The organism is Desulfovibrio sp. (assembly GCF_034006445.1).
Classification (GTDB): Bacteria; Desulfobacterota; Desulfovibrionia; order Desulfovibrionales; family Desulfovibrionaceae; genus Desulfovibrio.
In genome coordinates, this window is the sequence record NZ_JAVESS010000022.1 from 1 (window position 1) to 40,709 (window position 40,709).

The 40,709-nt window shown below is 61.3% G+C and carries 37 protein-coding genes and 1 pseudogene; 14 read left to right on the forward strand and 24 right to left on the reverse strand.

Annotated features, from left to right (window positions below; genetic code table 11):
- The 8 genes and pseudogenes from RBR41_RS12770 to RBR41_RS12805 form a co-directional block, all read left to right on the forward strand.
- Window positions 1-672: pseudogene (locus RBR41_RS12770) on the forward strand (hypothetical protein); the annotation flags it as partial.
- Window positions 669-884, forward strand: coding sequence for a DVU_1557 family redox protein (locus RBR41_RS12775; protein ID WP_179979679.1), 216 nt, complete (start codon window positions 669-671; stop codon window positions 882-884). The pseudogene RBR41_RS12770 and the gene RBR41_RS12775, both read left to right, overlap by 4 nt.
- Window positions 881-1,681, forward strand: a complete 801-nt coding sequence (trsM, locus tag RBR41_RS12780) for a DVU_1556 family methyltransferase (RefSeq protein WP_320353015.1) — start codon at window positions 881-883, stop codon at window positions 1,679-1,681. Before RBR41_RS12775 ends, trsM begins: the two co-directional genes overlap by 4 nt.
- A complete protein-coding gene (locus RBR41_RS12785; RefSeq protein WP_320353017.1) occupies window positions 1,678-2,142 on the forward strand; it encodes a DVU_1555 family C-GCAxxG-C-C protein in 465 nt (154 codons plus the stop codon). Before trsM ends, RBR41_RS12785 begins: the two co-directional genes overlap by 4 nt.
- Window positions 2,139-3,716 carry a radical SAM protein gene (locus RBR41_RS12790; RefSeq protein ID WP_320353018.1) on the forward strand — a complete coding sequence of 526 codons (1,578 nt, stop codon included), beginning with the start codon at window positions 2,139-2,141 and terminating at the stop codon, window positions 3,714-3,716. Before RBR41_RS12785 ends, RBR41_RS12790 begins: the two co-directional genes overlap by 4 nt.
- The gene (locus RBR41_RS12795) at window positions 3,713-5,113 is read left to right on the forward strand and encodes a phenylacetate--CoA ligase family protein (protein ID WP_320353020.1); all 1,401 of its coding nucleotides are present in this window, start codon (window positions 3,713-3,715) and stop codon (window positions 5,111-5,113) included. Before RBR41_RS12790 ends, RBR41_RS12795 begins: the two co-directional genes overlap by 4 nt.
- Window positions 5,110-6,768 (forward strand): NTP transferase domain-containing protein, encoded by a 1,659-nt coding sequence (locus RBR41_RS12800; RefSeq protein ID WP_320353021.1) that lies wholly within the window; start codon window positions 5,110-5,112, stop codon window positions 6,766-6,768. Before RBR41_RS12795 ends, RBR41_RS12800 begins: the two co-directional genes overlap by 4 nt.
- A 155-nt stretch (window positions 6,769-6,923) precedes the next feature.
- A complete protein-coding gene (locus RBR41_RS12805) occupies window positions 6,924-7,505 on the forward strand; it encodes a histidine phosphatase family protein (RefSeq protein ID WP_320353022.1) in 582 nt (193 codons plus the stop codon).
- A gap of 450 nt (window positions 7,506-7,955) precedes the next feature.
- On the opposite strand, the gene RBR41_RS12810 is transcribed toward RBR41_RS12805, so the two are convergent.
- From RBR41_RS12810 to guaB, 10 genes are all read right to left on the reverse strand, one after another.
- Window positions 7,956-8,507, reverse strand: coding sequence for a hypothetical protein (locus tag RBR41_RS12810; protein WP_320353023.1), 552 nt, complete (start codon window positions 8,505-8,507; stop codon window positions 7,956-7,958).
- A gap of 26 nt (window positions 8,508-8,533) precedes the next feature.
- A complete protein-coding gene (locus RBR41_RS12815; protein WP_320353024.1) occupies window positions 8,534-8,875 on the reverse strand; it encodes an SMR family transporter in 342 nt (113 codons plus the stop codon).
- The gene (locus tag RBR41_RS12820; protein ID WP_320353025.1) at window positions 8,872-9,414 is read right to left on the reverse strand and encodes a multidrug efflux SMR transporter; all 543 of its coding nucleotides are present in this window, start codon (window positions 9,412-9,414) and stop codon (window positions 8,872-8,874) included. Before RBR41_RS12820 ends, RBR41_RS12815 begins: the two co-directional genes overlap by 4 nt.
- An 817-nt stretch (window positions 9,415-10,231) precedes the next feature.
- Window positions 10,232-10,972 (reverse strand): 1-(5-phosphoribosyl)-5-[(5-phosphoribosylamino)methylideneamino]imidazole-4-carboxamide isomerase, encoded by a 741-nt coding sequence (hisA, locus tag RBR41_RS12825; protein WP_320353026.1) that lies wholly within the window; start codon window positions 10,970-10,972, stop codon window positions 10,232-10,234.
- The gene (locus RBR41_RS12830) at window positions 10,969-11,628 is read right to left on the reverse strand and encodes a hypothetical protein (RefSeq protein ID WP_320353027.1); all 660 of its coding nucleotides are present in this window, start codon (window positions 11,626-11,628) and stop codon (window positions 10,969-10,971) included. Before RBR41_RS12830 ends, hisA begins: the two co-directional genes overlap by 4 nt.
- Entirely contained in the window at window positions 11,628-12,224 is a 597-nt protein-coding gene (locus RBR41_RS12835) for an imidazoleglycerol-phosphate dehydratase (protein ID WP_320353029.1), read from the reverse strand. Before RBR41_RS12835 ends, RBR41_RS12830 begins: the two co-directional genes overlap by 1 nt.
- Complete coding sequence (gene tatC / locus RBR41_RS14635) at window positions 12,221-13,033, reverse strand: twin-arginine translocase subunit TatC (protein WP_413785159.1); 813 nt, start codon at window positions 13,031-13,033, stop codon at window positions 12,221-12,223. The genes RBR41_RS12835 and tatC overlap by 4 nt, the downstream gene beginning before the upstream one ends.
- A gap of 770 nt (window positions 13,034-13,803) precedes the next feature.
- Window positions 13,804-14,466 carry a Sec-independent protein translocase protein TatB gene (gene tatB, locus RBR41_RS12845; RefSeq protein ID WP_320353032.1) on the reverse strand — a complete coding sequence of 221 codons (663 nt, stop codon included), beginning with the start codon at window positions 14,464-14,466 and terminating at the stop codon, window positions 13,804-13,806.
- Window positions 14,467-14,475: 9 nt separating this feature from the next.
- Window positions 14,476-16,011: a glutamine-hydrolyzing GMP synthase gene (guaA, locus tag RBR41_RS12850; RefSeq protein ID WP_320353033.1), complete on the reverse strand. Its 1,536-nt coding sequence runs from the start codon at window positions 16,009-16,011 to the stop codon at window positions 14,476-14,478.
- A 244-nt stretch (window positions 16,012-16,255) separates the two neighbouring features.
- A complete protein-coding gene (gene guaB, locus RBR41_RS12855) occupies window positions 16,256-17,713 on the reverse strand; it encodes an IMP dehydrogenase (protein WP_320353034.1) in 1,458 nt (485 codons plus the stop codon).
- A 385-nt stretch (window positions 17,714-18,098) separates the two neighbouring features.
- Here guaB and ffh point away from each other — a divergent pair, with 385 nt between their 5' ends.
- The 5 genes from ffh to mutM all read left to right on the forward strand — a co-directional run bounded on the left by ffh (window position 18,099) and on the right by mutM (window position 23,034).
- Entirely contained in the window at window positions 18,099-19,637 is a 1,539-nt protein-coding gene (gene ffh / locus RBR41_RS12860; RefSeq protein ID WP_320353035.1) for a signal recognition particle protein, read from the forward strand.
- A 117-nt stretch (window positions 19,638-19,754) separates the two neighbouring features.
- Entirely contained in the window at window positions 19,755-19,994 is a 240-nt protein-coding gene (rpsP, locus tag RBR41_RS12865; RefSeq protein WP_179979665.1) for a 30S ribosomal protein S16, read from the forward strand.
- Between the two features lie 157 nt (window positions 19,995-20,151).
- Window positions 20,152-20,382, forward strand: coding sequence for a KH domain-containing protein (locus RBR41_RS12870; protein WP_012625423.1), 231 nt, complete (start codon window positions 20,152-20,154; stop codon window positions 20,380-20,382).
- Between the two features lie 11 nt (window positions 20,383-20,393).
- A complete protein-coding gene (rimM, locus tag RBR41_RS12875; protein WP_320353037.1) occupies window positions 20,394-20,966 on the forward strand; it encodes a ribosome maturation factor RimM in 573 nt (190 codons plus the stop codon).
- Between the two features lie 1,096 nt (window positions 20,967-22,062).
- A complete protein-coding gene (gene mutM / locus RBR41_RS12880; RefSeq protein WP_320353038.1) occupies window positions 22,063-23,034 on the forward strand; it encodes a bifunctional DNA-formamidopyrimidine glycosylase/DNA-(apurinic or apyrimidinic site) lyase in 972 nt (323 codons plus the stop codon).
- 228 nt (window positions 23,035-23,262) lie between these two features.
- Here the strand turns inward: mutM and RBR41_RS12885 are convergent, their stop codons facing one another.
- Window positions 23,263-23,913 (reverse strand): flavodoxin family protein, encoded by a 651-nt coding sequence (locus tag RBR41_RS12885; RefSeq protein WP_320353039.1) that lies wholly within the window; start codon window positions 23,911-23,913, stop codon window positions 23,263-23,265.
- A gap of 198 nt (window positions 23,914-24,111) precedes the next feature.
- Here RBR41_RS12885 and RBR41_RS12890 point away from each other — a divergent pair, with 198 nt between their 5' ends.
- The gene (locus tag RBR41_RS12890) at window positions 24,112-24,498 is read left to right on the forward strand and encodes a helix-turn-helix domain-containing protein (protein WP_320353040.1); all 387 of its coding nucleotides are present in this window, start codon (window positions 24,112-24,114) and stop codon (window positions 24,496-24,498) included.
- A gap of 570 nt (window positions 24,499-25,068) precedes the next feature.
- Here the strand turns inward: RBR41_RS12890 and RBR41_RS12895 are convergent.
- The 13 genes from RBR41_RS12895 to RBR41_RS12955 form a co-directional block, all read right to left on the reverse strand.
- Window positions 25,069-27,867 carry a ComEC/Rec2 family competence protein gene (locus RBR41_RS12895; RefSeq protein WP_320353041.1) on the reverse strand — a complete coding sequence of 933 codons (2,799 nt, stop codon included), beginning with the start codon at window positions 27,865-27,867 and terminating at the stop codon, window positions 25,069-25,071.
- 403 nt (window positions 27,868-28,270) lie between these two features.
- Window positions 28,271-28,726, reverse strand: a complete 456-nt coding sequence (smpB, locus tag RBR41_RS12900; protein WP_320353042.1) for an SsrA-binding protein SmpB — start codon at window positions 28,724-28,726, stop codon at window positions 28,271-28,273.
- Complete coding sequence (gene ptsP, locus RBR41_RS12905; RefSeq protein WP_320353043.1) at window positions 28,723-30,495, reverse strand: phosphoenolpyruvate--protein phosphotransferase; 1,773 nt, start codon at window positions 30,493-30,495, stop codon at window positions 28,723-28,725. The genes smpB and ptsP overlap by 4 nt, the downstream gene beginning before the upstream one ends.
- A gap of 1 nt (window position 30,496) precedes the next feature.
- Entirely contained in the window at window positions 30,497-30,787 is a 291-nt protein-coding gene (locus RBR41_RS12910; RefSeq protein WP_179979658.1) for an HPr family phosphocarrier protein, read from the reverse strand.
- 115 nt (window positions 30,788-30,902) lie between these two features.
- Window positions 30,903-31,652, reverse strand: a complete 750-nt coding sequence (locus RBR41_RS12915) for a PTS system mannose/fructose/sorbose family transporter subunit IID (RefSeq protein WP_320353044.1) — start codon at window positions 31,650-31,652, stop codon at window positions 30,903-30,905.
- 140 nt (window positions 31,653-31,792) lie between these two features.
- On the reverse strand, window positions 31,793-32,653 hold the full coding sequence (gene rsmI / locus RBR41_RS12920; protein WP_320353045.1) for a 16S rRNA (cytidine(1402)-2'-O)-methyltransferase: 861 nt from the start codon (window positions 32,651-32,653) through the stop codon (window positions 31,793-31,795).
- Window positions 32,595-33,101, reverse strand: a complete 507-nt coding sequence (locus RBR41_RS12925; RefSeq protein WP_320353046.1) for a YraN family protein — start codon at window positions 33,099-33,101, stop codon at window positions 32,595-32,597. The genes rsmI and RBR41_RS12925 overlap by 59 nt, the downstream gene beginning before the upstream one ends.
- Window positions 33,098-33,772, reverse strand: coding sequence for a ribonuclease HII (locus RBR41_RS12930; RefSeq protein WP_320353052.1), 675 nt, complete (start codon window positions 33,770-33,772; stop codon window positions 33,098-33,100). The genes RBR41_RS12925 and RBR41_RS12930 overlap by 4 nt, the downstream gene beginning before the upstream one ends.
- A 168-nt stretch (window positions 33,773-33,940) precedes the next feature.
- Window positions 33,941-34,288 carry a 50S ribosomal protein L19 gene (gene rplS / locus RBR41_RS12935; protein ID WP_179979655.1) on the reverse strand — a complete coding sequence of 116 codons (348 nt, stop codon included), beginning with the start codon at window positions 34,286-34,288 and terminating at the stop codon, window positions 33,941-33,943.
- A 77-nt stretch (window positions 34,289-34,365) separates the two neighbouring features.
- Entirely contained in the window at window positions 34,366-35,673 is a 1,308-nt protein-coding gene (gene trmD / locus RBR41_RS12940; RefSeq protein WP_320353047.1) for a tRNA (guanosine(37)-N1)-methyltransferase TrmD, read from the reverse strand.
- A gap of 419 nt (window positions 35,674-36,092) precedes the next feature.
- Window positions 36,093-37,187: a 4'-phosphopantetheinyl transferase superfamily protein gene (locus RBR41_RS12945; RefSeq protein ID WP_320353048.1), complete on the reverse strand. Its 1,095-nt coding sequence runs from the start codon at window positions 37,185-37,187 to the stop codon at window positions 36,093-36,095.
- Between the two features lie 6 nt (window positions 37,188-37,193).
- Window positions 37,194-39,872 (reverse strand): ABC transporter permease, encoded by a 2,679-nt coding sequence (locus tag RBR41_RS12950; protein ID WP_320353049.1) that lies wholly within the window; start codon window positions 39,870-39,872, stop codon window positions 37,194-37,196.
- A gap of 532 nt (window positions 39,873-40,404) precedes the next feature.
- Window positions 40,405-40,653 carry a helix-turn-helix transcriptional regulator gene (locus RBR41_RS12955; protein WP_320353051.1) on the reverse strand — a complete coding sequence of 83 codons (249 nt, stop codon included), beginning with the start codon at window positions 40,651-40,653 and terminating at the stop codon, window positions 40,405-40,407.
- Window positions 40,654-40,709 lie beyond the last annotated feature (56 nt).

Consider the following 40,709-nt stretch of genomic DNA (forward strand, 5'->3'; position numbering starts at 1 on the left):
CGTGTTGAAGAGCCGCGCCTCACCGGAGCGTCCACAGCCTGCTGCGGCTATGGCGGCCTTGTGTGGTGCGCCCAGCCCGAACTTGCGGATGCCATGGCCGCACACCGCTCAGGGGAACTGCCCCATGCCGGTCTTGCCTCCTGCATCATGTGCCGCGACCGCATGGCGGCCAGCGGCAAGGAATGCTGGCATCTGCTTGATCTGCTCTTTCCCGCATGCGCCAACTCTGGAGGCGGCAAGGAAAAAGGCCCCGGCCTGTCCGCGCGCCGCGCCAACCGCGCAGCCCTGCGCCGCCGCCTCATGCGGGACTGGCTGGGACAGGACGCGCCGGAGCCAGGCAAGGGGCGGGTTCTTATCAGCGCCGAAATGTTGATCCGGCTGGAAGAGCGGCATATTCTGCTGGAAGACATTGAAGCTGCCGTGGCCGGGGCAGAAGCCAGCGGGCACTGCTTTAAAAATCTTGACAATGGTCACATTCTCGGCTCCTGGCGTCCCCGTCAGGTAACATTCTGGGTAGAGTATGAGCCCGAGGGCGAAAGCTTTCTACTCCACGATGCGTGGTGCCACCGTATGGTGGTGCCCGGTTCCGGCGGTCACGAGGCCGTGGACGTCATCAACAGCCACCAGTGCTGCACGGACGGGCAGCGCGGCGGGCAAGGAGGACAGTCATGAGCATGGGCCCCAATTACGCGCCCGACGGCGGCCAATGGGTATGCTGTCGCTGCAATGTGCCCCTTGAACAGGGCAAGGTTCCGGTTTTTTACCTCAACAGCGCTTTTGACGTCATTTTACCGCGCTGCCCCAAGTGCGGCCTGACCCAGACGCCAAAATCCCTGGCTGAAGGCAAGATGGTTGAGGTGGAAGCTCTGCTGGAAGACAAATGAGCGCCCTGTGGGAGAGTGAATCCTTCCGCCGCGTGGCTGGCACTGTCTGGCGTCCCGGCGGCACGGCCCTGACCCTGAGGGGCCTTGAACTGTGCCGCAGCCTCTGCGGCCTTGCGCCCGGCGGCCTTGTGCTGGACATGGGCTGCGGCTGCGGGGCCACCCTGGAGCTGCTGCGACAGGCCGGATATGACGTGATGGGTCTGGACAGGCAGGTGCAGCCCGAAGCCGTGAGTGCGGCTGACGAAGCCTGTGGGGGGATCATCCGGGCGGACATGGCCCGGTTGCCTCTGGCGGCAGGCAGCGTTGACGGACTTGTGTGCGAATGCGTACTTTCTTTGCTGGCAGACCCGCTGGACGTGCTGCGGCAGTGTCTGCGCGCACTGCGCCCAGGCGGCGTGCTGCTGTTCAGCGACCTTACACGGCGCGATGCAGAGGCTTCTGCCATACCGGCGCGCGTGCGCGGCCTGGAGCAAAATTCCGCAACCAGTGCAGGGGCGCAGCCAGAAGGCGCTGATCCCGTTTTTTCCGCTGCGCAGGGCACGGGCGCATCCTGCATGGAGGGCGCGCGTCCTGCGGCGCTGTGGGAGCGGTATCTCAAGCAGGCGGGCTTTCAGATCGCGACGTATGAGGATCACAGCCGGGCGCTGGTGGAACTGGCCGCCCGCATGGTCTGGTATGGGGAAACCGGCTCCGGGGGCTTGGGTATTTCGGGCGGGTGTTCCTGTTCCGCTTCCGCCTCTGGCGGGGGGCGCAAATACGGCTATGGATTGTGGATAGCACAAAAGGAGAGAGCATGAATCCGATGATGATGGAGCTTCTGCCTCTGGTGCACGAGGGCTATTGTTGTAGTCAGTTGCTGATGTTGCTTATGCTTCAGGCCCGCGATCAGGAAAATCCCGACCTTGTGCGGGCGGTTCATGGCCTTTGCCATGGCATAGGCCAATCGGACGGGCCTTGCGGCCTGCTCACTGGTGGCGCCTGCACCCTGGCGCTGGTGGCCGGCAAAGGGGCCGCCATTGAAACGCCGCACGCCATGCTTACGCCCCTGCTCAACGATTACGCCACATGGTTTTATGAACGCACCAATGCTTACGGCGGCCAAAGTTGCAGTCAAATAGCCGCCGGGCTTGGCGCGGCGTCGGGCGCGCCGGGCGAAGCGCCCAATCCTGTGGCCTGCGGCGACCTGCTGGCCGAATGCTGGGAAAAGATTATCGAACTGGTTCAGAGCTATGATCTGGACATCATGCCTGCGTCATGATTTTGCGCCGAACCCAGAGTCTGTGCCCGGTCTGTCTGCGGCGGCTGGACGCCGTGTACGCGCTGGCGCAGGACGATCCGCATTGTGTTGAACTGCGCAAAACCTGCCCCGAGCACGGCCTGTTCAGCGTGCCTGTATGGCGCACGGCTGCCCAGGATCCGACAGACCACGCAGGCCAGCCCGTAGCCGGGGAGCAGGGCGGCGTGCCTGTTCCTGCGTTCGAATCCTGGTCGCGCCCCAAAAGCCCTTCCTATCCTCTGCATCCCTGCACGGCCATAGCCGAGGGCTGCCCCTTTGACTGCGGCCTGTGCCCGGCGCACGCGCAGCATACCTGTACGGGCCTTGTGGAAGTGACCATGCGCTGCAATATGACCTGTCCCATCTGCTATGCGGGCGCGGGGGGATCAGGGCGGGAGGACGGCGCGGATCCTGATCTGGCCTGCATCGCCAGCCAGCTGGACGCGCTCAAAACTGCGTCCGGCCCGTGCAACGTGCAGATTTCCGGCGGCGAACCCACGGTGCGTGACGATCTGCCGCAGATCATCGGCCTTGCGCGCGCGAGGGCCTTTGGCCTTGTGCAGGTCAATACCAACGGGTTGCGACTGGCCGAAGAAGAGGGCTATGCCGCCACATTGCGTCAGGCCGGGCTGGATTCGGTCTATCTGCAATGGGACGGCGTGAGCGACGGGGCATTCAGGACGCTGCGCGGCCGCCCCTGCCTCGATTTCAAGCGCCGCGCCGTGGAAGCCTGCGCCCGGGCTGGCCTTGGCGTGGTGCTGGTGGCAACCCTTGTGCGCGGTGTCAATGACAATGAGGTGGGCGACCTGTTGCGCCTGGCCCTGCGTATGGGGCCAGCGGTGCGGGGCCTGCACGTGCAGCCAGCCGCGTTTTTCGGGCGCTACCCCTGGCGTCTGGATGAGGCCCCAAGGCTCACCCTGCCGGAGGTTATGGCCTGCTTTACCCGGCAGGCTCCCGATCTTGTGCGCCCGGAGCATCTGCACCCGCCGGGGTGCGAAAACGAACTGTGCTCCTTCAGCGCTGTCTATCGGCGTAACGATGCCGCGCTCTCTGCCCCTGTAGGCGAAAGGGCCAAGGACGCGCCGCCAGCGCTCCAATGGCTGCCGGACGCGGGCCAGTCCTGCTGCTCGCCGCGCCCGCAAAGCGCGGACGCCGCCGGTTCCGGCGCAGGGGATGCGTCTGCCCTGGGGGCCTCTTTGGCGGATACTGGCGTGCCGCCGTCAGCGGAAGAGGGCGCGAGAAAGGCAAAGCAGTTCGTGGCCCTGCACTGGCGCGGCGACGGCACTGCAGCGGAAAAGGCAGACGGACAGTCATCGGGCCCGGGCGCTGCCAGCGCTGACCTGGACGGGTTCAGCCGGTTTTTGGCCCAGGCCGGGGCCGAACGGCGCTTCACATTGTCCGCCATGGCTTTTCAGGACGCGCTGAGCCTGGATATTGAGCGCGTACGGGGGTGCTGCATCCACGTTTTGCGGCGTGACGGGCGCATGATACCCTTTTGCCTGCACAACCTGACAGCACAGAACGGCACACGGCTGTATGCGGAGGACATCTCATGAATTTACCTTCCTCATCTGTTGCCGGGGCTTCTTCGCGTGAAACTGCTTCGCGTGATCCTTCCGCGCGTGATTCTTCTGCGCGCGCCTCTTCCGCTGCTGCGGCTCCGGGCCGGGGGTTTCGCAATCCTCTTGACGGCTGGCTGGCGGGGCAGTGCGGCGTGCAGGACGCAGACGCCAACACCCTGGTGCGCACCCTGCGTGAAGCCCGCGCCCGCGCCCTGACCCGTTGCCTGAACCACGCGGCGGCCCACAGTGCCTTTTATGCCCGCAATCTGGCCGGATACGACCTCGATGGCTTCACTCCCGAGGATATGCGCGGCCTGCCTTTCACCACGGCTGACGATCTGGCCCGGTGGGAGGATTTTCTTTGCGTGTCGCGTGGCGATGTGCAGCGCATGGTGACCTTGCGCACGTCCGGCACCACGGGCAGCCCCAAGCGGCTGGCCTTTACCGAAGCAGACCTTGCCAGAACCGTTGATTTTTTTCGCGTGGGCATGTCGCAACTGGTGCGGGCCGGGCAAAAACTGGCGGTACTGTTGCCAGGGGCGGCACGCCCCGATGGCGTGGCAGACCTGCTGCGCCAGTCTCTGAGTCCGTGCGGCGTGGAGGTGTGCACCCCGCCGCAGGAACTGCTGGTTCCTGTCAAAAGCTCACAAGGCTTGGCGAAAAGGGCGGCGCCAGTGCTGCCCATGCAGGAAAATCCGCTGCAGGAGGGCGCGTTCTGCGCCACTGGCTCGTGTCCGTCAGCAAGAGTGACGCCGCCGCAGGGGGCGCTGGCAGGCATCCACCCGAATATTGTGCAGTGGCTCGACGAGGTGCGGCCGCACTGTCTCGTGGCCGCGCCAGGACAACTGGAAGGATTACTGCGCCATTTTCCCAAGAGTGGCCCTCCGGGGCTTTGCGGCCTGCTCAGCAGCGCGGACAGGCTTGATCCCGTGCTGGGGCACGTGCTGTCCACAGTATGGAACTGCACAGTGCTTGACCACTACGGGCTTACGGAAACGGCCTATGGTGGCGCGGTGGAGTGCCCGGCCCATGACGGCTATCATTTGCGTCTGCTGGATATTGTTGTGGAAATTGTAGATTTTTGCGGCGATGAACCGCTGCCGCCTGGCGAGACAGGTGAAGTTGTCATCACCACGCTGGAGCGCGAGGCCATGCCCCTTATCCGTTACCGCACGGGTGACGTGGCCTGTCTTTTGCCCGGGCCGTGCGCCTGCGGCAGCCCCTTGCCGCGTCTTGGGCCGGTGCAGGGCAGGCTTGAGCGCTGCGGCAACCGCGTGCGTGTGGTGCAGATGCCCAAGGGCGGCACTCAGACGGGGGCGTCTGTCCGCCAGGATCGCTCGGGTCATGACGGGCCGTATTGCACTGTGGGCGACTGCGAAGGCTTGATGTGACGGCTCGCGTTCTGATACTGGCCGCAGGGCAGGCGTCTCGCATGGGCAGGGTCAAGGCTCTTCTACCGCTACCGCTGGGTGCGGACGGGGAATTTTGTTCGGCGCTGGAGGGGCTGGCGCGCCTTTTTCGGCAACTGGGCATCGAGCATATTTCGGTCGTCACAGGCTGGCACGCGGAAAGCATTGAACCGGCAGCGCAGGCGCTCGGCCTTGCCGTGGTGCGTAATCCCAGGCCGGAAGAGGGCATGTTTTCCTCCGTCTGCGCCGGGCTGTCGGCACTGGCGGCAGGCGATCCGGCACTGGCGGAAACGCCCGTACTGGTGCAGCCCGTGGACGTGCCGCTCGTGCGGCCCATGACCATACAGGCCCTGCTCGAGGCCCATGCGTCCGACCCGGAAAGTGTTCTTGTACCAACCTTCGCCGGGCAGGAGGGGCATCCGCCACTTTTGTCAGCCCGCCATCTGGCGCATGTGCTGCACCATGAGCGCGTCGGGGCTGAAAATGGCCTGCGGGGCGCTCTTGAAGGTTTGCCCGTGCGTCACATCCCCGTGGCGGACGGGCTTATGTTGCCGGATATGGACAGGCCTGAAGACTATGAACGCATGAAGCTCCTGGCCTTGCGCAGGGATGTTTTGCGGCCGGACGAGGCCCTGGAACTGCTGCGCCTGCATGGAGTGCCTGAAAGGGGGGTGCGTCATGGCCGTGCCGTGGGCACGGTGGCCGCGGCCCTGGCAAAAGCCCTGGCTGAGGTGCGGCGCGCAAAGAATTCTGTTCTGGAAGGTGTTACTGTCCCCAACCCTGGCCGTGATCCTGGCCGTGACTCTGGCCGTGATTCTGGCCGTGATTCTGGCCGTGATCCTGGCCGTAGCTCTGACTGTGGCGCGTGCCGTAATTCTGGCCCTGACTCTGGCCCTGATTCGGATTTTGCCCCTGGTTTTGCCCTTGACCCTGATCTTGCCCTGGCCGGGGGGCTGGTGCACGATATCTGCAAGGGCGAAAAAGGGCATGAGGCCGCAGCGGGTCGATTATTTCGCCATCTGCACCTGCCTGTCATGGCGCACCTTGTGGAAGATCACCGGGACCTGACCTTGCCCGACGACCAGCCCATCACCGAAAGGGAACTGGTTTTTCTGGCTGACAAATACTGTTACGGCGGAAGCTTTGTGCCAGTGCGTCAGCGTTTTGAACAAAAGCTGGAAAGCCTCGGGGCTGAAGTGGCTCAAGCCATCAGAGGGCGCATGGATCGGGCTCTGGCCATGGAAGCCCGGCTTGCCCGCGAACTTGGCTGCCCCACAGGCGAGCAGGGTGTTCGGGGCCATGACCAGGGCCGCGCGCAGGGCCAGTTTCCGCAGGCTGGGCAAGCCCCCCAACCCCCGCAGGCTGGGCAGACTGCGCAAGCCCCGCAGTCTCATCAGGCTGGGCAGGCTGGGCAAACCCCGCAGTCTTATCAGGCTGGGCAGGCTGGGCAGTCGCCGTTGTTTGCGCACACTTCGTGCTCACCGCACCCTCCATATCCCTCATATCCCACATATCCCCCATGTCCCACATATCCCCCATATCCCGAGGACATAGCCCGCGCCGCTCTGGCGGCATTGGCCGTTCAGGAAACTCAGGCGCAGGGCGACCGCGCGCCGTTTGCCCCCATGCCACGGTAAGGCGGGCGGGGCAGTACGTCGTTTACCCCCCCCCTCCTCGGTGAGGCTGGCGGTAGCGGCAGCAAAAGGCCATTTTTGCGGAAAATGGAAATAATCTGTCAAGTCTTGCCCCAAATTCGGGGAGCGTGCTACAGAAAAAAACTGGGAGATTTCAGATGAACGGCATGTGGCTTGTGCGTCACGGCGCTTTGCCGCCCAATCCTGAGCGGCGCATCGTGGGAAACCGCGATATCCCGCTCAGCCCGGCCGGGCAGCGGCAGATACGCGCTCTGGCTCATGACTTCATGCCCATATTGGCGGGAAGACTGGCGGCAGTGGTGTCCTCGGATCTGGGGCGTTGCCGTGAGACCACGTCCATTCTTCTGACCGGAAATGAATGGACCGCCAGCCCGCCCCCTGTACATTTTGAACCAGGACTGCGCGAACTGGACATGGGCCAGTGGCAGGGCCTGACAAAGGCCGAGATTGACGCGCGCTTTCCCGGACAGTACGACGTGCGGGGCCGGGATTTTGCCCATTTTCAGCCAGAGGGCGGCGAGAGCTTCGCGCAATTGCAAAGCCGCGCCCTTGAAGCCGTGCGCCGCTGGCGGCGGCACTATCCCACAGGCATTCTGCTGGTAGTGGCACACGCTGGCGTTATCCGCAGCTTGCTGGCCCACTATATGGCCCTGCCGCTTGACGACGCCCTCCGTATCCCTCAGGAATACGCCTGCCGCACCTTTGTGCCGGAATGGTAAGCGCTGGCGGGTCGGTGCCCTTGGCTGGCTTTCGCCAATGAAATGCTTTGTGGGGGAGGGACCCTTTTGCAAAAGGGTCTCCTCCCCCACGCCCCCACCCCCTAAAACTCTTATTACATTTTAGTGTATTACAAAGAATTTTCTGCTGCAGGACTGGGATGCGGAGGCAGCGTCTTTCGGGCAGCACGCCATTTCAAAATTGATCTGCTCTAACAGCGGCTTGTCCGCCCGGTTCTGCTGCATGCTTCCGCGCAGGTATCCTCATTGTTTGCAGTATCTGTAACCGTGTGTCCATATGTAATGCGAAAGCCCATTGAGGACAGACGTTCTCAATGGGCTTTCGCGCTTGTTACGGCGTGTGTCAGTATGGGAAAATGGCGTTCAGGCATTCACGCCGAGAGCCTGCTTACGCAGCCGTCAGAGCAGGTTCGGTGTGAAGTTGCTCCGAGGTCAGCGCAATTGCAGATTTACGGCGCTGTCGTCAAAAATCTGAATGCCCAGGGAAATGTATTTTTCCGCCAGAATGGCAGGTTCCATGTCGAGCGACAGGTGGCGCAATTCATCATGGCTGAAACCGGTGAGCCAGCGGGCGGCTTCACGCCCCAGCGGGGCCAGTTGCGCCAGCGGGGTGAACAGAATGGCCGGGCAGGTCTTGTAGGCGTACAGGCTGCCATTGATGAGCGCAAAGGGAAAGAGACCGCATGCCACGGGCCGGTTTTCGCGTGGCAGGCCGCAGCCCTTGGGCGAACACGACTTGCAGCCACGGCCATCCATATAGGCGGTGTCGGCGTTGAGCATGTAAAAGTCTTTTTCAATGCCAGCGTGTATCTGGTGGGGCAAAAGCGCCATGGGGTAGGGTTCGTTGGAATCCTGCGGGCCGCAGCAGTAGCGGCAGTCACAGCAGTATCCGTTCTGTATCCAGCCGTCACGCCAGCGCAGCGTCCGGCGGCGCGGGAAAAGACCGCGCCACTTTTCGAGATAATCCCAGAATTTTTTTTCCACAATTGCCTCCGGCAGACGCCCGGGCGTCAACTCATATGCAAAAGCGCCATGCCTGTCATGAGCAAAGCCATGCCAGCAAAGGCGCAGGGCCGCAGCTTCTGGCTGAAAAACAGCCAGCCGCCAAGGGATGTGCCAAGGATTCCAAAGCTGCCCCACATGGCGTAGGCCACGGCCAGATCCATATGGCGCACGGCCAGCGAAAGACAGTAAAAAGCCAGGCCCACAAGCGCCAGTGAAAAGAAGCCCAGCCAGCGGCGGCGAAAGCCGCCGGATTTTGCCAGTAAAAGGTTTGCCAGCACGTCCAGCGTGGCGGCCAGCACAACCAGCAGTAGTGAAAGGCTGAAAAAGGACGTGAAGGTTTGCGTCATGCCCTTACCCCTGCCCGAAACTGCTTCGGCGTGCAGCCTGCGGCAGATGTGGGACGCGCAGCCGGATGGATGAGGGCATTGGCGTCTTTTTTGCCACGCCCAGTCCTGTGTCCAGTCCCATTTTCGGCCCTGTCCTCGGCCCCGTCTACAGTTTCGAGGCCAGGCCCGTGCCCAGCCCCGTGCCCTGTCCCGTGCCCTGTTCCGTGATGGACAAGCAGAGCGCCCGCCAGCACGCATACAAGCCCAAGGGCGCGCTTGACGGTCATGCTTTCACCCAGCAGGACAACGCTGCACAAGGTTATGAGCGTCAGCCCAAACCCCTCCCAAAAGGCGAAGGCCACGCCCACGGGCAGGCCGGTGGTGGCTTTTGCCAGCAGATAGTAGGAAAGGGCAATGGCCAGCCACATGAGCGTCAGTCCCAAGAGGGCGGCATGGGTAAAATTCCAGCCCTGCGCCATCTTCATTACCGTGGTTCCGGCCACTTCAAAAACAATGGCTCCCATAAGGCAGAACCAGTGGCGGGGTTTGGTCACAAGCATTCTATCCTCGCGTGCAGTTCGGGCAGTTATGCCGGGCAGCCCTCAGGAGGGTGCCCTTCGGCAGTTTGTCCGGGATTTGAAACAACCAGAGCGTCGGCCGCCTGATGGGGCCGCCGCCACAAAGAACATCTGCGTGCGAGGAATTAAAGGAAAGAACGCCAGTAGCGCTCTTCAGGGTAGCCGCAAAAAGGGCGGCCAGGGTGTTGCTGTTTATAAAAAGCTGACTTCATGCAGAGAGTATAGGTACTGCCCGACGGCTTGGCAAGGGCGGCCCAGGCAGTGCCAACAGACCAGACCGGGGCAGGCAGGCCAGAACGGGGCAGGCAGGCCAGAACGGGGCAGGCAGGCCAAGACCAGCCAAAGAGGGGCCAGACAGGGCCGACAGCACCGACAGGCCAGGCTAGGGCCAGCGCCCGGCATACACGTGCCCAACGCAACAGGCCCATGTGGACGTTATGGTGTCCGCATGGGCCTGTGTGTTTTTGCTATCAGCAGAATAGATGAACTTTGCGATGGTGTGATGGCTGGAAGACGCTGCCTTTGGCCCTTTCCAAATCACAACACACTTTGAACTATCTTAAGGAAGCACTGATTAAAGAGCCTCATGGAAACGCGCAGTTGTTTCGTTTGGCAAGGCGCGATCTTTTTTTGAATCAGGAGTGGACTCTTCCGTCCTCGACTGTTTCAAAAAAAGTGAAGCAAGTCCGCCAAACGGAATAAATCAGCGTTTCCTTAGGGGGTGGGGGTGTGGGGGAGGAGACCCTTTTGCAAAAGGGTCCCTCCCCCACAAAGCATCCCAAAGTATCCAGTCCTAACCTCATGCACCAGCCTGGGCGTCGATCCAGGCATTGGCCTCTTCAAGGTTGAGCGTTCCCTCGTAGAGGGCGCGTCCGCTCACCGCGCCGACGAGGCTGGTATTGAGGGTAAGGGGGTAGAGGTTTTTTACGTCTTCAAGCGTGGCCACGCCGCCCGCCGCAATGACGGGCACGGTGGAAAGCTGCGCCAGATGTTTCAGAGCTGCCACATTGACGCCGCACTGCATGCCGTCGCGTTCAATATCCGTGTAGATGACAAAGGCCGCGCCGTCTTCAAGCAGGCGGGGCAGGGCCGAATCAACGGTCATGCCCGTATCTTCAACCCATCCGCGGCTTTTGAGGCGGCCGCCTTCGGCATCCAGTGAAACGCCGATCTGGCCGGGAAACGCGCGGCACATGGCGGCGAAAAGCTCCGGCTGTTCCAGAGCCAGGGTGCCGATGATAAGGCGGCTGACCCCGGCTTCAAGATAGCCTTCGGCTGTTTTCATGTCGCGGATGCCCCCGCCCAGTTGCACGGGGATGGAAAGGGCCGTGCAGATATCCCGCACGATGTGGCGGCTTTGGGCAGCGCCGTCAAAGGCGCCGTCCAGGTCGACCACGTGCAGCCAGCGTGCCCCGGCATTTTCCCAGGCTTTGGCCGCATCCACGGGGCTTTCGGCAAAGGTCGTGCTTTCATGGGCGCGTCCCTGCTTGAGGCGGACGGCCTTGCCGTTCTGAATATCTACCGCAGGAAACAGAATCATAATCCCAAATCCTTCACAGCCTTGCGCATGCTTTCCACGCTGAGATCCTCGGCAGTGACCCACTGACCCTTGCGCTTGAGGAACGAACCCATATTCAGCAGGTTTTCCGACAGGCCCAGCTGTTTTTCTTCAAAAACAGAGCGATCCATAATGCTGCCCGTGTCGACGCGCAGCAAAAAGAATTCGACGCGCACGTGGGCCGACTGGGTTACCCCGGCCGTGGAGCCTTCACGTTCGTGCCAGTCCAGCACCTGAGGAATAAGCAGCACCTGTGCGCCCTGCTTTTTGCCGTATTCTATCCAGCGGGGCAAAGCCTGCGGCTGTTCGGAACTGTGAAAGGTCGTCAGATCCTTGGGCAGGGTGCGCATGCTGATAAACTTGTATTGCCGGTTGGTCTCGGTGGTCAGTGTGCGGCGCAGTTGCATGTCCAGGGAGGTCAGCATGTCTTCGGGAACGCGCCCCTGGCCTTCGGGGATGCGCCCCATGATAAGCTGGCTTGCGTTGACGGGTTGGGTAAAGGGAGCCACGGTGATGGAATAGGTGCCGGAGAGGTTGCGCGGCACATCGGCTGTGCTGCGCGGACGCTTGGAGCAGGCCCCCAGGGCAAGAACGAGGCTCAGTACAATGAGTAGCAATATATTCAGGCGGTTATGCATTAATCAAGACCTCCCTTGGTGCTGCGGATGGTTGTGCCGTGCCGCCGCACCGCCTGAGCCAGTGCAAGGCCCAGACCCTTGGCGGCGGATTCCAGCAGGTGGTGGCCATTCTTGCCGTAGCGCATCTCCACATGCAGATTGCAGCGTGCGCCGCTTGCAAGAGCCTTGTAATATTCACGCCAGAGGTCTTTTTCCTCCCCGGCGAGTACGGGTGGCAACAGATCGTCGCCGCGCCATTCAAGCCAGGGGCGGCCTGAAAGGTCTACGGTAACTTCGGTAAGGGCTTCATCCATGGGCACGCGGCCGTAGCCGACGCGGGCAATGCCTGCCCTGTCGCCCAGCGCTTCGAGCAGACTTTTGCCCAGGGTAAGGCCCACGTCTTCAGCGGTGTGGTGGGCGTCCACTTCCATATCGCCCTCACAGATGAGGGTGAGGTCCATGCCTGCCCAGAATGCCGTCAGAGTGAGCATGTGATCCAGCAGGCCAAAGCCTGTTCTGATATCCGTTTTGCCCTGGCCGTCCAGCGTCAGTTCAAGGCGTATGTCGGTTTCGGCGCTGGTGCGCGCCTGTGTGGACGTGCGCGGGGCGGTACTCATGATTCCTCCGAGGTGCTGGCGGCCTTGGCGTCTTTGGATGCGTCAGAAGTTCCGCCAGCGGCGGCCTGTTTTTCCTGGCCTTCGCTTTGTTCGTCTTCGCTCTTTTTGGGTTTGCGGCCAAAAGCGGCGGCCACTAAAATACTTATTTCATACAACACGAGCATGGGGCAAGCCATGAGAAGCTGCGAAACCACGTCCGGCGGTGTAAGAATGGCCGCCACGACGAAGATGCCAAGGATGGCGTAGCGCCGTGCCTTGCGCATCATGGCGCCGGTGATGACGCCCATGCGGGCCAAAAAGAAGGCGAAAAGCGGCATTTCAAAGATGATGCCGAAGGCCAGAATAAGCTTGAGCACAAAACTCAGATAATCGCTGACCTTGGGCATGGCCACGATTTCTTCCGTGGCAAAGCTCACAAAAAAGCTGAAAGCGTAGGGAAAGACCACAAAGTAGCAGAATGCCCCGCCGCACGCGAAGAACAGGGCGGACATCACCGCAATGGGAATGATGTATTTTTTTTCCTCTTCATACAATCCCGGCGCGATGAAGGACCAGATCTGATAAAAAATCACCGGGCTGGCCGCAAAGATGCCCGCCACCAGGGCAATGTACATGCGCGTGAAAAAGCCTTCGGGCAGGGTGGTGTAAATGGCGTGCGAGCCCTTGGGCAGCACGGCCAGCAGCGGGTCCACCAGAGCGTTAAAAATGGGGTCTACCACGGCCCAGCAGGCAAAAAATCCCAGAACAATGGCAATGCAGCAGCGCACGATGCGCATGCGCAGTTCACCAAGGTGGTCCATAAGGCCCATGGCCTTGTCCGGCTCATCGTCGTCATCGTCGTCATCGGGGGTGGCGGGGAGGTTGCCGCCCGATGCAACGGGAAGAGGAGCGTCGCCCGACGTGCCCGCAGGCGGAAAGGGGCTTGCCGGGGGCAGCGGGGGCTGACCGCCCGATGCCGCTGTGGCCGGGGTGGCTTCTGTCGACGGAGTGGCTTCTGTCGACGGAGTGGCTTCTGTCGGCGGAGTTTCTTCAGGGGCAGCGGCCGCTGGCTCTGTTGCCGTGTGCGCAGCAGGGGAATCGGCGGCGGCTTCTGGAGTGGCCGCATTCTGCGGCTCTGCAGCAAGGGCTTTTTCTGCGGCGTCGTCGGCGGCAAGGGGCCCGGCGTCGGGCGTGGGGGCTGCCGTGGCGTTGGCCGTAGCGCCAGCCGTGACGTTTGCCGCAGCCGCTGTTGCTGCGTTTGCGGCATCGGGCGCGACGTCAGCCACAGCGTTTGCGGCGTCGGGCGTGGGGCCTGCCGTGGCGCCAGCCGTGACGTTTGCCGCAGCCGCTGTTACTTCGGCCGCCGTAGCGCCTGCGGTGACGCTTGTCGCAGCGGCAGTGCCCGCGTCGCCCGATGGCGTTGATGGCACGGATGGAGTTGATGGCGTGGCAGAGGCCGCCAGCTTGCTGGCGGCCTCAAGATCAATCTGGCCTATAACGGACAGAGCGGCGGATGCATCCGAATCCTGGCCGGACTCCGGGGAGTCGGCCGCCTTGGCATCAAGTGCAGCCTGCTCAAGAGGGGCTTTTTTTTCTTCAATCATGCCTTGCCGCCGTTTTCAGAGGCTGTTGCGGTCTGAGCCAGGCGGGCTTCCGCCGCGCGGGCTTCAGCTTCCGTTCGTGCAAGGGCTTCGGCCAAAGGGCTGCCCTCGGGCGGCACTGGCACGCCAGCGTCGGCATTTGCCGTCTCGCTGGCAGCAGACGCCTGCGGCTGCTCTGCCTCGGTTGCGGCTTCCGGCGCATGCTGGCTGGCAGCCTGGGCTTCGGCAGAAGCCTGGGCTTGCTCGGCAGGCTGTTCGGGATGCACCGCAGTGGTGTCCAGCACGGCCTCAGCCGCCGGGGTGTCTTGCGGCTCCGTCGTCTGCGCGTCAGCCTGGGGCGTCTGGTCTGCAGCTTGCTCTGCAGTCTGTCCAGCTGTCTGGCCAGCCGCCTGGCCAGCCGCCTGGGCGGCGGCCTGCGCGGCGGCTTCGGCTTCAGCTCTGGCGGCTTCTCTGGCAGCCTGGGCAGCCTCTTTTTTACGCTTTTTCTGTTCTTCCTCTTCAACCTCGGCATTGAGGGTGCGCTGGAAGTCGGTGGAAACCCGGCGGAATTCGCCCAAAGCCTTGCCCAATGTGCGCGAAATGTTGGCCATGCTCTTGGGGCCAAGCACAATCAGGGCCACCACAAGGATGACCAGAAGCTCAGTGCTGCCTATACCGAACATAGGGCTCTCCTATTCCCATTCAATGGTGCTGGGCGGCTTGGAGGACACGTCGTAGACCACACGGTTGACGCCCTTGACCTCATTGATGATACGACCTGACATGCGCTCGATAAGCTCGGCGGGCAGGCGGGCCCAGTCTGCAGTCATGGCGTCCACGCTGTCGACCACGCGCAGGGCAATGACATGCTCATAGGTGCGCCCGTCGCCCATAACGCCCACGGTCTTGAGCGGCAGCAGCACGGCAAAGCCCTGCCAGACCTTGCGGTACCAGCCGGATTCGCGCAATTCCTGCTGCACGATTTTGTCAGCCTGACGCAGAATGCTGAGGCGCTCTTCCGTCACTTCTCCAAGCACGCGGATGGCAAGGCCGGGGCCGGGGAAGGGATGCCGCCACACGATGGAGTCGGGCATGCCCAGTTCGGCAGCAACCTTGCGCACTTCGTCCTTGAAGAGTTCACGCAAAGGCTCGATGAGCTTGAGCTTCATGGTATCGGGCAGGCCGCCCACATTGTGGTGGCTCTTGATGACCGCGCTGGGGCCCTTGTGGGAAACGGATTCGATGACGTCGGGATACAGCGTGCCCTGGGCCAGAAAGTCCACTTCAGGAAGCTTTTTGGCTTCTTCGTCGAAAATTTCAATAAAGGTGTGGCCGATGATTTTGCGCTTCTTTTCAGGATCTTCCACGCCCTTGAGCTTGGAGAGAAAGCGATCCTGCGCCTGCACAAAATTGAGGTTGAGGTCAAAATGCTCGCGCAAAAAGCCGACCACTTCATCGCCTTCGCCAAGGCGCAGCAGGCCGTTATCCACAAAAATGCAGTGCAGGCGCTTGCCGATGGCGCGGTGCAGCAGCACGGCCACAACCGTGGAGTCAATGCCGCCGGAAAGGGCGCAGACAACGTGCTTGTCGCCGGCCTGCTCGGCCATTTCCTTGATCACGCGCTCCACAAAGGACGACATGGTCCAGTCGGGCTTGATGCCGACAATCTTGAACAGGAAGTTCTGGAGCATGCGTTCGCCGTCTACGCTGTGGTGCACTTCGGGGTGGAACTGCACAGCGTAGATTTTGCGCTTTTCATCAGCCATGGCAGCGACTTCAAGCGTGCTGGTGCTGGCCGTGACAGTGAAGCCGGGCGGCGGCACCATAACCTTGTCGCCGTGGCTCATCCATACGCGGGTGGGCGAAGTGACGCCGTCCATCAGGGTGCAGGGCGCGATGAGGTTGAGGTCGGCCGGGCCGTATTCCCGCGTGAGGGACTGGGCCAGTTGCCCGCCAAGGTTCTGGGCCAGCAGCTGCATGCCATAGCAGATGCCGAGCACGGGCACGCCCAGTTCCAGAAAACCGGGGTCCAGCGCCGGAGCGTCGGCTTCGCCCACGCTGGCCGGGCCGCCGGACAAAATGACGGCCTGGGGCTTCATGGCGGCCACCTGTTCGGCGGTGGTCACACAGGAGTGGATTTCAGAATACACCCCGGCTTCGCGCACGCGCCGCGCGATAAGCTGGGTAACTTGCGAGCCGTAATCTATGATAATGACCTTGCTGGGCATAACTTCCTCATGATCTGTGCGCGCCCAGCCGGGGGCGCACCGGTTCCCTATGTGCAGGGGGCATACGGCATCGCTGCGCCGCCAGCCTGAGCATGCTCACTGTGAGATGCGTGTTATCAATATACTGTGGCGTTCGCCTGGGCGTCGGCAGCGCTAACGCTGTGCGCCCGGCCCCGTGGCGGAGGCCTGTTCGCGCAGAGGCCAGGGCAATTTCAAGACGAAACTGCCCTGGCTTCAATGCGCTCTAGTTCTCAATGCGATAGTTGGGGGCTTCCTTGGTGATGACCACGTCGTGCACATGGCTTTCGCGCAGGCCCGCCGAGGAGATCTCGCAGAACGTGGTGTTCTCGAACAACTGCTTGAGGTTGTGCGCGCCCACATAGCCCATGCCGGAACGCAGGCCGCCCATGAGCTGGTACACCGCTTCCATCACCTGACCACGGTAGGGCACGCGGCCCACGATGCCCTCGGGCACGAGCTTTTTGCTCTTTTCCTGGAAGTAGCGGTCGGAGCTGCCTTCCTTCATGGCGTCGATGGAGCCCATACCGCGATAGATTTTATACGTGCGGCCCTGATACAGAATGGTTTCACCGGGGCTTTCCTCGGTGCCCGCGAACAGCGAGCCGATCATGACCGCATGCGCGCCCACGACCAGGGCCTTGACGATGTCGCCCGAAAACTTGACGCCGCCGTCAGCAATGCAGCAGCGGTTCAGTTCACGCGCGGCGCGTCCGCCGTCCATAACAGCCGTTACCTGAGGCACGCCAACGCCGGCCACAATACGGGTGGTGCAGATGGAGCCGGGGCCGATGCCCACCTTGACGGTGTCGGCGCCAGCCTCAAGAATGGCCTTGGCTCCCTCATAGGTGGCCACGTTGCCAGCCACAAGCTGGCAGTTGGGAAAGGCCGCTTTGACCATGCGTATGGCATTGAGGACGTTGACAGAATGCCCGTGAGCAGAATCAAGCACCAGCACGTCGACCCCGGCTTCAAGCAGCTGCTCGGCGCGGGATTCGCAATCCTTGCCAATGCCGATGGCCGCGCCAACGCGCAGGCGTCCGGCGGCATCCTTGCAGGCATTGGGGTACTTTTGCACCTTGTCGATATCCTTCATGGTGATGAGGCCGCGCAATAGGCCGTCTTCATCAACCACAAGCAGCTTTTCAATGCGGTGTTCGTGCAGGTGCTGCTTGGCTTCTTCAAGGGAGGTGCCCATGGGCACGGTGACAAGATTTTTGCTGGTCATGACGTCGGACACGCGCACGGCGTGCCCGTCTTCGATAAAACGCACGTCACGGTTGGTGAGAATGCCCACCAGACGGCCATCTTCCACAACAGGCAAACCGGAAACGCGGAAGTCCGACATGAGGTCAAGGGCATCCTGCACGGTATTGTTGGGTGAAATGGTCACAGGGTCGAGAATCATGCCGCTCTCGCTCTTTTTGACCCTCTCGACCTCAAGGCGTTGCCGGGCAACGGGCATGTTCTTATGGATGATGCCAATGCCGCCCATGCGAGCCATGGATATGGCCATGGCCGATTCCGTCACGGTGTCCATGGCGGCGGAGAGCAGGGGGATGCGAAGCGGAATGGAAGGGGTGAGCCAGGTGGCAATGTCCACGGCGTCAGGAGTGATGTCCGAATAGCCGGGGATGAGCAAAATATCGTCAAAGGTCAGCGCCTTGCCGCGATTGGTGAACATGACTTCCTCGTAATATGCTGGAATAATTGTTCAAATTATAGTCTGACAGAGTATCCCCTTGTGGCCCGTATGTCAATGCGGGCTGCGCCTTTGCGGGCGGCCCTTTGGTCGGGCAGGGGCAGGGCCCCGCCATTGTCGGGCAACACTTTTGGAGCCGGACGAACCAGTTCGGGACGGGTGCCTGCGCGTACAGTTTTTGGCCGTACTTTGCAAGCCCCGGTGTGCCTTTTTCTTACAAGACTTGACGTGAGGCGGCAAACATCCTATGAATCACCACTTCGCCCCTGTAGGGGCTTTTGCGCCGTGCGGCGACCACGTGCAGGGTATCTGCGCGAGGTAAGAACCGCACCGATTTTTGCCGCCCTGCGGCCCCTGTGGAGAATGCATGTTCGAAAGCCTTTCAGACAGACTTTCCGGCGTATTCCGCTCATTTGGCGGACGCGGCCAGCTTACCGAAGAAAACGTGCAGGCCGGCCTGCGCGAAGTGCGGCTGGCCCTGCTGGAAGCGGACGTTAACTTCAAGGTCGTCAAAGACTTTGTTGAAAGCGTGCGCGAAAAGTGTCTTGGCCAGGAAGTGCTCAAGGGCGTGAATCCTTCCCAGCAGGTGATCAAGATCGTCAATGACGAACTGGTAAGCCTGCTTGGCGGTGAAACCGCCGGGCTTGACCTTCAGGGGCGCGAGCCTGCGGTCATCATGCTTGTGGGTTTGCAGGGCTCGGGCAAGACCACCTCTGCGGGCAAGATAGCAAATATTTTGCGCAAGCAAAAGATGCGCCCCTATCTTGTGCCTGCCGACGTGTACCGTCCCGCGGCCATTGATCAGCTGACCGTGCTCGCCAAACAGCTGGACATGCCATGCTATCCCTCCACCGTGGACATGAACCCCGTGGACATAGCCAAAGCCGCCCTGGAAGAGGCGCGGCGCGAGCAGGCCACAGTGCTGCTGCTGGATACGGCGGGCCGTCTGCATGTGGACGAGCCCCTCATGCAGGAGCTTGAGGCCATCAAGGCGGCCGTGCAGCCGCAGGAAATTTTGTTTGTGGCTGACGCCATGACCGGTCAGGACGCCGTGACCGTGGCTGAAAGCTTCAACCAGCGCCTTGGCATCACGGGCGTTGTGCTCACCAAGATGGACGGTGATGCGCGCGGCGGCGCGGCCCTTTCCATCCGTGCGGTCACTGGCGCTCCGGTAAAATTTGTGGGCATGGGCGAAAAACTGTCGGAGATGGAAGTCTTCCACCCCGACCGCATCGCCGGGCGCATCCTTGGCATGGGCGACGTGCTGACCCTTGTGGAAAAAGCACAGAGCGCCATCAATGCCGAGGAGGCCGAAGAACTGGCCCGCAAGATGAAAAAGGCCAGTTTTGACCTTGAAGATTTTCGCACCCAGATGCGCCGCATCAAAAAACTCGGCTCCCTGGACAGCATCCTCAAGATGATTCCTGGCCTTGGCGGCTTGCGCGACAAGCTGGCCGAAGCAAGCGGGGCCGTGCCCGAAAAGGAAATGGCCCGCACCGAAGCCATCATCAACTCGATGACCATGGCCGAGAGGCGCAACCCCGACATCCTCAATGGCAGTCGCAGGGCGCGCATCGCCAAGGGCGCGGGCGTGACCGTCGCTCAGGTCAATCAGCTGGTGCGCCAGTTTGAGCAGATGCGCCAGATGATGAAGGGCATGATGGGCGGCAAGGGTGCCAAGATGCCCGCCATGCCCCGCATGCGCGGTATGCCCCCCGGCATGACCCCGCCCGGCGGTATGGGTGGGATGCCCGGCCTTGGTGGTCTGCCAGGCATGGGCGGTATGCCCGGAATGGGCGGTTTGCCCGGTATGGACGGCGCGCCCGGCGGGCGCACGGGTACCGGAAAATCGGCGGCCGCAAAAAAGCGCAAGAAAAAAGAACGCCAAAAGCGTAAGAAAAAATAGATATTTCGCGGCAAGGAGCGCCGTCGTAACGGCAACACCTCTTTGCGCCAGGGCTTTTCCGCCCTTGCCCTTTCCCGGGCGCAACGATAACATACCACCTCAAAGGGAGTTGGACTCATGGCTGTAAAGTTGAAACTGACCCGCCTCGGAAGCAAAAAGCACCCCTTCTACCGGGTTGTGGCCGCCACTGACGAAACCCGTCGTGATGGCCGTCCGCTGGAATTCCTGGGCTATTATAACCCCATGAAGGATCCCATCGAAGTCAAACTTGATGCGGACAAAATCAAGGAATGGCTGGCCCGTGGCGCTGAACCCACGGATACCGTGCGTTCCCTGATCAAGAAACACATGGCCTAGCGCATTCCGCTAAGCTTCCGCCTCGGCGGCAGACGCCCTGCGGCCTCCCGAATTATGCGAAAGCATGTTGGGAAAGGCCGTTTTGGGCAATATCGGCACTGCGCGCGGCCTTTACTGCTCCGGTCATCTCCGGCGCAGACCCCTTTGGAGGTACTCAATGAAGGCCCTGATCGAATATATTGCCCGGTCTCTTGTAGATCATCCCGACGAAGTGCAGGTCAGCGAAGTGGAAGGCGAGCAGACTACCGTTCTGGAACTCAAGGTTGCCAAAGAAGACCTGGGCAAGGTTATTGGTAAACAGGGGCGCACGGCGCGAGCCATGCGAACCATCCTGAGCGCCGCGTCCATCAAGTGCAAAAAACGCACTGTGCTGGAAATTCTGGAATAGCGCCGTATACTATGGCGGATTCATGGATTCATATGGGCACGCTTGCGCGGCCCCACGGTATCAAAGGGGAGATCTGCATCGATTGGTATGCGGACTCCCCCTTGCTTTTGACCACCCCCCTCTGGATTCAGGCGGGCGATGCCGCCCCACGTCCTGTCCGGCCCCTTGCAGTGCGCAGCCATAAAGGCCGCCCGCTGCTCTTGCTGGAAGGCGTGGCAGACCGCACCGCCGCCGAAAACTTTCGGGGCTACAAACTGCTCGCAAAGCGCGAGGCCCTGCCCGAACCTGACGACGATGAAGTCTATCTGGAAGACCTGCTCGGCGGGGATGTCCTTTTGCCCGACGGGCAGCGCATCGGCAGACTCGACCACTTCGAGTATCCCGCTGATCTGGAACTGTGGGTCATCATGACGGACGACGGCAAGGAAGTGCTTTTTCCCGCCAGGCCCGAGTTTATAGTGGGCTTTGACGTAGAAGCCCCGGCCGTGGTTATTGATCCTCCGGATGGGTTGTTGGATATTTATCTTTCGGATAGTTCGGATAACTCGGATAGTTCGGATAACTCGGAGAAAAATCAGGACTAGTAGGGCGGATTTGTCGTCGGGTTGATTTTTTTGGGGCTGCTGTGTCTTTGGGCATGGCAGCTTTTTTTGTGTTGTGAGGGGTGGGGCCGCCTGCGCGGCGGGGAGGGTGGTTACGCAGTAATCTCTTACAGAAAATAAAGCAGGCCTGTTTTTTGAGAGACGATTTCTGTGCCCTGCGGGCACGGGGGCTTTTCGTTTATTAAGTTCGGGCCGCCTGCGCGGCGGGCGGCAGACGGGGGCCTGTTAGGGGCTGCCGCCCCTCCGAGGCCCCCTCTGCACTCCCCCCGGACGACCCCGCTGGGCTTGTCGCATACCTCCACTCCCACGGGCTGGCCGCCAAGGGCTTTCCATTCACCATAATTCCGCGAGGGCTGCGCGGCCCCTGCTGCGGGAGCTTCCTCGCTACGCTCGGCGATCTCCCTCCGCGCCGCGCAATGCCATCCGTGAGCCTCGCTTTGACTCGTCATATCAGAGTACAGAGGCTTCGTTTTTTTGATGCCTGCTAATTTGGCAGAGAAATTGCTTTCGCTTGTATGGGACAGGCGTTCTTTATAGCAGGTGGGGCGTGGCATTTTTTTGTTTGGGTGCCTGCACTCCCCCCGGGCGACCCCGCTGGGCTTGTCGCATACCTCCACTCCCACGGGCTGGCCGCCAAGGGCTTTCCAAACACCATGATTCCACGAGGCTGCGCGGCCCCTGCTGCGGGAGCTTCCTCGCTGCGCTCGGCGATCTCCCTCCGCGCCGCGCAATGCCATCCGTGAGCCTCGCTTTGACTCGTCATAATCGGCCAAAACGGCTTAACGCGTCTAATAACATAATAATTTGCTGGAAAATTACCTTGTTTTGTGTGCGCGGCCTTATATTGTGAAGGCGTAGGCGCTGCTTCAGCCGTAGTCCGAAGACAGCACCCCTATTGTCTGCCCTGTGCGCGCCATAACGGGCATCAGGAATATCAAAATTCATCTATGAAAGCGTCTGTGCTGGCGTGAATGGTACGTCAGGCAGGCGGCATATCTGGCAGCTGGCACAGCAGGCAGGCAGCACATCTTGCCATGCGGGCAAAATGTCTTATCTTTTCGCCAAACAGAGGAACACCATGCCCGAACTGCCAGAAGTGGAAACCATTGCCCGAACCTTGCGCCCGCATGTGCAGGGCTGCGTTATCACCAACGCACAACTGCTGCGCGCCACCAGTCAGCACCCCCTCAGCCTTCCGCTGGAACATTTGCGTGGCTGCCGCATCGCGGAGGTCGGGCGGCGCGGCAAGTTGCTCCTGTTGCAGCTTGACGCCTCAAACGCAGAAAATGCCGCTGTTCGCGGGTGCAAAGATCTGCGGCTTGCCGTGCATCTGCGAATGACCGGGCGGCTCATGACCTACACGCCCCAAACAGCCCCAGGCCCGCACACCCGCTGTGTTTTTGATCTGGATGTCCCCGCTTCGCAGGTGGGAACTCAGAAAGAGAATGCAGGGGCGCATGCCGGGCACGCCTCCACCGTTCAGGTGAAAGACGCCGAGGATCAGTTGAAGGGCACGGCCCCTGACATTCACGAAGGCCCGCGCCGTCTGTTTTTCGACGACGTGCGCGCATTCGGCCTCGTGCTGGCGGGCACGCCCGATATATTTGACCGTTGGCCCTTCTGGAGCGAACTTGGCCCGGAACCCCTGACCCTGACGCCAAAAAATTTCGCCAAAAGCCTCACTGGCAGAAAATCGGCCATCAAGGCCGTGCTGCTGGATCAGAAAATCCTGGCTGGCGTGGGCAACATTTATGCGGACGAAAGTCTGTTCGCGGCGGGCATTGACCCGCGCCGCAAAGCAGCAGACCTCACCCGTGTTCAAATGGATACCCTGCTGAAAGCCCTGCAGGACGTGCTGCTGCTGTCCATATCCCAGTGCGGCAGTTCCATCCGCGATTACAAGGACGCCGACGGCAACGCGGGCGCATTCCAGAACACCTTTGCTGTGTACGGGCGTGGCGGGCAACCCTGCAAAAAGTGCGGCCGCCCCCTTGAAAAAGCCAGAGTTGCAGGCCGTGGCACCGTGTACTGTTCGCAGTGCCAACGCTAGGGCCACATAGGGCAGACCGGGCAGGGCGTAGAGAGAGTTTCGAGCCTGAAGGGTTGTGATGCGCTTCGGCGGCCAACGCAGCGGCATGGGTGCTGGCCGAACGTCACTCAAAGTGGCGGCCAGAGTGTCAGGCAGAACAACGGTCAAAGTCGCAGCCAAAGATACTGGCAGTCCGGTGTCCAGAGCGGGGGGCGACCCGGTCGCCCCCCGCTCATAAACTTCAATGGTTCAGGATCGGGCCATGGCCATGCCCATTTCAAAGGCCTTCTGGCAGTCCTTGGGGAACTCTTCATTCTTGCGTTTGAGCTTGGCTTCTTCAGAGAAGCACTCCACCTTGTACTTGCTGTAGTCCATAAACTGATAGGTGTCGTTCACATACAGCACCGTGGGCGGCGTCAGCATTCTGCCCGTAAAATACTCCATGCCGGAGAGATGTTCGGGGTAGTCCATGCTCCGCATGAAGGCTTCAGTGACGTTCATTGTGTAGATAAAGGCCGTCTTCATCTTCTTGGGGGCAATGGAAGAATAGGTGGCGTCATATACCAGATAAGGGAAAAGAAAACGCTCAAAAAATGAACGCATTTCGCCCGTAATGCCCTTGAAATAGATGGGTGATCCAAAGATAATGCCATCAGCGAGAGAAAGTTTTTCCAGTATTGGGGCCAGATCGTCCTTTACTGCACATTTTCCGTAGGACTTCCCGCCAATTTTCTTACATTCAAAACAGCTGATACAGCCTTTATACGTGTAGTCATAGAGATGCAGCATTTCGGTCTGTGCGTCAGGCTGTGCTGCGACCACGCCCTCAAGAGCCTTGGCCAGCACAGTGGCTGTATTGTTCTTTTTTCTGGGACTTCCGTTAATAGCGTAATATTTCATGGTTTTCTCCTTATGAACAGTACGGGGTTTCAGTCTTGCGCCTGTGCTCGGCGCGTTGTATCGACAGATATACTTTAAAAGAAGCGCGGGTTAGAAAACAAGTACGCAGTTTTTTCTAACCTGGAATGTGGGTTTTCACCTGTGCCGCAAAAGATGGGCAACGTCCCGTCGTACAAGGCTTTTCAAGGAGTGTCAGGCATGCAGGCAAAGATGACGGTGGGCTACAGTACGGTACTGCCGCGTGAAAGTGTATATGATATCCCTTGTCCCCTCATCCACGCCCTTAACCTCATAGGCGGTAAATGGAAACTGCCTATTCTCTGGCATCTGGCCGACACGGGCGGCTGCGGATTCAATGCCCTTGGCCGCGAAGTGAGGGGCATCACCAACATGATGCTTGGCAAATGCCTGAAGGAACTGGAACGTGATGGTCTTGTCAGCAAAACGGAACTTGCTGCGGGCAAGGTACGCCGCGTGAAATATGCCCTGACCCCGCAAGGCTGGCGCTTGCTGCCAACCCTGAAAGAACTCTACCAGTGGGGAAAAGAGCATCTGGGTGTGGAGTCTGTTTGCCAGCAGGGATAGGCGCATCCGACAGGACATAGTTTCCTACATTTAGAGCGGCATGGCTTTGAAAACGATTGCCTGCTCCAGCGCAGCACAAGAGCGCTGCGCTCCATAAAGTAGCGAACATTCAGGTAAAAATCGCAATGTTCGGCAAAATAACAATATTGAAGCGCGTGATATCAAGAAAGCACGGTCTCTGGAGCCTCTGCTCCTGAAACATGATAAAAGTTTTAGAGCATTTAACCTTTGAAAAAGTTAAATGCTCTAACGCTGCGCGAGAGTGCAGCGCGCCACAACGTGGCGTGGATTCTGCCGCAAATCGCATTTTCGGCAGAATGACCCCTTTGAAATGTGTAACATTTCAAAGGTAATCTGGTCTAGACAGCGCCGTCACGAGATGAATTTCCAGTCATATCAAGGAGAACGAGCCTTTTATGCAGGAGTGTACTCCGATGGTACTCGACCGGAATAAAAGACGAGGTTCGACGCAGAAATAGCTGGAAAGGCGCTCGTGACGACATTGTCTGGGGGATGGGGGTGTGGAGAGGAGCCCCTTTTACAAAAGGGTCTCTCCCCCACAAAGCATTTCTATTCTTCTGCCTGCTCGTCGGGGGCAGGGTTTTCGTGCTGCGGCCTTTGCGTCTGCAGGTGCAGGGTTGTGCGTGCGGCTTCATTTTTCCGCTTTGCGCGGCCCGGCGCGCTTGTCCAGCTCAGACTTATCTGTCCGTCCCGCCCTGTGAACAGCAGGGGAATCCCCGCGCTGTCCAGCCACTCCCGTACCTTTTTTCCCGGATATCCGTAGCGGTTTTCAAAGCCGCAAGCCGCCACCGCAACTTCTGGCTGCACGGCTTCATACAGATCGGGCAGATAGCTGCTGTCCGACCCGTGATGGGGCAGCACCAGCACCTGGGCCCGCAGGTCCAGCCCCTGATCAATCATGTGGCGTAGCGAACGGCGTTCGGCGTCGCCAGGAATGAGCGCCAGCCCCTGCCCATAGAGGGTCAGCCGTGCCACCAGCGAGGCGTTGTTGCCGTCCCAGGTTTCGTGGGCGGCAGTGCCCGAGCCGGGTGTGTTCCTGTCGGTGCGCGGCGGGTGCAGTATTTCCAGTTGCAGGCCATGGGCCGGGTTGCCCAGTTGCAGCACATCCCCCTGGGCAAGGGGTTGGGCCCCGTACTGGCGGCGTGTTTGCGCCCATATGGCGGCCCAGCCGCCTCTGGCGTCGCCGCTGTCGCGCCCGTTGTCAAAAAAAGCGCTGACAGTGAACTGCCGCAGGATATGCACAAGCCCCCCCATATGGTCCAGGTCAGGGTGGCTGTTGAGCACGGCCGCGAGGCGGGGGCCGTCGTTGTAGAGCAGCACCGGGGCCACGATGTTCTGGCCGGGGTCAAAGCGCGGCGAAGCGCTGCCGCCGCCGTCCAGCAGCAGGCGCATATGACCCGGCAGCCGTAGCGCCACGGCCTGACTCTGGCCCACGTCCAGCACATCCAGGCGGATTTCGGGTGAAAGGCGTTCCGCCAGCCGCAGCATGGGGCCGACCAGCAGCAGGAGTCCCCCGGCCAGCAGCAGGCGTTGCGCCGCTGGCGGCAGGGTGGGGCGTCCTGCCTTGAAGGCCAGGGCCGTGAGCAGGGCGGCAAAAGCCGGCAGGGCTGTCCAGTGGGGGCGCAGCATGGAGGGGGCCAGCAAAAGGTCGTTTGCGGCCAGCCAGGCCAGCAGATCCACCAGCCATTGACAGGGCAGGGCCGCCAGATCCAGAACCAGGCGAGCCGCTGTTTCCATGCCAAGGGCCGCACATGCCAGACCCAGCACAGAGGCGGGCAGTACAAAAAGATCAGCCACGGGAAGCCACGCCACATTGAGCGGAAACCAGAACCCCGCATTGCCGAAAAGCAGCATGTTCAGCGGCAGCAGAACCACCTGGATGCAGAGGGAAACAAGAAAAATCCGCAGCAGGGCGCGGCTCCATTGGGCCAGGCGGGCGCGCGCCCCTGACGTGGGCGCGCCGTCGAATCCCGGCATGAGTTCACGCAGCCAGGGCAGGCTCAGGCCGATGGCCCCCACGCACAGGGCCGAGAGTTGCAGCCCGGTATCAAACACATTGAGCGGCGCGGCCACAGTGATGCACAGCAGCGCTGCGCACAGGGCGTCCAGAGTGGTGCGCGGGCGGCCCATGGTCAGCCACAGCGCCACCACAAAGAGCATGACCGTGGCCCGCAAAAGCGATGCGGGAGCGTTGCCCAGCCACAAATAGGCAAGGGCCGGAGGCAGTGAGGCCAGTATGACCCAGAGCGTGCGTGGCCGGTGCAGATAGATGCCAGGCCGTAAGCGCGCCAGAGTCAGCACGCAGGCCAGCCCGAGCATGCCCGCGATAACAAGGTGCTGCCCCGAAAGTGCCAGACTGTGTACCAGAGTGGCTGCGATAAAATTGTTCAGCGTGGCCTGATCAAGATACTGCCTGTCGCCAAAAAGCAGGGCCAGCAGGATGGCCTTGCCCTGAGGCATGTCTTCCGCGCCGGGAGGAGGAGCCTGAGCCGAGGACTTTGGGGCGGCGTCGGAATGCGCGGTGGACGTGGGGGGCGCGGGGGACGCGGCTTTGTCCGCAGGGGGCAAAGGCCGTGGGGCAACCAGGGCCGCCAGAAAATCCGCGCGCAGGGCCTCGCGCCAGCGGCCGGAACGTCCTGGTTCGCCGTGCAGTCGGGGTTCTGCGCGCCTGTCCTGAGTCCACATCCGCCAGTAGACGCCCTGCGAGGCCCACCAGAGTTCCCATGCGGCCTGCCCCTTGTTGGCAAAACCCTGCATGGGCATGGGGCGGAGACTGAGGCAGAGGATTTGCCCCGGCAATGGGTGCAAGGGGGGATGTTCCCAGGTGAGCGCCGTCTGGCCTGACAATGGCGTATTCTGGGCTGCCGACTGTGCAGAAGTTGGCGATGGTGTGGGGGCTGCCGACTGCGCAGGAGCCGCCAGTTGCGAGGGTGCTGGCGCAGCCGTGTTCCCGTTTCTGGCCTGTTCCAGGTGGCTGTCCCCCTCAGGGGCCAGATCGGCGAGCAAAAGCCGCAAGCGCTGGTCGGGCAAGCCCTGGCTGTCCGTGACAGTGCCGCAAACCCGCACCTTTTTGCCAGCCTGCGTGAGCCAGGGTGGCCGTTCCGGCTCGGAAAAACCGTGCCGCCACGGGCTGCCGTAGAGTTGCCACTGCGCCGTCAGCAGCCCCGCGAGCGCAAGCAGAGCGCAGAAAGCCAGTGGGGCTGCTTGCCACAGGCGTTTATCAGCGAGAAATAAAAGGAAAAAACAAAGAAGGGTCTGGTGTGGCCACACGGCGGCGGCAATGCCGCCTATCCAGAAGCACAGGCAGGTCTGCCAGAACAGCGGGGCTTGCAGTGGCGGATAACGCATGCTTTTCAGTGCCCGTAAAAAACCTCCGTCCGGCTGCCGGACGGCGGGTCAGACGTGTGCTGAACTGGCTGTGCCAGCGGTATCCGCGCCTCTGTCCTGCAAAGCGTCCGCCCTGGTCTGGTGCCGCCTGCGCCATGCCGCAGCAAACACGCCAGTGACCCCGCGGGGGGCGGGTGTTCCTGGGGCGTGCCTGTCCTGCCGGAGCGGCGGCGTGGCGCATCACGTATCAATGGGGCTGAACTATCTTTTAGCGGGCAATGGTGTAGCGCCATTGCTCTGGCGGGGCAAGGGCAGGCCTCCGCCGTGAGACGTAAGCGCTGGCTGGCCGCGTGGTTACGCGCCAAAGCCGGCGGCTTCAAACGTCAAAATGTCTGCGCGCAAGGGGATGCTACCCCCTGAAAAACTAGGCCATCTCGCGGGCCATGTCTCTTTCTTCAGCGCGTTTTTTGAGGCTTTCACGGTGATCGTGCAGTTTTTTGCCCCGGCCGACGGCCAGCTCCACCTTGATCTTGCCCCGCTTGAGATATATGCGCACAGGCACGACCGTAAGCCCCTTTTGGGCCACAAGGCCAGCAAACTTGGCGGTTTCGCGCTGGTGCAGCAGAAGCTTTCGGGCGCGATCTGGCTCCTGCGGGGCGTAGCCCGCATTGGAGTACGGGGCCACGTGCAGCGAGACAAGCCAGGCTTCGCCCTTGCGAAAATCAACATAACTGTCGATAAAGTTGACCTTGCCCGCGCGGATGCTTTTGACTTCGGGGCCGGTAAGCACAATGCCCGCCTCGGTAAACTCGGAAAGTTCGTAGAGGTGGCGGGCCTTTTTATTGACGGCGATGGTGGAAGGCGATGTTTTTTGGCTCATGGCTGGCTATGGATCAAAAGGCTGGTGGTGTGAAAGGCCAGTTCAGGCCCAAGGGATTGATGCAACTGTTCACGAACCATGCGCCGGGAAGCGGCCACATCCGTGCTCATGAGCACGCTGTGGGCCAGTTCCATGCAGGTTTCGGCGCGGAGCTGGCGGATGAGGTGTTTCAGGCCAGGCACAAAACGCGGAGCCGCGGATATGGTATCTACCCCCATGCCCAGCAGCAGGGCCATGCCCAGCGGATCGGACGCCAGTTCGCCGCAGACGGAAACTCCTATGCCTTCGCGGTGTGCGGCGTCAACAATATGCTTGAGCGAGCGCACGACGGCGGGGTGCAAGGGTTCATTGAGATACGCCACATGGCGGTTGTTGCGGTCTATGCCCATAATATAATGTATGAGATCGTTTGTGCCAATACTGAAAAAGTCGCATTCCCTGGCAAGGGCGTCGCAGATGAGGGCCGCAGCCGGGGTTTCTATCATGACGCCAAGGGGCAGTTCCGGCGCGTGCTGCAGGTTCTGGGCGCTGAGTTCCTGATGCATTTCCTGCATGATGCGGCGCACCTGCTGCACTTCGTCCATGGCTGAAACCATCGGCAGCATGATGGCCACGTTGCCGTAGACCCCCGCGCGCATGAGCGCCCGCAGCTGCGTACGAAAAATTCCCTGATGGCGCAGGCAAAAGCGTATGCCGCGCAGGCCCAGGGCCGGGTTGGGCTCCTTGAGCGCCGCCTGGGCGTGCAGCATCTTGTCTGCGCCCACGTCAAGGGTACGAAAAACAACGCGCTCCGGTGAAATCTTTTGGGCCACAAGGGCGTATTCGGCCAGCAGTTCTTCTTCGTCGGGCAGGCGGCCCTTGAGATAGGCAAACTCCGTGCGGTACAGGCCCACGCCGTCGGCGCCGCTGCACGGCACTGCCGCAAGCTCTTCGCTGCTCTCCAGATTGGCCTGAACCACCACACGCACGCCATCGCACATTTCAGCGGGCCAGCGGGCCGTCTTGAGCGTGAATTCTTCCCAACCATTGAATTCGACTCGGCGGGCCTCATAACGGGCCATGTCCGCCTCATCCGGGTCCAGCAGCACGCAGCCGCCAAGGCCGTCAATAATGACCTGCTCGTCTTCCCTGGCCACGGTCACAAGGCCGGTAACACTGGAAAGGCAGGGGATGCGCAGGCTGCGCGAAAGGATGGCCGTGTGCGAGGTGGGGCCGCCCTCGGTGGTCAGGATGCCCAGCACGCAGTCCAGGTTCAGCTCCATAACATCGGCTGGAGAAAGATCTTCGGCCACCAGCACGCCCGGTTCAGCGGAATCCCGCGTTTCGGAAGGGCCAGTGGAGAGGCTCTCGCGCAGGCGCAAACCCACAGCGCGGATATCCTGCGCGCGGTCACGCAGATAGGGGTCGTCCATGCCCCGGAACAGGTCGCACAGTTCGTCAACCGTCAGGCGCAGGGCCCAGGGCGCGGCAATGAGCTTTTGTTCGATGCGCGCGGAGGCTGTGTTGAGCAGTTTGGCGTCGCGGGCCATTTCCATCTGCGCGGCAATAACCTCACGGTATTCGGCCAGGTCTTCGGGCACGTTGTCCATGGTGTTTTGCAGAGAAACGCGCACGTTTTCAGCCGCAAGGCGCAGGGCGGCCTGCTCGGCCTCCACTTCAGCGGGCGTGATGCGCCGCTCTTCATCCTGCCGCAGCTTGTGCATGAAGCGCACCCGGCCAATGGCTATGCCGGGAGAAACTGGAGTGCCAAAAAGTACCGCGCGGGCCATATCAATCCTGCATGGTGCTGAGAAGGCGGGCCAGGCCGCAAAGGGCCTCGCGGGCGTCATGCCCCTGAGCCAGAAGCGTCAGTTCCGCGTTGAAGGGTGGGGCAAGTGAAAGAACGTCAAGCATGCTTTTGGCGTCAACCTCGCCGGTCTCGCTGATAAGCTGAATGGCCGACGAATAGCGCTGGGCTTCCTGGGCCAGTCGTGCCGCGGGCCTGGCGTGGAGGCCATTGCGCAGATTGAGGCAAAGCCGCATTTCCAGCCCGCGTGACGTTTCTTCAATGGTTTCTTCCATTTCCTCACCTTTTAACAATGTCAGGGCGGTTGGGGCCGTATATGGCACGGCCGCGCCGAATGTCTGCCTCGACCTTGCGCCAGCCCGGCTGTGCCTGCTGGCAGTCGGGGACATACTACATACCTATGAGGTCAACGTCCATGAGAATCAACGCCCCCAGCGTCATGGCCCACAGCAGTATGCGCGGCAGGCGGAGCCGCGCCACAAGCCAGGATGCGCCCAGTACCGCCAGCGCGCCCAACAGGTAAACGTCCCACGGAAAGGGCTTCAGGCGGCTCATGGGCAGATGCCAGATGACCAGGGCCACCAGCACCGCATTGACCATCTTGAGCCTGTCCACCCAGTTGATGAGGTTGAGGCGTTTCAGGCGCACCAGCACCGGCATGCCGTGGCGCAGACCTGAAAAAAAACTGCCCGCCCTGAACAGCAGCAGGGCGAAAAAAAATGCCACAGCCAGGAATCCTGCCAGAGCTATATGGCCAGTAAGCAGCAGGGCCACGCTCACAAGCGCCCACAGGGGCAGCAGGGTGCCGCTGAAAAACGAATCACCCAGGGCCGAAAGCGTGGTGGCCAGGGTTTCGCGCACAGAGCTTACGGCGGACTCAGGGAGCGTGCCCTTGGCTATTTCTTCTTCCAGCGACAGCAGAATGCCCACAAAAAGCGGGATCATGAAGGGATGGGTGTTGCTGTGCCCGCCATAGCGGGCAAAGGCCCGGGCGCGGGCCGCGCCTTCGGGATACAGCCAGCGCAGGGCGGGACTCAGCACAAAGAGCAGCCCCACCTGCTGCATGCCCCGGGCTGTGGTGGCCGCATTGATGCAGCATGTGCGACCAAGGCAGTTGAGTGCGACGAGTGTGGGATACATCAGTGCGTCCTGCCCGCATGAAGTCCGGAGTTCACCGGAACTTCGCCCAAAGCCGTGGGGGGTGGCGTACCTTGACGTCTGCCGCCTGCGGCAGATGAACGGACGCACGGCGGCGTTGCGGTGGTTAGAGGTTGCGGTGGTTAAAGGTTGCGTTGGGAGTCTGTATCAGCCGTGATCAGGGCGTATATTTCTTTGCCGCTCCAGCCGCGCACCATATCCTGTACCCGGCGGGCCACCTGCCGGGGCTTGCCCTCCGGGCCGCCCGCTTCCAGTTCCTGCCGCAGCAGGGCCAGAACCTCGTTTTCAGGGCTGCGGCTTACCTGCTCCGGCGGGCCGATGATGACGGTAATTTCGCCAAGCAGGTCGTCGGGCAAATCTTCGCTGTTTTCCAGCCGAATCAGTATAAATTCCTCATGCTCCTTGGTCAATTCGCGGCAGACCGCCGCCTCGCGCGGGCCCAGCAGCTTGGCTGCCCGTGACAGGCTTTCTTTAAGGCGATCCTTGCGCTCAAAAAAAATGAGGGAGCCGGGCACATGGGCGAAAGCGGTAAACAGGGCGTCGCGCCCCGAAGCGTCGCGCGGCAGAAAGCCAAGAAAGCTGTGCGGCAGGGGCGGCAGACCCGCTGCGGAAAGGGCCGTTACAGGCGCGGAGGGGCCGGGCAGGGGGGAGACCGCCAGGCCTTCCTTGCGGCAGGCGCGCACAAGGCGGTAGCCGGGGTCGGCCAAAAGCGGCGTGCCCGCGTCGGAAACAAGGGCCACACTCTGGCCTTCGCGCAGAGCCCGCAGCACATGTTCCTGCCGATCGGCCTCGTTGTGGTCGTGGAAGCTCAAAAGGCGGCGCGCCTCAATGCCGCAGTCGCGAAAAAGGCGGGCCGTGCGGCGCGTGTCTTCCGCAAGCACGAGGTCGGCCTCGGTCAATACGGCGCGTGCCCTGGGAGAGAGATCACCAGGGTTGCCAAGAGGTGTGGCTACTATCCAGAGCCGGGGGGCAGTCAAAGGCATGGCAAAAATGCTCCAGGTGCAGGGTAGAGCCATTGCGCAGGGCGCAGATGACATCAAAGCGGCAGGGCTGTTCCCATGCCTTGTGGGCCGCCAGCCACGCGCGGGCAGCGCGGCAGAGGGTGCGCTGTTTTGCGATGCCCAGGGCATGGACGGGGCCGCCGTGGCTGTCGCTGCCGCGCGTTTTCACTTCAACAAAAACAATGGTGTCGCCGTCACGGCAGACGATATCCAGTTCCAGACGGGCCTGACGCCAGTTACGGTCAAGTATGGCGTAGCCCTTGCGGGACAAAAGGGCCGCTGCGGCCTCCTCACCCTCTTTGCCCAGAAGCAGGTGCGTGGCTGTGCCGTTTTTTTTGTCAGCGCCCTTGGGCTGCCCGTCTTCAGGGGCAGAGTGCTTCTTGCGGGCCATTTTGTCAAAAAGCCCCGGCAGCAGGCGGCGCAGGTTCACAGCAAACTGCCCTGACGCACGGCAGCGGGTTTTTCCTCACACACGCCACGGAAGGTCAGCCGGTGCTGCGGGCAGGGGCCAAGGCGGCGCAGCGCCTCGTAATGCTCTCTGGTGCCATAGCCCTTGTGGACGGCGAAACCGTAGCCGGGCCAGCGTTTGTCAAGGCTGGCCATGAGCCTGTCGCGGCAGGTTTTGGCCAGAATGGACGCGGCGGAAATGGCGGGCTCTGTGGCGTCGCCCTGTATAATGGCGCGCTGGCGCGGGGGCGTGCCCGCATGGCCCAGGCTCCACAGGCGCGCCAGAACGTGTTCGGGCAGGGTTTTGTCGCCGTCAATGAGCAGAAGGGCCGGCGTTGTGCGCAGGTGGCGTATTGCCAGGCTCATGGCCTCAAAGGTGGCCTGAAGAATGTTGATGGCGTCAATGCGGCGCGGCCAGACGATGCCGAGCCCCCAGCTTACGGCGCAGGCCTTGATGCACGGAGCCAGCGTGTCGCGCTGTTTGGCAGTGCAGGCTTTGGAGTCCGTAAGGCCGGGCAAATCGAAGCTTGCGGGCAGGATGACGGCCCCGGCCACCACCGGCCCCGCAAGGCAGCCACGCCCGGCTTCATCCACTCCCGCCGTGATGCCGGGATCGTTGGGGCGGTCTGCTGGAAAAAACAGACTGCCTTGCAGATCGGGCGGGCGCGATGGGCGGGAGGAGGATTTTTTCACGCTCGGTTTCCTGATTATGGCGACTCTGGCAATAAACGCGCAAGAGGCGCGCCATGAGTGCGGTTGCCCGCCATCTCACGGCGCGCCGTCAAAAAGGCGCAGTGTGTTATCTGATGCCTCAGCAGGCTATCAGAAGCGGCCACGCGGCTTGATACGCGCCGCTTTGCCCTTGAGGGCGCGCAGGTAGTACAGACGGCTGCGGCGCACGCGGCCCTGGGTGACCAGTTCCACGCGGTCGATGAAGGGCGAGTTCATGGGGAAGATGCGTTCCACACCCACGCCGTCAGAAACCTTGCGCACCGTAAAGGTGGCATTGGTGGTGCCGCGTTTGATGCGGATGACGTTGCCCTGGAAAACCTGGATGCGCTGTTTTTCGCCTTCCACGATACGCAGATGTACTTTCACCGTGTCGCCGGAGCGAAACGCGGGTACATCCATGCGCATGTTTTCCCGTTCGATTTTTTTGATGATATCCATCGTGAACTCCTTGCAAATCCGGGCGGATTGTTGCGTCGTTGCGTAGCGGCGCCGATGCGTTCAGGCCGCCTGTTTTGTCAGCTGTAATCGCCTAAAATTCTGTCTGCCAGAATTGCGGCGGCGCTGCGCACCGAAAGGTGGTTATACCCTAAAAACCGCACAGGGCGAATCAGACCGTCACATTGTTCCAGCACTTCGGGGGCAAGCCCCTTGGCTGTGCCGAGACAAAGCATGACCGGCCCCTGGCTGCACCAGTGTCGCACTTCCTGCGGCGTCATGAGCGGGCCCTTGTGAGCCTGCCCTGTATTTTTGCCGGGCCAAACGGCAGAACTTGCCACCAGTTTGGGCCGGACGCCGTGCCGTGCGGTCATATGCGCCACGGCCTCGTCCAGAGAGGTTGCGGGACAAACCAGACCAAGAGCCTGTGCCCGGTCGGCGTTGCCTGAACCTCCCGGACCCCGCGTCCAGTGGCGCAAAATTTCATCCAGCACCCGTAGTTGGTCTTGCAAGGGGGTCACCACATGGAAAAAACCCATTGCATAGCTGCGGGAAATTCGGGCTATATCGTGTATGTCGAGATTTGTCAAAGAGGAAGCGCCGGATTTTTTCGCGTCAAGCTGCACCGGATAGTGCACAAGACAGAACGAAAGGTTGCGCCCCGGCCTTTCGCGGGGAGCTTCGGCCAGTGTCAGCACATCTTCTTTTGTCAGCGGGGCGGAGTCCAGCAAGTCAGGCCGCATGCGCAATGTGGCCAGCACGGACTGCCGCCGCCGCCACTGCTCGATACGCGCGTGATCGCCGCCACGCAGCACTCCGGGCACGGGCAGACCTTCCAGAACTTCTGGACGGGTGTAGTGCGGATATTCCAGAAGGCCGTGCGAAAAGCTTTCGTCCTCGCCGGATTCTTCCTTGCCCATAAAGCCGGGCATAAGGCGCGAAACAGCCTCAATGACAGCCAGAGCCGCCGTTTCGCCGCCGTTGAGCACCACATCTCCCACGCTCACGGGCTCGATGGAAAAAATATCCAGCAGGCGGGCGTCAATGCCTTCATACCGGCCGCAGACGATGGTCAGGTCTTCTTCACGCGCCAGTTCGGCAGCCATGCTTTGCGTCAGCGGGCGGCCGCCGGGCGTCATGAGCAGGATGCGCCCCGGTTGCCCGATGGAGCGCAGCGCCGCTGCCAGGGGTTCGCCCTGCATGACCATGCCGGGCCCGCCGCCGTAGGGGCGGTCGTCCACATGCCGATGCTTGCTGGTGCTGAACTCGCGGGGATCGTGAAAGGAAAAATCTACAAGCCCAGCTTCCCGCGCACGGCCCATAAGGGCTGTGGACAGAGGCGACTGGAAAAATTCGGGAAAGAGGGAAACCAGGTGAAAGCGCGGCATGGGCGGAGAGTGCCGTAAAACGCCTTGTCTTGCAAGAAGAGCTTTGCCTGTGAGGGGGACGGGGCGGCCACGCCTTACCAAGAAAACGCTGATTTATTCCGTTTGGCGGACTTGCTTCACTTTTTTTGAAACAGTCGAGGACGGAAGAGTCCACTCCTGCTTCAAAAAAAGAGCGCGCCTTGCCAAACGAAATACCAGCGCGTTTTCAGGAAGCTCTTTAATCAGTGCTTCTCTCTATAAGACCGCGCGGCTTACGGTGGTGGCGTGAAGAGTTTTAGGGGGTGGGGGTGTGGGGGAGGCGACCCTTTTGCAAAAGGGTCCCTCCCCCACAAAATCTTTCACATGATCATCGACGTGGACAACCACGTCCCCCCCCCACAAAATATTTCACATCACCATACCATACCATACCATCTCATCTAGCCGAGGCTGTTGAGGACGCCGCTCCAGTGCGCGCGCAGGGGGCGGCCTGTCACAAGAAGGGGGCGTTCCGACGACACTGGGGCTGCCACGCACAGCCAGTGTTCGGCACAGGGAATAAGCTGCCAGCCGATGTACCTGCACGGCGTAGTCTGACGGGCGCTGATTGGGCCAATGGAAAACCCAGTGCTTCCTTCATGGCAGAATTGCGCGCGGCCGCGCCTTTGCCCGAAAAATCCGCTGTTGACCAGGGCGGGGTCACGGGAGAGGCCAAGCCCGGCGGACTTGAGAAGGGCCTCCTTGATGGTCCAGCGCCGTAACGCATCACGGGTACTGGATTCTTTGGCAAGGGGGGCGGCCAATTCCTTGCCGGAATAGGCGCGGGGGTTTGGCGGCGGATTGATCAGGGATTCTGCGTCAACAGCCAGACAGGGGCGAAATTCCAGCAGTGCCTCACTGTCCAGCGATTCGGCGTTTTGGTGACAGGGCTGATTGTTACCTTCGTGCCCCAGATGGAACGCGGCGCAGAACGCCGCATGGCCGCTGTGGCTGAACGCGGCCCGCCAGTCTGGCATCACGGGCCTTCCCAGGTAGTCTATATCAAGCCCCTTAAGGCTCAGCCAGGTCATGTGCGAATGCATGTCGGCATGTTGCCGTGGACTTTGGGCGGCATCAGCCGTGCCGCGCGTGATTATGGAGGCATGCGTGGCGGCCATGACCAGCCGTATGAGCAGCGCCCGTGCAAGCAGGCGGCTGCACCGGGCCTTGAGGGCGGCATCGCTTGAGCCGAAGCATTGCAGGTGGCCCAGTTGCGCCGGGCTGAGCCAGGGCATCAGGACTTCTTCCAGATGGGCACACCAATGGTGCAGGGCCAGCCCCTCCAGGCGTGGCAAAGGAGAATATAGAATGACAATGCCGCGTTTGGCGGCCTGTGCCGCCCATATCCAGCGCAGGTCAGCAACGGACGCCTGCGCCCACGCGCCGGAAGGCTGCGCGGCGGGCGGAAAATCTGCCTGCTCTGCGGATGTCTGCCCCGACGGGGAGAGGAACAAAGACTGTTCGGGAAATCTTTCGTCAGTACCTGCTTTACCCATGATGCCCTACTTGCTTTTTGCTTCCGGTTGGGCCTCTGAGGCGGCCGTGCCCGGCGAGTCTGGGCCCGTCGAGTCTGGGCCGGACGATTCGATGCCGGATGTTGCTGCCTTGCCGCCCTCGTTGCGTTGCGGCGTAGCGTCCGTTTTGCCTGGCTGGCCAGATTTGCCCGAAGCGGGCTGGCCGGGGACAGTCTGGCCGGGAACGGGTTTGTCGGGAGCGGGTTTGCTGGGAGCGATATGGCCGGGCGAACCGGCGTTTTTGCCGTCAGTCGCGCTGGCAGCGGGCGCTTCATGTTGCCAGAACCTGAGCCATGACGGCGCTTCACCGTGCCATGCCCAGTAGCCTCCAAGGCTGGCGGCTGCGAGAAGGAGCAGGGCCAGGACGGTCATGAAGGCGCGGCGCACGCGCGAGTGGCCGAGGCGGGCGGGCAAGCCGTAAGGGTCGTCAAGCGAGCGCTGCGCGCCGGGGGGCATTTGGCCCACGGCCGTGAGCGCGCCGCCCATGGTAAAGTTTATGGGCGCGCCGGTGTTGACGGCCCAGCCGGAAGCGTCCAGCAAGGGGCCGAGGCTGCGGCGGCGCAGTTTGAACCATGCCATGACCACGGATGGGCCGGAGATCACGGCGAAAATAACCAGCAGCGCCATGGGCCACCACCAGCCCAGAGAAAAAAGGGACCTGGCGATGTAGGTGAACGAGGCGCTGACCATGCTTATGCCCACACTGACGGCGGCAAAAATGCCTGCGCTTTTCGCAATGTCAAAGGGCTGTTTTGGCGGCGCGGCCTTGGTCGCCGCATCTGCCTGCCCGGTGGCTGTGGAACTGGCAAGCTTGGATGAGGCGCTGGAAATGGCCGCATCCTTGGCGGCTACCAGTTTTTGCAACTGCCCGCCCACAAGATTGGCAAAGCGTATGTAGGGAGCCCACATGGCTTCGCGCAGGCTGATGGGATTGCGCACTACACGCAGCAGCGTACTGTCCCATGGCTGACCGGCATTGTCCACAAAAACGCCGTGACGGCCTTCAATCAGATCATCGGCCGAGCCTGCAGTCAGGGCGGCGGCGATGGTGGCCGTATGCTCCTTGCCGCTGGCGTCTTTACGGACGCAAAGACAGTAGAGCAGGCAAAGGTGGCTTTGGGTGGCCAGGCGCACGTGGGCGCTCACATCGTCCACATGCACGCACAGCGAGCAGGAGCGGCTGTCGATATACAGAGTGCCAGCCAGGAATATGGCCCTGTTGCCGGGTTCGTAAAAATCCGCAAATGAAACAAAGTTCATGAGCAGTGTGTAAAGATTGGCGTGCAGCAGAACAAGCTTTTCAAGATCACGCAAAGCGTCCATGCGGGGGGCGGCCAGGTCGCGATCCACATATGCGGCGAATGCCTTTTCCGTGGCGGGCGAAAGCAGCGCGTCCAGTTCTTCGTCTGAAAGCCTGTCCACAGCTTCTTCAGGACTCAGGGGCAGAAATGTTCTGCCAAGGGGATCGCCGTCGGGAGCAAGCGCCAGAGGCGGCTGGTCTTGAGCACTGAAGGGGGCGGCGTCTTCCGGAGCGCGGGAAAACTTTGGTTTTTGCGCCAGCAGCGCGGCATAGGGCGCAAAACGGTTCTGGATGGCGCGCCAGGTCTCTTCATCAAGAACAGGTGCGACGTCTGTGCCGGCGTGCCCGCTTTTGGGCGGGAGCAGCAGGGTTTCAAACAGGCGGCGGAAGGCGCGTACGTCTTTTTCCCATGCGGGATTGATGCCCGCTTGCAGGTCAAGCGGTTGCCCGGCGGCTATTCTGGCCAGGGGGCGGCGGCTCAGATGGTCCATTGAAAAAAGTTCTGTAGCCGCGTTTTCCGGTGAGGCCAGTTCGTTTTCTTCATTAAGCGCAGGCAAGGTCTGGGGCGCGAAGGCGGCCATGCGGCAGCGGGCAAAGTAGTCGTCCAGCTTGGGGCCGAGCCTTTGCATGAGGCCCCAGGCTTCGGCCGTGTCGCGGCCCAGGGGCAGGTCTGCGTCACGCGTTTTTTGCCGCCACTCACGCACGGCGTGCAAGGCTTCACGAAAGTGTCCGGCAAGGGCGGCGTCAAGGCCGGGCATGCCGGAATCGTCGCGCATGCCGCCAATAATCGTAAGGCCGGAGATGATAAAACGGCTGACCTCGTCTCCCGTTGCATCCTGAGCGTCCACCGAAGTGGAGGGAACAACGCCGTCACCGTTGAAGGCGTAACCAGCGGCAGCGCTCAGCGCGGCGGCCGCCTGGCGGCGGTCGACACTGGTTTTATCTTCGGCCCCGGTCTTGTCCAGCACCAGGCGCGCGGCGGCCAGCATGTTGACGCCTTCGGGGGTGTCCTGCCGCAAGATATCCAGAGGAAGTTTTGCGCGGCGCTCCCTGAGGCGTGATGGATGGCTGACGCGCTGGCACAGCCAGTCCACGGCATCGAGAATTTCCCTGGCGCGGATGCGCCCGTCGCTGTCTGCGTCCAGGAGCGTCAAGGTCTGCGCGTCAAATTCGAGCCCATAGGTGGGGCAGCTCATGGCCATCCAGAGTTTGGGATCGAGCAGCCGCAGGTCTTGCCACTCCGCATCGGTAGACAGCAGGGCCTGATCAAGCCCGGCCATACGGCGAAACGTGAAGACAGGGCCGCAATGCCCTGCGGGATTCTGTTGTTCTGTATCGGAAGGAGGGCAGGCAGTATCTTTGGGCATGATAGTGTCCGTATGTAAAGCAGAAGAGTTATCACTCTGTAATATATGGAATAAAAATGTCAGAAATGGCTTTGGATACAAAAAAGCGTCCTGTCGCACGTCTGTGTGCTACAGTGTTACTCATAATGGTTATCAAAAAACCGTAGTGAGGTCGAGCGTTTTACGTTTTAGATATGCATGAAAAAATATTTCGGCAAAAAGCCTGAGGCAGCGCAAGTAAGCAGCCGGATCGGGTCGTCACCGCGGCTGACATGTGCTATTTTTCAAGGCGAACAGCTCTATATGTATAGCATTTTTGCATTGAGAACATCCATTCTCAAGCTTCCAGGACGCCCGCTTCGGCGCGTAACCACGCAAATACATAGCGGTGCTGTCTTCGCGGCAGCCATTGCCCGCAGGGCCTGCCTGAAACGTTGACGAAACCGTCTTACGGTTCAGGCAAGCCCTGCGGGCACCGTTGAAGCTGCGCTTGCGCCTCCGCGGCGGGCGTCTACTCACGCAGCCGCCAGAGCAATTTCAAGGTGAAATAGCTCTAATGAGGCAGTCTTTGTATTTCTTCTTCAATCAACGCAACAAGCTCCGCGCCGGTCATGCGCACGGAACGCGCAATAAGAATGAGAGCGTTGAGCGATGCGCCACGCTCCCCGGTTTCAAGTTGCGCAATGTAGACCCGCGACAGCCCGGCAAAGTCGGCAAACTGCTCTTGTGACAGGCCGCTGCGGACGCGGATAATGCGCACAGTTTTGGCAATGGCTGTGTTCAGCCCCGGTAAAATTTGCATAGAGTATGTGTAAAGCTTTTACGCTGAAACCAAGTATGCGATTGCATACAAAATTA

What these genes read in the sequence shown, in the direction of transcription:
- RBR41_RS12775 (WP_179979679.1), top strand. Translation starts at nt 669, where the DNA reads ATGAGCATGGGCCCCAATTACGCGCCCGACGGCGGCCAATGGGTATGC.
- trsM (WP_320353015.1), top strand. Translation starts at nt 881, where the DNA reads ATGAGCGCCCTGTGGGAGAGTGAATCCTTCCGCCGCGTGGCTGGCACT.
- RBR41_RS12785 (WP_320353017.1), top strand. Translation starts at nt 1,678, where the DNA reads ATGAATCCGATGATGATGGAGCTTCTGCCTCTGGTGCACGAGGGCTAT.
- RBR41_RS12790 (WP_320353018.1), top strand. Translation starts at nt 2,139, where the DNA reads ATGATTTTGCGCCGAACCCAGAGTCTGTGCCCGGTCTGTCTGCGGCGG.
- RBR41_RS12795 (WP_320353020.1), top strand. Translation starts at nt 3,713, where the DNA reads ATGAATTTACCTTCCTCATCTGTTGCCGGGGCTTCTTCGCGTGAAACT.
- RBR41_RS12805 (WP_320353022.1), top strand. Translation starts at nt 6,924, where the DNA reads ATGAACGGCATGTGGCTTGTGCGTCACGGCGCTTTGCCGCCCAATCCT.
- RBR41_RS12815 (WP_320353024.1), bottom strand. Translation starts at nt 8,875, where the DNA reads ATGACGCAAACCTTCACGTCCTTTTTCAGCCTTTCACTACTGCTGGTT.
- RBR41_RS12820 (WP_320353025.1), bottom strand. Translation starts at nt 9,414, where the DNA reads ATGCTTGTGACCAAACCCCGCCACTGGTTCTGCCTTATGGGAGCCATT.
- hisA (WP_320353026.1), bottom strand. Translation starts at nt 10,972, where the DNA reads ATGATTCTGTTTCCTGCGGTAGATATTCAGAACGGCAAGGCCGTCCGC.
- RBR41_RS12830 (WP_320353027.1), bottom strand. Translation starts at nt 11,628, where the DNA reads ATGCATAACCGCCTGAATATATTGCTACTCATTGTACTGAGCCTCGTT.
- RBR41_RS12835 (WP_320353029.1), bottom strand. Translation starts at nt 12,224, where the DNA reads ATGAGTACCGCCCCGCGCACGTCCACACAGGCGCGCACCAGCGCCGAA.
- tatC (WP_413785159.1), bottom strand. Translation starts at nt 13,033, where the DNA reads ATGGGCCTTATGGACCACCTTGGTGAACTGCGCATGCGCATCGTGCGC.
- tatB (WP_320353032.1), bottom strand. Translation starts at nt 14,466, where the DNA reads ATGTTCGGTATAGGCAGCACTGAGCTTCTGGTCATCCTTGTGGTGGCC.
- guaA (WP_320353033.1), bottom strand. Translation starts at nt 16,011, where the DNA reads ATGCCCAGCAAGGTCATTATCATAGATTACGGCTCGCAAGTTACCCAG.
- guaB (WP_320353034.1), bottom strand. Translation starts at nt 17,713, where the DNA reads ATGTTCACCAATCGCGGCAAGGCGCTGACCTTTGACGATATTTTGCTC.
- ffh (WP_320353035.1), top strand. Translation starts at nt 18,099, where the DNA reads ATGTTCGAAAGCCTTTCAGACAGACTTTCCGGCGTATTCCGCTCATTT.
- rpsP (WP_179979665.1), top strand. Translation starts at nt 19,755, where the DNA reads ATGGCTGTAAAGTTGAAACTGACCCGCCTCGGAAGCAAAAAGCACCCC.
- RBR41_RS12870 (WP_012625423.1), top strand. Translation starts at nt 20,152, where the DNA reads ATGAAGGCCCTGATCGAATATATTGCCCGGTCTCTTGTAGATCATCCC.
- rimM (WP_320353037.1), top strand. Translation starts at nt 20,394, where the DNA reads ATGGCGGATTCATGGATTCATATGGGCACGCTTGCGCGGCCCCACGGT.
- mutM (WP_320353038.1), top strand. Translation starts at nt 22,063, where the DNA reads ATGCCCGAACTGCCAGAAGTGGAAACCATTGCCCGAACCTTGCGCCCG.
- RBR41_RS12885 (WP_320353039.1), bottom strand. Translation starts at nt 23,913, where the DNA reads ATGAAATATTACGCTATTAACGGAAGTCCCAGAAAAAAGAACAATACA.
- RBR41_RS12890 (WP_320353040.1), top strand. Translation starts at nt 24,112, where the DNA reads ATGCAGGCAAAGATGACGGTGGGCTACAGTACGGTACTGCCGCGTGAA.
- RBR41_RS12895 (WP_320353041.1), bottom strand. Translation starts at nt 27,867, where the DNA reads ATGCGTTATCCGCCACTGCAAGCCCCGCTGTTCTGGCAGACCTGCCTG.
- smpB (WP_320353042.1), bottom strand. Translation starts at nt 28,726, where the DNA reads ATGAGCCAAAAAACATCGCCTTCCACCATCGCCGTCAATAAAAAGGCC.
- ptsP (WP_320353043.1), bottom strand. Translation starts at nt 30,495, where the DNA reads ATGGCCCGCGCGGTACTTTTTGGCACTCCAGTTTCTCCCGGCATAGCC.
- RBR41_RS12910 (WP_179979658.1), bottom strand. Translation starts at nt 30,787, where the DNA reads ATGGAAGAAACCATTGAAGAAACGTCACGCGGGCTGGAAATGCGGCTT.
- RBR41_RS12915 (WP_320353044.1), bottom strand. Translation starts at nt 31,652, where the DNA reads ATGTATCCCACACTCGTCGCACTCAACTGCCTTGGTCGCACATGCTGC.
- rsmI (WP_320353045.1), bottom strand. Translation starts at nt 32,653, where the DNA reads ATGCCTTTGACTGCCCCCCGGCTCTGGATAGTAGCCACACCTCTTGGC.
- rplS (WP_179979655.1), bottom strand. Translation starts at nt 34,288, where the DNA reads ATGGATATCATCAAAAAAATCGAACGGGAAAACATGCGCATGGATGTA.
- trmD (WP_320353047.1), bottom strand. Translation starts at nt 35,673, where the DNA reads ATGCCGCGCTTTCACCTGGTTTCCCTCTTTCCCGAATTTTTCCAGTCG.
- RBR41_RS12945 (WP_320353048.1), bottom strand. Translation starts at nt 37,187, where the DNA reads ATGGGTAAAGCAGGTACTGACGAAAGATTTCCCGAACAGTCTTTGTTC.
- RBR41_RS12950 (WP_320353049.1), bottom strand. Translation starts at nt 39,872, where the DNA reads ATGCCCAAAGATACTGCCTGCCCTCCTTCCGATACAGAACAACAGAAT.
- RBR41_RS12955 (WP_320353051.1), bottom strand. Translation starts at nt 40,653, where the DNA reads ATGCAAATTTTACCGGGGCTGAACACAGCCATTGCCAAAACTGTGCGC.